The sequence below is a fragment of the Enterococcus sp. DIV1368b genome (genome assembly GCF_050529595.1).
Classification (GTDB): Bacteria; Bacillota; Bacilli; order Lactobacillales; family Enterococcaceae; genus Enterococcus_B; species Enterococcus_B mundtii.
In genome coordinates, this window is sequence record NZ_CP172883.1 from 230,687 (window position 1) to 288,357 (window position 57,671).

The 57,671-nt window shown below is 39.2% G+C and carries 55 protein-coding genes and 1 other annotated feature (2 of these 56 running past the window's edge); of the genes, 37 read left to right on the forward strand and 18 right to left on the reverse strand.

Translation table 11 applies throughout. From position 1 onward, the window contains the following. From IGJ19_RS01115 to IGJ19_RS01125, 3 genes are all read left to right on the forward strand, one after another. Nucleotides 1-789, forward strand: partial view of an APC family permease gene (locus IGJ19_RS01115; RefSeq protein WP_010736602.1) — the 3' end only. Its footprint begins 1,035 nt before the window's first position; the window shows 789 of its 1,824 coding nt (coding positions 1,036-1,824); the start codon falls outside the window, past its left edge; its stop codon occupies nt 787-789. Nucleotides 790-1,081: 292 nt separating this feature from the next. Then, complete coding sequence (gene mazE, locus IGJ19_RS01120; RefSeq protein WP_065096903.1) at nt 1,082-1,303, forward strand: type II toxin-antitoxin system PemI/MazE family antitoxin; 222 nt, start codon at nt 1,082-1,084, stop codon at nt 1,301-1,303. A 15-nt stretch (nt 1,304-1,318) separates the two neighbouring features. Further along, complete coding sequence (locus IGJ19_RS01125; RefSeq protein ID WP_071866125.1) at nt 1,319-1,672, forward strand: type II toxin-antitoxin system PemK/MazF family toxin; 354 nt, start codon at nt 1,319-1,321, stop codon at nt 1,670-1,672. Between the two features lie 186 nt (nt 1,673-1,858). Here the strand turns inward: IGJ19_RS01125 and IGJ19_RS01130 are convergent, their stop codons facing one another. From IGJ19_RS01130 to IGJ19_RS01145, 4 genes are read right to left on the reverse strand one after another with little or no spacing between them, the layout of a single operon-like run. Then, entirely contained in the window at nt 1,859-2,521 is a 663-nt protein-coding gene (locus IGJ19_RS01130; protein WP_019722425.1) for an ABC transporter permease, read from the reverse strand. Between the two features lie 5 nt (nt 2,522-2,526). Then, the gene (locus IGJ19_RS01135; protein WP_023518952.1) at nt 2,527-3,444 is read right to left on the reverse strand and encodes an osmoprotectant ABC transporter substrate-binding protein; all 918 of its coding nucleotides are present in this window, start codon (nt 3,442-3,444) and stop codon (nt 2,527-2,529) included. Next, nucleotides 3,441-4,082, reverse strand: a complete 642-nt coding sequence (locus IGJ19_RS01140; protein WP_010736596.1) for an ABC transporter permease — start codon at nt 4,080-4,082, stop codon at nt 3,441-3,443. Before IGJ19_RS01140 ends, IGJ19_RS01135 begins: the two co-directional genes overlap by 4 nt. 3 nt (nt 4,083-4,085) lie before the next feature. Then, the gene (locus IGJ19_RS01145; RefSeq protein WP_071866126.1) at nt 4,086-5,255 is read right to left on the reverse strand and encodes a betaine/proline/choline family ABC transporter ATP-binding protein; all 1,170 of its coding nucleotides are present in this window, start codon (nt 5,253-5,255) and stop codon (nt 4,086-4,088) included. A 261-nt stretch (nt 5,256-5,516) separates the two neighbouring features. On the opposite strand from IGJ19_RS01145, the gene queA reads away from it, so the two are divergent. Both queA and IGJ19_RS01155 read left to right on the forward strand, forming a co-directional pair. Beyond that, the gene (queA, locus tag IGJ19_RS01150; RefSeq protein WP_071866127.1) at nt 5,517-6,548 is read left to right on the forward strand and encodes a tRNA preQ1(34) S-adenosylmethionine ribosyltransferase-isomerase QueA; all 1,032 of its coding nucleotides are present in this window, start codon (nt 5,517-5,519) and stop codon (nt 6,546-6,548) included. A 569-nt stretch (nt 6,549-7,117) separates the two neighbouring features. Further along, nucleotides 7,118-9,778: a calcium-translocating P-type ATPase, PMCA-type gene (locus tag IGJ19_RS01155; RefSeq protein WP_071866128.1), complete on the forward strand. Its 2,661-nt coding sequence runs from the start codon at nt 7,118-7,120 to the stop codon at nt 9,776-9,778. 64 nt (nt 9,779-9,842) lie between these two features. Here the strand turns inward: IGJ19_RS01155 and IGJ19_RS01160 are convergent, their stop codons facing one another. Further along, nucleotides 9,843-10,535, reverse strand: coding sequence for a DUF975 family protein (locus IGJ19_RS01160; RefSeq protein WP_071866129.1), 693 nt, complete (start codon nt 10,533-10,535; stop codon nt 9,843-9,845). 207 nt (nt 10,536-10,742) lie between these two features. Between IGJ19_RS01160 and tgt the strand changes: the two genes are divergently transcribed. The 15 genes from tgt to IGJ19_RS01235 all read left to right on the forward strand — a co-directional run bounded on the left by tgt (nt 10,743) and on the right by IGJ19_RS01235 (nt 26,003). Beyond that, nucleotides 10,743-11,888, forward strand: coding sequence for a tRNA guanosine(34) transglycosylase Tgt (tgt, locus tag IGJ19_RS01165; RefSeq protein ID WP_010736591.1), 1,146 nt, complete (start codon nt 10,743-10,745; stop codon nt 11,886-11,888). 93 nt (nt 11,889-11,981) lie between these two features. Then, nucleotides 11,982-12,359, forward strand: a complete 378-nt coding sequence (yajC, locus tag IGJ19_RS01170) for a preprotein translocase subunit YajC (protein ID WP_010736590.1) — start codon at nt 11,982-11,984, stop codon at nt 12,357-12,359. 316 nt (nt 12,360-12,675) lie between these two features. Further along, nucleotides 12,676-15,273 (forward strand): bifunctional acetaldehyde-CoA/alcohol dehydrogenase, encoded by a 2,598-nt coding sequence (adhE, locus tag IGJ19_RS01175; protein ID WP_019722420.1) that lies wholly within the window; start codon nt 12,676-12,678, stop codon nt 15,271-15,273. 278 nt (nt 15,274-15,551) lie between these two features. Continuing rightward, the gene (locus IGJ19_RS01180) at nt 15,552-15,806 is read left to right on the forward strand and encodes a hypothetical protein (protein ID WP_071866131.1); all 255 of its coding nucleotides are present in this window, start codon (nt 15,552-15,554) and stop codon (nt 15,804-15,806) included. Between the two features lie 199 nt (nt 15,807-16,005). Continuing rightward, nucleotides 16,006-17,112: a glycoside hydrolase family 88/105 protein gene (locus IGJ19_RS01185; RefSeq protein ID WP_071866132.1), complete on the forward strand. Its 1,107-nt coding sequence runs from the start codon at nt 16,006-16,008 to the stop codon at nt 17,110-17,112. A gap of 16 nt (nt 17,113-17,128) precedes the next feature. Further along, entirely contained in the window at nt 17,129-18,148 is a 1,020-nt protein-coding gene (dctP, locus tag IGJ19_RS01190) for a TRAP transporter substrate-binding protein (protein WP_142433571.1), read from the forward strand. A 3-nt stretch (nt 18,149-18,151) separates the two neighbouring features. Then, nucleotides 18,152-18,631, forward strand: a complete 480-nt coding sequence (locus tag IGJ19_RS01195) for a TRAP transporter small permease (RefSeq protein WP_071866134.1) — start codon at nt 18,152-18,154, stop codon at nt 18,629-18,631. A 10-nt stretch (nt 18,632-18,641) separates the two neighbouring features. Continuing rightward, entirely contained in the window at nt 18,642-19,937 is a 1,296-nt protein-coding gene (locus IGJ19_RS01200; protein ID WP_071866135.1) for a TRAP transporter large permease, read from the forward strand. Nucleotides 19,938-19,950: 13 nt separating this feature from the next. Next, the gene (locus tag IGJ19_RS01205) at nt 19,951-20,790 is read left to right on the forward strand and encodes a sugar phosphate isomerase/epimerase family protein (protein ID WP_071866136.1); all 840 of its coding nucleotides are present in this window, start codon (nt 19,951-19,953) and stop codon (nt 20,788-20,790) included. A gap of 58 nt (nt 20,791-20,848) precedes the next feature. Next, complete coding sequence (locus IGJ19_RS01210) at nt 20,849-21,760, forward strand: AraC family transcriptional regulator (protein ID WP_071866137.1); 912 nt, start codon at nt 20,849-20,851, stop codon at nt 21,758-21,760. A gap of 51 nt (nt 21,761-21,811) precedes the next feature. After that, entirely contained in the window at nt 21,812-22,573 is a 762-nt protein-coding gene (locus tag IGJ19_RS01215) for an IclR family transcriptional regulator (RefSeq protein WP_071866138.1), read from the forward strand. 93 nt (nt 22,574-22,666) lie between these two features. Further along, nucleotides 22,667-23,311 carry a bifunctional 4-hydroxy-2-oxoglutarate aldolase/2-dehydro-3-deoxy-phosphogluconate aldolase gene (locus IGJ19_RS01220; RefSeq protein ID WP_041684164.1) on the forward strand — a complete coding sequence of 215 codons (645 nt, stop codon included), beginning with the start codon at nt 22,667-22,669 and terminating at the stop codon, nt 23,309-23,311. A gap of 6 nt (nt 23,312-23,317) precedes the next feature. After that, nucleotides 23,318-24,325: a PfkB family carbohydrate kinase gene (locus IGJ19_RS01225; RefSeq protein ID WP_430604304.1), complete on the forward strand. Its 1,008-nt coding sequence runs from the start codon at nt 23,318-23,320 to the stop codon at nt 24,323-24,325. 16 nt (nt 24,326-24,341) lie between these two features. Next, nucleotides 24,342-25,184: a 5-dehydro-4-deoxy-D-glucuronate isomerase gene (gene kduI / locus IGJ19_RS01230; protein WP_071866140.1), complete on the forward strand. Its 843-nt coding sequence runs from the start codon at nt 24,342-24,344 to the stop codon at nt 25,182-25,184. Between the two features lie 15 nt (nt 25,185-25,199). Continuing rightward, nucleotides 25,200-26,003, forward strand: a complete 804-nt coding sequence (locus IGJ19_RS01235) for a gluconate 5-dehydrogenase (protein ID WP_074799601.1) — start codon at nt 25,200-25,202, stop codon at nt 26,001-26,003. 41 nt (nt 26,004-26,044) lie between these two features. Here IGJ19_RS01235 and fni read toward each other — a convergent pair whose 3' ends face one another. Genes fni through mvk form a run of 4 tightly spaced genes read right to left on the reverse strand, consistent with a single transcriptional unit; the run spans nt 26,045 to nt 30,100 of the window. Further along, complete coding sequence (gene fni / locus IGJ19_RS01240) at nt 26,045-27,088, reverse strand: type 2 isopentenyl-diphosphate Delta-isomerase (protein ID WP_260697879.1); 1,044 nt, start codon at nt 27,086-27,088, stop codon at nt 26,045-26,047. After that, on the reverse strand, nt 27,085-28,170 hold the full coding sequence (locus IGJ19_RS01245) for a phosphomevalonate kinase (RefSeq protein ID WP_071866143.1): 1,086 nt from the start codon (nt 28,168-28,170) through the stop codon (nt 27,085-27,087). The genes fni and IGJ19_RS01245 overlap by 4 nt, the downstream gene beginning before the upstream one ends. 12 nt (nt 28,171-28,182) lie before the next feature. Continuing rightward, nucleotides 28,183-29,160, reverse strand: coding sequence for a diphosphomevalonate decarboxylase (gene mvaD, locus IGJ19_RS01250; protein ID WP_071866144.1), 978 nt, complete (start codon nt 29,158-29,160; stop codon nt 28,183-28,185). Continuing rightward, complete coding sequence (gene mvk, locus IGJ19_RS01255; protein ID WP_071866145.1) at nt 29,153-30,100, reverse strand: mevalonate kinase; 948 nt, start codon at nt 30,098-30,100, stop codon at nt 29,153-29,155. Before mvk ends, mvaD begins: the two co-directional genes overlap by 8 nt. Nucleotides 30,101-30,396: 296 nt before the next feature. On the opposite strand from mvk, the gene IGJ19_RS01260 reads away from it, so the two are divergent. Continuing rightward, nucleotides 30,397-31,053: a deoxynucleoside kinase gene (locus IGJ19_RS01260; RefSeq protein ID WP_074799604.1), complete on the forward strand. Its 657-nt coding sequence runs from the start codon at nt 30,397-30,399 to the stop codon at nt 31,051-31,053. 131 nt (nt 31,054-31,184) lie between these two features. Here IGJ19_RS01260 and IGJ19_RS01265 read toward each other — a convergent pair whose 3' ends face one another. Next, nucleotides 31,185-32,582: a lytic polysaccharide monooxygenase gene (locus tag IGJ19_RS01265; protein ID WP_260697880.1), complete on the reverse strand. Its 1,398-nt coding sequence runs from the start codon at nt 32,580-32,582 to the stop codon at nt 31,185-31,187. Between the two features lie 772 nt (nt 32,583-33,354). Next, nucleotides 33,355-34,725 (reverse strand): lytic polysaccharide monooxygenase, encoded by a 1,371-nt coding sequence (locus IGJ19_RS01270; protein WP_074799606.1) that lies wholly within the window; start codon nt 34,723-34,725, stop codon nt 33,355-33,357. 499 nt (nt 34,726-35,224) lie between these two features. Continuing rightward, nucleotides 35,225-35,354: a sequence feature (ribosomal protein L20 leader region), on the forward strand. A gap of 43 nt (nt 35,355-35,397) precedes the next feature. Here IGJ19_RS01270 and infC point away from each other — a divergent pair. From infC to IGJ19_RS01310, 8 genes are all read left to right on the forward strand, one after another. After that, nucleotides 35,398-35,922 carry a translation initiation factor IF-3 gene (infC, locus tag IGJ19_RS01275; RefSeq protein ID WP_010736567.1) on the forward strand — a complete coding sequence of 175 codons (525 nt, stop codon included), beginning with the start codon at nt 35,398-35,400 and terminating at the stop codon, nt 35,920-35,922. A 71-nt stretch (nt 35,923-35,993) separates the two neighbouring features. After that, the gene (gene rpmI / locus IGJ19_RS01280; RefSeq protein WP_010736566.1) at nt 35,994-36,194 is read left to right on the forward strand and encodes a 50S ribosomal protein L35; all 201 of its coding nucleotides are present in this window, start codon (nt 35,994-35,996) and stop codon (nt 36,192-36,194) included. A 53-nt stretch (nt 36,195-36,247) separates the two neighbouring features. Next, nucleotides 36,248-36,607, forward strand: coding sequence for a 50S ribosomal protein L20 (gene rplT, locus IGJ19_RS01285; protein WP_019723984.1), 360 nt, complete (start codon nt 36,248-36,250; stop codon nt 36,605-36,607). 497 nt (nt 36,608-37,104) lie between these two features. Continuing rightward, nucleotides 37,105-38,112 (forward strand): Abi family protein, encoded by a 1,008-nt coding sequence (locus tag IGJ19_RS01290; RefSeq protein ID WP_071866149.1) that lies wholly within the window; start codon nt 37,105-37,107, stop codon nt 38,110-38,112. A 537-nt stretch (nt 38,113-38,649) separates the two neighbouring features. Further along, nucleotides 38,650-40,470 (forward strand): DUF3329 domain-containing protein, encoded by a 1,821-nt coding sequence (locus IGJ19_RS01295; protein WP_430604305.1) that lies wholly within the window; start codon nt 38,650-38,652, stop codon nt 40,468-40,470. A 360-nt stretch (nt 40,471-40,830) separates the two neighbouring features. Continuing rightward, on the forward strand, nt 40,831-42,168 hold the full coding sequence (locus IGJ19_RS01300) for a citrate transporter (RefSeq protein WP_074799608.1): 1,338 nt from the start codon (nt 40,831-40,833) through the stop codon (nt 42,166-42,168). Nucleotides 42,169-42,203: 35 nt separating this feature from the next. Then, on the forward strand, nt 42,204-44,333 hold the full coding sequence (locus tag IGJ19_RS01305; protein ID WP_430604306.1) for a hydantoinase/oxoprolinase family protein: 2,130 nt from the start codon (nt 42,204-42,206) through the stop codon (nt 44,331-44,333). Beyond that, nucleotides 44,308-44,961: a hypothetical protein gene (locus tag IGJ19_RS01310; RefSeq protein WP_430604307.1), complete on the forward strand. Its 654-nt coding sequence runs from the start codon at nt 44,308-44,310 to the stop codon at nt 44,959-44,961. The genes IGJ19_RS01305 and IGJ19_RS01310 overlap by 26 nt, the downstream gene beginning before the upstream one ends. A 52-nt stretch (nt 44,962-45,013) precedes the next feature. On the opposite strand, the gene IGJ19_RS01315 is transcribed toward IGJ19_RS01310, so the two are convergent. From IGJ19_RS01315 to IGJ19_RS01330, 4 genes are all read right to left on the reverse strand, one after another. Further along, complete coding sequence (locus IGJ19_RS01315; RefSeq protein ID WP_272018240.1) at nt 45,014-45,691, reverse strand: GntR family transcriptional regulator; 678 nt, start codon at nt 45,689-45,691, stop codon at nt 45,014-45,016. A 182-nt stretch (nt 45,692-45,873) separates the two neighbouring features. Continuing rightward, the gene (locus tag IGJ19_RS01320; RefSeq protein WP_169823213.1) at nt 45,874-46,041 is read right to left on the reverse strand and encodes a hypothetical protein; all 168 of its coding nucleotides are present in this window, start codon (nt 46,039-46,041) and stop codon (nt 45,874-45,876) included. 76 nt (nt 46,042-46,117) lie between these two features. Continuing rightward, on the reverse strand, nt 46,118-46,576 hold the full coding sequence (locus tag IGJ19_RS01325; protein WP_071866155.1) for an acyl-CoA thioesterase: 459 nt from the start codon (nt 46,574-46,576) through the stop codon (nt 46,118-46,120). A gap of 14 nt (nt 46,577-46,590) precedes the next feature. Continuing rightward, on the reverse strand, nt 46,591-47,418 hold the full coding sequence (locus IGJ19_RS01330; protein ID WP_071866156.1) for an NAD(P)H-hydrate dehydratase: 828 nt from the start codon (nt 47,416-47,418) through the stop codon (nt 46,591-46,593). A gap of 142 nt (nt 47,419-47,560) precedes the next feature. Here IGJ19_RS01330 and pepV point away from each other — a divergent pair, with 142 nt between their 5' ends. From pepV to IGJ19_RS01360, 6 genes are all read left to right on the forward strand, one after another. Next, nucleotides 47,561-48,979: a dipeptidase PepV gene (gene pepV / locus IGJ19_RS01335; RefSeq protein WP_071866157.1), complete on the forward strand. Its 1,419-nt coding sequence runs from the start codon at nt 47,561-47,563 to the stop codon at nt 48,977-48,979. A 305-nt stretch (nt 48,980-49,284) separates the two neighbouring features. Continuing rightward, nucleotides 49,285-49,989 (forward strand): GntR family transcriptional regulator, encoded by a 705-nt coding sequence (locus tag IGJ19_RS01340; protein ID WP_071866158.1) that lies wholly within the window; start codon nt 49,285-49,287, stop codon nt 49,987-49,989. Nucleotides 49,990-50,159: 170 nt separating this feature from the next. Continuing rightward, nucleotides 50,160-51,491, forward strand: coding sequence for a PTS sugar transporter subunit IIC (locus tag IGJ19_RS01345; protein WP_430604308.1), 1,332 nt, complete (start codon nt 50,160-50,162; stop codon nt 51,489-51,491). Nucleotides 51,492-51,547: 56 nt separating this feature from the next. Then, entirely contained in the window at nt 51,548-52,903 is a 1,356-nt protein-coding gene (locus IGJ19_RS01350; RefSeq protein ID WP_074799611.1) for a glycoside hydrolase family 1 protein, read from the forward strand. Nucleotides 52,904-53,162: 259 nt separating this feature from the next. Continuing rightward, nucleotides 53,163-53,342 carry a hypothetical protein gene (locus IGJ19_RS01355; RefSeq protein ID WP_074799612.1) on the forward strand — a complete coding sequence of 60 codons (180 nt, stop codon included), beginning with the start codon at nt 53,163-53,165 and terminating at the stop codon, nt 53,340-53,342. Nucleotides 53,343-53,477: 135 nt separating this feature from the next. Next, the gene (locus tag IGJ19_RS01360) at nt 53,478-53,663 is read left to right on the forward strand and encodes a hypothetical protein (RefSeq protein WP_074799613.1); all 186 of its coding nucleotides are present in this window, start codon (nt 53,478-53,480) and stop codon (nt 53,661-53,663) included. A 110-nt stretch (nt 53,664-53,773) separates the two neighbouring features. Here the strand turns inward: IGJ19_RS01360 and IGJ19_RS01365 are convergent, their stop codons facing one another. Further along, nucleotides 53,774-54,154, reverse strand: coding sequence for a PH domain-containing protein (locus tag IGJ19_RS01365; RefSeq protein ID WP_074799614.1), 381 nt, complete (start codon nt 54,152-54,154; stop codon nt 53,774-53,776). Nucleotides 54,155-54,378: 224 nt separating this feature from the next. On the opposite strand from IGJ19_RS01365, the gene IGJ19_RS01370 reads away from it, so the two are divergent. Next, the gene (locus tag IGJ19_RS01370) at nt 54,379-55,836 is read left to right on the forward strand and encodes an NAD-dependent succinate-semialdehyde dehydrogenase (protein ID WP_071866163.1); all 1,458 of its coding nucleotides are present in this window, start codon (nt 54,379-54,381) and stop codon (nt 55,834-55,836) included. Nucleotides 55,837-55,872: 36 nt separating this feature from the next. Here IGJ19_RS01370 and IGJ19_RS01375 read toward each other — a convergent pair whose 3' ends face one another. Both IGJ19_RS01375 and IGJ19_RS01380 read right to left on the reverse strand, forming a co-directional pair. Beyond that, nucleotides 55,873-56,832 (reverse strand): glycosyltransferase family 2 protein, encoded by a 960-nt coding sequence (locus tag IGJ19_RS01375; protein WP_062805833.1) that lies wholly within the window; start codon nt 56,830-56,832, stop codon nt 55,873-55,875. Between the two features lie 138 nt (nt 56,833-56,970). Then, complete coding sequence (locus IGJ19_RS01380; protein WP_019724280.1) at nt 56,971-57,321, reverse strand: PepSY domain-containing protein; 351 nt, start codon at nt 57,319-57,321, stop codon at nt 56,971-56,973. Nucleotides 57,322-57,521: 200 nt separating this feature from the next. On the opposite strand from IGJ19_RS01380, the gene pepA reads away from it, so the two are divergent. Beyond that, nucleotides 57,522-57,671, forward strand: partial view of a glutamyl aminopeptidase gene (gene pepA / locus IGJ19_RS01385; protein WP_019724279.1) — the 5' end (the start) only. 930 nt of this gene lie beyond the right edge of the window; 150 of the gene's 1,080 nt are visible here — the first part of the coding sequence; its start codon is at nt 57,522-57,524; its stop codon lies beyond the right edge, outside the window.

Consider the following 57,671-nt stretch of genomic DNA (forward strand, 5'->3'; position numbering starts at 1 on the left):
TACTCAAATGGGATCATCACGCTTGCATTAGGGTCGATTGTGCTATTGTTTATTTTCAATGGCTCTACTGAACGATTGATTCCACTGTATTCCATTGGTGTATTTATCCCCTTTGCATTATCGCAAACAGGAATGGTCATCAAATGGAAAAAAGAAGGCAAAAAGTGGTGGACGAAATCAATTGCGAATATTACGGGTGCATTTATCTCTTATGCCATCATCGCAATTTTATTTGTTTACCGCTTAGGTGATATTTGGCCGTTCTTCATCATCATGCCAATCGTCATGTTCGTCTTCTATAAAATCCATGATCATTATAAAAAAGTAGCAGAACAACTTCGATTAGAAGACGAAGTAAACTTACACGAGTATGAAGGAAATACGGTTTTGGTACTTGTAGGGAACGTTACGCGGGTAAATACCGGAGCGTTGAATTATGCGCGTTCGATCGGTGATTATGTTGTTGCTATGCACGTTTCATTAGATGAGGATATCGAAAAGGAAAAAGAGATCCAAGCAGAATTTAAAAAGCATTTTCCAGATGTGCGTCTTTCAATCGTCCATTCTTCTTATCGGTCGATCCAAAATCCGATTTTGCGTTATGTGGATATAGTCAGCAAGAATGCTGCAAAACAAAATTATACGACGACCGTATTGATTCCACAGTTTGTACCAAATCGCAGATGGCAGAATATCTTGCATAATCAGACGAGTCTGAGATTGCGTTTACGTCTTTCTTGGCGTGAAAATATCGTCGTAAGTACGTATAGTTATCATTTGAAAAAATAATTACATGATAGTGAGTATCAATTTTAGAGGTCGGGACAGAAGTGTTCAGCCTCGAGAAATAAGGCGCCATCCACGAAAATTGTTCTTCAAATTTTTGTGGATGGCGCCTTATTTCCGAAGAGGTTACTTCTGTTCCCGCCGTTTATTCGATTTTAGGCGGGGGTAGAGAATTGATGTTCCACTCCCTTTTTTATAGTTATGTGAAATTGGGTTGGGTATTCAATTTTACGAAAAATGTATTCACGTTGTATTTATATTATGATGATAATAGATAGAATGGAGGGCGAAGATTATGAAGACTAGGAAACAAGGTAATGCGATTGTTTTAACTGTACCTACTAAATTTGGCATAGAAGAAAATGTTGAGTATATTGCTGTTAAGGGAGAAGACGATACAATCACGTTTATAAAAAAGAAAAAAAATATTTTTGATGAAGCATTTGAAAATGATGAAACAATTGATGCAAGTGCTGGTTTTCCTGAGGATTCACTGGTAGGAAAGGAAATTATTTAATGGCATATACTATTAATGGCTATACGGCCTAAACAAGGCGATTTTGTGATTATTAATTGCAATCCCAGTATAGGTAGAGAGATTAAAAAAAGAAGACCTGCAATTGTTGTCAGTGCGAACCATTATAATGCAGTAACAGGAATGTGTGCGGTTTGTCCAATTACTGATACGAAATATAAAAACCATATTGCATTAGATAAGAGGCATAAACTACAAGGATATATCAATCCTTTTCAAATCAAAACATTTGATTTTATGGAAAAGCAGAGAAATATACGCTTCGTAGAGAAAGCCACTCTGGCTGAATTAGGTGAAGTGGCGCAAATCATTGATATGGTGTTTGATTTTTCGTCATTATTGTCAGAGTAAGTAGCAACTCATTTATTTATAGTTTATGTAGAACTGTACATACCAGAAGATTCAGTCAATGACTATCTATCTGAATTTTAAATAAAAAAACACCACCAAATCAAGAATTTATTTCTTGAACTGGTGGTGTTTTCAACTATTTAAAAATAGAAATCCATTGGGTTCAATATGGATTCTCTATGTTCGTCATCTTGAATGCTTTGCCGCAGGGTCTAAACGGCGTTCGATGATCCCTAAGACCCAGTCGGTGATGATTGCCATGAAGGCTGTTGGCAAGGCTCCAGCTAAGATGATTGACGTACCATCTGTGGCATTGGTCCCACGAATGATGATGTCTCCTAATCCGCCAGCTCCGACGAAGGCACCGATGGCGGTGATCCCGATGGCAACGACCAAAGCATTTCTAATGCCTGCCATAATGACTGACACAGACAGCGGTAGTTCCACCATAAAGAGACGTTGGCTGGCTGTCATCCCCATCCCTTTACCGACATCAAGGATATTTTTGTCGACTTGGATCATCCCAGTGTACGTGTTCTTGATGATCGGCAATAGCGAATACAAGAACACCGTGACGATCACGACATTGACCCCTAAACCTAAACCAATCATCAAAATCGAAATCATTGCTAAAGAAGGAATCGTTTGGATGATATTTGCAAAACGGATCACCCAATTGGCTAACTTACGTTTTCGTGAAATAAGAATACCAACGGGGATACCGACGATTGCTGCAAAAAGTACACCATAGATCGAAATGAGAAAGTGACGTAGGAACTGTGAAAAGACATACGTACCATTCTCTTGAAAATAATAAATAAATTGTTCAAGCCAATTCATGTTTTCCATTATCGTCACTCCCCTCCAAAGTATTGGTTTTCTTTTAAAAAGCGCTCTGCGACGACAGAAGGCTCAACCAAATTATTGTCTGCTTCATAGTTCAATTGTTGCATTTTTTCAGTGCTGATCGTATTACTTAATTTTGTTAATGCTTCTGCTAAACCCGGCGTATCTTTTAATAGTTGATTATCTACAACCGGTGCAGCGTCATAAGGTGGGAAAAAACTCAAGTCATCTTCTAGCATAACTAGATCATAACTAGCAATACGTCCGTCTGTCGAATAACCTAAAACGATATCCATTCTCCCAGCTTCTACAGCGTCATAGACTAGACCGATCTGCATAGGCAAGATGGAATCAAATGAAAAGCCATATGTTTCTTTGAAGCCGTCATAGCCATCTCCTTTACGATTGATCCAGGAAGTATCCACTCCAGCGACAAGTTCATCGGCGACATTTTTCAAGTCACTGACTTTCTTTAAATTGTATTTTTCCGCAGTATCTTTGCGAACAAGAAAAACGTAGGTGTTCTCGAATCCATAAGAAGGAAACCAAGTTTGATCATACCTTTTTTCAAATTCACGTTTTACGATATCAAATGCTTTTTCAGGATCTTTCTCAGGCGGTAAATTAAGGGTAGTAGTCAAATCTGTCCCTGTATAGCGAGCGGCAGAAATAGACGCGTCGCCGTTCATCATCGCTTGATGATTGATCGTCGTCGTTGCTAAGTTATTGATGATCGTCGTATTTTTTTCCGTATAGTGTTCAACCATCCCAGCAACGATACTGGCAATGATCTGAGCTTCAGAAGTGATCCCACCAGTGATAGAAATCGTATCTTCATCCGTATTACTTGCCAATCCTGGGAAGGAGCAACTTGCAAGTAATAAGACGGTCAATACGAGAACGACACTATTTCTGATTCGTTTCATTCGTCATTCTCCTCCCTCAATGCGATCGGAGTTAACCGATTCTCCAATAGTCCTAATAAGAAATCTGCAAGCAATGCTAAGATCGTTACAGGGATCGTTCCAGCGAAAATCAAATCGGGCTGATAATTATTCAAACCGCTAAAGATCAAATCGCCTAGTCCGCCTGCGCCGATGTAAGAGGCAAGGGTTGCCCATGCAATCACATAGACTGCTGCTAACCGAATACCTGCCATGATCGTCGGCATAGCGATCGGCAATTCGACAGAAAAAATCGATTGGATATTTGTCATCCCCATGCCTTTTGCGACATCGCGGTAATTCCAATCCACATTTTTCATCCCAATATAGGTATTTCTTAAAATAGGTAAAAGGGAATAGATAAATAGGGCAATGATTGCAGGCAATTTACCGACACCGAATAAAGGAATCATAAGTGCTAATAGGGCAAGAGAAGGTACCGTTTGTAACGCACTGGTCAGACCAATAACAATCGTTGCGACTTTAGGAAAACGCGTCAAAAGAACACCTAAAGGAACAGCAACGGCAATCCCGATGACCAATGCAATTGCTGAAATATAGAGATGTTCGAGACTTTTTGAGAGGATCTCAGCGCCATGTTGTTGAAAAAATTCGGCCATTGGTTAAACCTCCTTTGTTTCAGATGGCGTACCAATTGCATCAGTAAGCGATGATTCTTCGCCCCAGATCACGTCATAGACGATGTCGACAAGAGATGCTCGAGTTAAAATACCAACGACTTTATTTTGTTCATCAACTACTGGCACATATTTTAAGCCACGTTTTAAGATTCGTTGTAGGGTATCACGTAAGTAAGCGGATTGTTTTACATAAAAAACATCCTTGTTCAAGATATCGCCAACACTTGAGACTTTGCCACGTTTTTTATCGATTGTTTCAACATCGATAAATCCTTTTAAGGTATTTGAATTATCAGTCACTAAAAGCGTATCGACACGTTTTTCACGCATCAATTTGATGGCTTCTTGCAATGATTTTTCTGGTGTGATCGTGATGGCTTGGTTCAGCATGACTTCGCCTACTTTTGTTGTATCTGGTTTGGCTTGAAGCAAGCGATCTTCACCGATCAATTCTTCGACAAATTCATTGGCAGGGTGGCGTAAAATGTTTTGTGGGGTATCAAATTGAATGACTCTGCCTTCGCTCATGATTGCGATGCGACTGGATAATTTGATTGCTTCATCCATATCATGTGTCACGAAGACAATCGTTTTTCCTAAACGTTCTTGCAGATCCTTGACTAAATCTTGTAAGGAATCTCTTGTGATAGGGTCTAGTGCACCAAAAGGTTCATCCATCAAAATGATGTCTTGGTTCGCCGCTAATGCACGAACGACACCGATACGTTGCTGTTGACCACCAGATAACTCATGTGGGTAACGATCAAGCATTTCACGAGGAAGCTCCACCAAGTCGATCATTTTCTCTGCTGTTTTGTTCCGTTCTTCTTGGCTGACCTTCAATAATTTTTGCACAAGAGTGATATTTTCTCGGATCGTCATGTGAGGCATCAAACCGATACTTTGGATCACATAGCCGATTTGTCGTCGGAGTTCAACGGGGTTGATTTCTTGGATCGACTTTCCATCAATCAAAATCTGACCTTCTGTCGGGTCCGTCATGCGGTTAAGCATCCGCATCGTAGTGGTTTTTCCGCTACCACTTGTACCGATAAAACAAATAAATTCGCCCTTTTCAAAAGAAATGTTGACGTTCTCGACCGCGACTTTTCCACCTTTATAAATTTTTGATACATTCTGAAATTCGATCATATTTGCACCTCTTCTTTTCTTTTCCATAAAGAATGTTCTTATAATAGTATGCCTAAAATAACTAAGGAATACAAATTTGATGATTTATTTACTATACAAATAACTAGACTAGTAGGCGTTTTTTGAATTTATAAATAAAATATAGCTGAAAAGATAACGTAACTAATCAAAAATGAATGGAATGATAAGATTTTTGCTTTTTGGCATTGTCGGCATAAAATGGTAAAATAAAAGGGCCAAACAGAGAAAGTGAGTGACGATATGTTAACAACAGAAGATTTCGATTTTGAGTTACCCGAAGAACTGATTGCCCAAACACCATTAAAAGACCGGGATCATTCCCGATTACTTGTGGTTGACCGCAAGACAGGTGAGATGATGGATAAACATTTTCATGAAATCATTGAGGAATTAAATCCTGGTGATGCGTTAGTGATGAATAATACACGCGTATTGCCTGCGCGCTTATACGGTGAAAAAGTAGAGACGGGTGCCCATTTAGAAGTATTGCTTTTGACCAATACGGAAGGTGACACGTGGGAAACACTGATCAAACCAGCCAAACGTGCCAAAGTAGGAACGGAGATCGTTTTTGGTGACGGCCGTCTAAAAGCAGTTGTGAAAGAAGAGCTAGATCATGGTGGACGAATCATTGAATTTGCCTATGAGGGGATTTTCTTAGAGAATCTAGAAGCACTTGGTGAAATGCCGTTGCCTCCTTATATCAAAGAACGGCTAGAAGATCCAGATCGCTATCAAACTGTCTATGCAGAAGAGAATGGCTCAGCAGCTGCGCCAACTGCTGGCTTGCATTTCACGACAGAATTATTAGATGAAATCAAAGCAAAAGGCGTAGAGCTTGTCTATTTGACACTTCATGTCGGTCTAGGCACCTTCCGTCCAGTGAGTGTCGATAAAATCGAAGAGCATGAAATGCACAGTGAATTTTATCGTTTGACCGAAGAAGCTGCTACTCGTTTGAATCAAGTTCGCCAAAATGGCGGGAAAATCGTGGCAGTAGGAACGACATCGATCCGCACATTAGAAACGATCGGTACGAAATTTGATGGTGAGATCAAAGCAGATAGTGGTTGGACCGATATCTTTATTACGCCAGGGTATGAGTTCAAAGTAGTTGAAGCTTTTTCTACGAATTTCCACTTGCCAAAATCCACTTTAGTGATGTTAGTCAGTGCGTTTGCTGGTAGAGAATTGACATTATCAGCTTATCAACATGCCATTGATGAACGTTACCGTTTCTTCAGTTTTGGCGATGCGATGTTTGTGAAGTAACTTTTTAAGATAAAAAAGACCCCGACTCTCGATTAGTCGGGGCTTTTGTGCTTCGGAAGGAAACAAATAAATAGAATTAGTGTAACTTTCCATAGAACATGCAAAGTACGGTGTTGAATTTCTTCTTGATAAACAAAAAATCTTGTTTTCTTTACATCTTCAACAGTTGAATCATCTCTTGTTCCTATTCAATTTTCAGATGTTCATGTTATTTAATTGTTACGTATCCCACTACTTCTTTTTTTGAACGATTTTCGTTTCAAACAGTCATACGCATTCACTATTTATAATGGTTACTTCACATGCTCGTTAAGGTGAAACTTGTACTTCTAACAACTTTGTTTGCTTATACTACTCTATCGAGAAATTCTTCTATCTATTTGTCTTTTCCTCCTTCCTTATGGTTAAATCATACCACGTTTTGGTAGCGTTTGCAATGAATATGTATCGATTATTTTAAAATATTTCTCTTCATATATATATGCGATATAGTTGAATTAATTAAAAAAAAGATGTTATACTAAAATAGTACGTTATACATAACGTATGATTTTTAAAGGAGGTATAGGATGGATAGTTACAAAAAAACAATAGAAGAAATAGCAGAAGAAACAAAAGTAGATATAGATCAAGGCTTGTCGATGACTGAAGCAAAAGAAAGAAGTCAAAAACAAGGCAAAAATCAATTCGAAGAAGCCCCCAAAGAATCACTCTTCAAAAAATTTATACGAAGTCTTTCAGATTTCACCACGATTGTTTTGTTAGTTGCCGCAGTCATTTCATTTTACACCGCATTTGCAACTGAACATGGAGACCTGTTCGAAGGACTCTTGATCATTGCGATTGTTATCATCAATTCAGTTCTAGCGATTGTTCAAGAAGGAAATGCAGAAAAAGCATTAGAATCCCTACAAGATATGAATAAACAAACCGCTACGGTCCTCAGAGATGGTAAAGTAGAAAAAGTAGATGCTGAGAATCTAGTTGTCGGGGATGTGCTGGTATTAGAAGCAGGATCAGCAATTGCTGCGGATGCTCGCTTAGTTGAAACATCACAATTACGTGTAGAAGAATCAGCTCTAACCGGTGAAAGTGAGGCTGTCGAAAAAGACGCAGGTTACATAAGTCAAGAAGATGACTCTCTCGGTGACCAATTGAACATGGTCTTTAAAGGTTGTACCGTTGCTGCTGGTCGTGGGAAAGCGATCGTCACAGCGATTGGTATGCAGACCGAAATGGGAAAAATCGCCGGATTATTAAATGACCATACAATGCAGAAAACACCACTACAAGTCCGTTTGAATCAATTAGGGAAGCGAATCAGTGTGATTGCATTAGCTGCTGCTGCCTTAGTCTTTTTGATTGGTGAACTTCAAGGTGAACCGTTACTTGAAATGTTCATGACTTCGATTTCCTTAGCTGTTGCCGCAGTACCAGAAACATTAACTGTTATCGTTACGTTGACACTTGCTTATGGTGTACAGAAAATGGCGAAAAAACATGCGATCATTCGTCAGCTGCCAGCTGTTGAAACGCTCGGTACTGCGAATGTCATCTGTTCGGATAAAACCGGTACACTGACACAAAACCGGATGCGGGTCCGTCGCGTGTGGAGTAAAGAAGATGAAGTGACAGACGTCGAAGATTCAATGACAAATAGCGCCATGGAAATCTTAAAAATGGCTGCATTATGTACCGATGTGACGGTTGAAAAAGAGGACGATGAATTGATCGTCAAAGGTAATCCAACGGAAGCAGCAATCGTACGTGCAGTTGAGGAAAACTATCATACAAAAGAAGAATTAGAAGAAAAATACCCAAGGGTTGACGAACTCCCATTCGACTCTGATCGAAAAATGATGACGACTGTCCATAAAATGGGTGATAAGTATATCTCTATCACAAAAGGCGCATTTGATGTCTTAGCACCAAAATTTACGTCTGGAGATGTTGAACAAGCAGAAGTGGTCAACGACCGTTTTGGGAAACGTGCCTTACGTGTAATTGCAGTAGGTTATCGAACGTATGACGAAAAACCACAAGAAATCACTTCAGAAGCTTTAGAAAAAGATCTACGTTTGATTGGCTTGATCGGTATGATCGATCCGCCACGTCCTGAAAGTAAAGGTGCTATCAAGCGTGCGAAAAAAGCTGGTATCAAAACAGTGATGATCACTGGGGACCATGTCGTCACTGCCAGTGCGATTGCCAAAGAATTGGGAATTTTGACCAATAGTAACGAAGCTCTTTCAGGTGCGGAACTCCGTGCGTTATCTGATGAAGAATTAGATGATCGAGTAAAAGATTTATCGGTTTATGCTCGCGTAACCCCAGAAGATAAAATCCGAATCGTCAAATCATGGCAACGAACAGGTGCCGTGGTCGCAATGACAGGTGATGGTGTGAACGATGCGCCAGCATTGAAAGCGAGTGACGTTGGATGTGCGATGGGGATCACCGGTACAGATGTAGCGCAAAGTGCCGCTGACATGATTTTGACCGATGACAACTTCGCTACGATCGTAGATGCCGTTAGCCAAGGACGTTCCGTTTATCAAAATATTCGAAAAGCGATCAATTTCTTATTAAGCTGTAATATCTCTGAGATTTTTATCGTATTGATTGCGATGTTAGTTGGTTGGGGGGCACCATTTACAGCCGTTCAACTATTGTTCGTAAACGTTGTCGCTGATGGACTGCCTGGTTTTGCTTTAGGAAGAGAACCAGCAGAGGAAGGGATCATGAATGAAGCGCCAATTCCTAAAAATGAAGGGATTTTCGCTCGTGGTTTAATGAAGAAAATTGCCATCAATGCAGGAATATTTACGGTAGTCACTTTATTTGGTTACTATTTAGGAAGCTTCGTTGATACGATCAGCCCTTGGGTCGATGCTAGTCAAGAAGTTGGCCAAACCGTCGCATTTCTAGTATTGGCTTACTCTTCGATCATCCATGTCTTTAATGTTCGTAGTAGTCAATCGATTTTCAAAGTGAACTTAGCAACGAATAAATCGTTAGTGGAAATGGCGATTCTTTCCCTTCTTATCACGTCAGCAGTCGCTTTATTACCATTCACGCAAGAATTATTTGGGTTAGTTCATATTAGTTTGAATCATTGGTTCTTAGTAGGAATCTTGTCGATTATACCGATTGGGGTCAATGAATTGATCAAGTTCCACCAATTGCCAGATGAGGAAGAGACAGTAGAAGCACCAGAATCTGAAATGTAAAAAAATAAACACCAAAAAAGGATTGGAGATTTTCCAATCCTTTTTATTATGGTGAAAAAGCTGATTAAACTTGTTTTGGTAATTGTTCGTAAAAAGCAGCTTTAGTTGCAGTGATGTATGGATTCAACCATAGATAACCGATACCGACTGTAGCAATTGCTAAGATGTGCCATCCGATAAACGATAAGTCTAACCAGAATAATTTTCCTTTGTAGCCATCCATCAATTTGCGGCTTGCAGTGATCGTATCAAGGATTTTTGGTTTTTCGCCTGTTTCTGTTACGACATCATAGTAAATGAAATAACTTTGAGAATAGGCATACCCTTTGATGATCCCAGGAATGACTAAAAGCAATGCCCATAACGTAGTGAAAATCGTTGTCACTAGTGCTAACAATAGAACGCCACCGAAGAATACGCCTGAAAAACCGCGGAAAGCATCTTTGAATGGTTCGATCGTTGTTCGTTTCCCACGGATAATGTCTAAATAGGTCCAAGAAATCCCACTCATGAACAATGCACTGATGATCGTAGAAACGATCCCTCCGCCTGAACTACTGCTACTTGAACCACTCACCATTTCTTGCATTGCGCTACTGTCTTGCATCGTTGCAATCAGTAAAGCAGTAGGTAAAGCTAAAATAAGAATAATAGCAATTGTGATCAATGTTGGAATCAGATTTAATAGAATTGCTTGCCCCCAACGTCCCTTTAAGCTGTCTTTTGCTTGTTGTTTTAATTCCCCAGAAGATACCATATTTTCCACTCCTTTTTTTTGATAGTCTTAGTATATCAAAGAAGGACTGATTTTGCTCTAGGAATCCTCTTTCGTTATTGAAAGGTGCACAAAAAAAGCAGGTTAAAAAAACCTATAAAAAAAGAGAAGCTCTTGCAAAAAGTAGTTGAAAAGATTATGATGGTGGGAGTTGCAAACGTGATTCTATAAAAGAAAGTAGGGAATTGAATGACAGAACCTGCCATTCGTTATCGTTTAATAAAAAAAGAAAAACATACAGGCGCCCGCCTTGGTGAATTGATTACTCCTCATGGAACATTTCCAACGCCGATGTTTATGCCTGTGGGGACATTAGCGACCGTTAAAACTATGTCGCCTGAAGAACTAAAAGAAATGGGTGCAGGCGTGATTTTGAGTAATACCTACCATTTATGGCTTCGTCCTGGAGAGGATTTGGTCGAAGAAGCAGGTGGCTTGCATAAATTCATGAATTGGGACCAGCCGATTTTAACAGATTCTGGTGGATTCCAAGTCTTCTCATTAAGCGATATGCGGAACATCGTTGAAGAAGGCGTGCATTTCAAAAACCACTTGAATGGTTCAAAAATGTTTTTGTCTCCTGAAAAAGCCATCAACATCCAAAATAAATTAGGTTCTGATATCATGATGAGCTTTGATGAATGTCCTCCATTTGATGAGAGCTATGATTATGTGAAAAAATCAGTCGAACGAACTTCTCGTTGGGCAGAACGTGGATTGAAAGCTCATGCGAATCCAGATCGTCAAGGATTATTTGGTATCATCCAAGGAGCTGGTTTTGAAGATTTACGTAAACAAAGTGCGAAAGACTTGATCAGTATGGATTTTCCTGGGTATTCCATTGGGGGCTTATCTGTCGGTGAACCAAAAGCTGAGATGAACCGTGTATTAGAATTTACGACACCGTTGATCCCAGATCATAAACCACGTTATTTGATGGGAGTAGGGGCTGCGGATTCATTGATCGATGGTGTGATTCGTGGAGTCGATATGTTCGACTGTGTTCTACCGACCAGAATCGCTCGTAACGGGACATGTATGACATCGCAAGGACGATTAGTCGTAAAAAATGCGCAATATGCCCGGGACTTCCGTCCAATCGATGAAAAATGTGATTGCTACACTTGTAAGAATTATACGAGAGCGTATATTCGTCACTTGATCAAATGTGATGAAACATTTGGGATCCGTTTAACGTCTTATCACAATTTATACTTCTTATTAAACTTGATGAAACAAGTTCGACAAGCGATTATGGATGATAACTTATTAGAGTTTCGTGCAGCCTTTTTCGAAGAGTATGGGTTCAATAAAGAAAACGCAAAAAGTTTCTAGCAGGATTTGTGAAATTTAGTTAAAAAACTAGTTTCTAGCCCCTTTTTCTGCTAAAGTGTTTAGTGTAGATATTTAGTTAGTGAGGTGAAAAAAATGGGTTCATTACCAATGTTAGTGATGTTCGTTGCCCTATTAGGGATGTGGTTCTTTATGTCACGTACACAAAAGAAACAACAACAAGAACGTCAAAATTTGCTTGATAGTATGAAAGCTGGCGATGAAGTAGTCACGATCGGTGGACTTCATGGCGTAGTCTCAGAAATCGACGAGACAAATCGTACAGTTGTTTTAGACTGCGAAGGGATCTTTTTAGAATACGATCGAGCAGCCATCAAAACGGTAAAACCAGGTACAGGCGCGATGACAAGCACACCAATCGCACCAGTAGAAGAACCGACAGAACCAGAAGTAATTGAAACTGTTGAAGTTCCAGAAACACCTGAAGAGAAAAAAGAAGAAAAAGAATTGTAGACATCGGTTGTTTGCCACGCGTTGGCTAAATGTACAGGAGTTAGAGCATTCTTTATCAAAAAGACTGATAGTCATTCCTATCTCATATGGAGATAAGATGGCGATCAGTCTTTTTTTTTGTAACTTTACTAAATAAATCACTTATTCCATTATTGAAGGGTTACTCGATGTTCAATCCTACTGAATGGACTATTTTCTAAAGAAAAACATAACTGTGAAAAAAATCACAAAAAAGTATTTACATCGAAAAAAAAGTGTTGTATGATGTGTATGTGAAATAATTAACAAATAACCATGACTCAGTAGGAGGAACATAATGGCTAAGATAATGGAAAAAGAAGAGACGAAAACTGTTGATGTACAAGCGATGATCGACGACTTGGCGACAAAAGCAAATGTCGCGTTGAAAGAAATGGAAAGTTTCGATCAAGAAAAAGTAGATCACATTGTGCATGAAATGGCAATGGCTGCATTAGATCAGCACATGCCTCTAGCAAAAATGGCTGTAGAAGAAACTGGCCGTGGAATCTATGAAGATAAAGCAATCAAAAATATGTATGCTTCAGAATATATTTGGAACAGTATCAAATATGACAAAACTGTCGGAGTAATTAATGAAGACACTCAAAAAGGATTGATTGAGATTGCTGAACCAGTCGGCGTCGTTTGTGGAGTAACACCAACAACGAACCCAACTTCAACAACGATCTTTAAATCAATGATCGCTTTGAAAACCAGAAACCCAATCGTTTTTGCTTTCCATCCAAGCGCTCAAAAATGTTCCGCTGAGGCAGCAAGAGTCGTTCGTGATGCAGCCATCGCAGCAGGTGCGCCAGAAAACTGTATCCAATGGATCGAGCATCCATCGATCGATGCGACTTCAATGTTGATGAACCATCCAGGAATTGCGATCGTATTAGCAACTGGTGGCGCAGGCATGGTAAAATCCGCTTATTCAACTGGTAAACCAGCTTTAGGTGTTGGACCGGGTAACGTTCCTGCATATATCGAAAAAACAGCAAAAGTAAAACGTGCAGTGAATGACTTGATCGTATCAAAAACATTCGATAACGGAATGATTTGTGCTTCTGAACAAGCAGTCATCGTAGATAAAGAAATCTATGCAGCCGTAAAAGCAGAATTCCAAGCACACCAAGTTTACTTCGTTAAACCAGCAGAGCTTTCAAAATTAGAAGATGCTGTCATGAATGAAGGTAAATACGCTGTAAATCCTGCAATCGTGGGTCATTCAGCAATGGATATCGCAAAATTAGCAGGAATCAATGTACCAGAAGGAACTAAATTATTAGTGGCAGAATTAGAAGGTGTAGGGCCTGATTATCCACTTTCACGTGAGAAACTTTCACCAGTTTTAGCAATGGTCAAATCAAATAGTACAGAACATGCTTTCGAATTATGTGAAGGAATGTTGAACCTTGGTGGATTAGGACATACAGCTGTCATCCATTCAGAAAACGAAGAGTTGCATGTCCAATTCGGACTACGCATGAAAGCCTGCCGTATCTTAGTCAACACACCATCAGCAGAAGGCGGAATCGGAAATATCTACAACGAAATGATTCCATCATTGACACTAGGTTGTGGTTCATACGGAAAGAATTCTGTTTCAAGAAACGTATCAGCAGTCAACTTAATCAACGTCAAAACTGTAGCGAAACGGAGAAATAACATGCAATGGTTCAAATTACCACCAAAAATCTTCTTTGAAAAGAACTCTTTGCTTTACTTGGAAAAAATGGAAAACGTCGAACGTGTCATGATCGTTTGTGACCCAGGTATGGTCCAATTCGGCTACTGTGACACTGTAAGAGAAGTATTAGCACGTCGTAAAAATGATGTGAAAATCGAGATCTTCTCAGATGTTGAACCAAACCCTTCAACAAACACAGTTTACGCTGGTACAAAAATGATGGCGGACTTCAAACCAGATACAGTGATCGCTCTTGGGGGCGGATCAGCAATGGATGCGGCAAAAGGCATGTGGATGTTCTATGAGCACCCAGATACTTCATTCTTTGGTGCCAAACAAAAATTCTTAGACATCCGTAAACGTACGTACAAGATCGACAAACCTGAAAAAACTCAGTTTGTATGTATTCCAACAACATCAGGAACTGGTTCAGAAGTGACACCATTTGCGGTAATCACAGATAGTGAAACACACGTGAAATATCCGTTAGCTGACTACGCATTAACACCAGACGTGGCGATCGTTGACCCACAATTTGTTATGTCAGTTCCCGCTTCAGTTACGGCTGATACAGGTATGGACGTCTTGACACATGCCATCGAATCTTATGTATCTGTGATGGCTTCTGATTACACTCGTGGATTAAGTTTACAAGCAATCAAATTAGTCTTTGACTACTTGGAAAAATCAGTGAAAACACCAGATATGGAATCACGCGAAAAAATGCATAATGCGTCAACAATGGCTGGTATGGCCTTTGCCAATGCTTTCTTAGGAATTTGTCACTCAGTTGCGCATAAAATCGGTGGAGAATACGGTATCCCTCATGGACGTACAAATGCGATCCTATTACCGCATATTATCCGCTACAATGCGAAAGATCCACAAAAACATGCGATGTTCCCTAAATATGACTACTTCCGTGCGGATACAGACTACGCGGATATCGCGAAGTTCTTAGGTTTGAAAGGGAAAACAACAGCAGAGCTTGTAGAAGCATTAGCAACAGCTGTTAGCGACTTAGGAAAATCTGTTGGTATCGACATGAGCTTGAGAGCGCAAGGCGTGACGCAAGAAACATTAGACACAACAGTTGATCGCATGGCTGAATTAGCGTATGAAGATCAATGTACAACAGCCAATCCAAAAGAACCATTGATCAGTGAATTGAAACAAATCATTATCGACGCATATAATGCGTAATTCATAACTAAAAGTTGTCCCAACAACGAATCAAGCATGAGAGAATCTTCTCACTTGGTTCGTTGTTTTTTCTTTTTAAGATAATGATTATCAAGCGATACATCAGAAGAATTTACGAAAAATAATTGTTGTAGAATCGCTCAATATGTTGTTAGAAGAGAAAAATGTCGTAGCTTTTTTTTCTGATTTCTAAAAAAAGAAGTATTAGATAACTCGAATAATAGGCATTTTGATGAATATGCTATGCTACTATTTTCTATAAAAAAGGAGATGAGATCTTGAAGAAATATATTGTTACTTTGTTGATTGCATGTGTCGTTTCTCTTGGACTATCCTTTCTTTTGGAACGAGAAATCTTACGTAACATTGGCATTGGCTTACTTTTGATCGGAATTGCACTTTCTGGCACAGCAGTTTCAGGGGATCGGATGCGAGCGAATCAGGAGAATAGCGAGTTGGGATTTCGTAAGAACTACTTTTGGTTTCCATTAATTGCTTGTTTGCCATTTTTTATGGTGTATACATTTTTATGAACTGTTGATTTTGAAACCATGACGAGCGATAAACGTCATGGTTTTTCTTTTGGTAGCACTCTTTTTCGCATGAAATCCATTAATAATCTTGTTATGTCAATTTTAGATAGTTTTTGTTCAAATGATGCTATTTATTGAGAAAGCGTTTACTGATATATTAACAGCATAGAATGAAAGCGTTTAAAAAGGAGAGGGAAAATTGATTATTAAAGAGGAACTATTTGTACAGAAAGAAGTTGTGGAAGAAACAATCGCTCGATTAGTGGAGAATTTGACGACGATCAACGATGATTCAGGTGAATTTTTATTGGATTTTGATGGGTTAAAGGTGGATGACAAAAGTTGGTCTGTTTGGAATTGGCCACAAGGTGTAGGGCTATACGGTATCTACAAAAATTATCAGTTGACTAAAAATCCTCGTGCGGCGGAAGTGGTGAAGGAATGGTTTGAAGCACGGATGCAAGAAGGCGCACCGCCAAAAAACGTCAACACGATGGCACCAATCCTCACGATGGCGTATTTATATGAGGAGACAGGTGATACACGCTACTTGCCTTACTTGCAACAATGGGCGGAATGGGTCATGAATGATATGCCTCGGACAGAGGAAGACGGATTACAGCACGCTACATATGGACCAGAAAATAAGAATCAATTGTGGGATGACACGTTGATGATGACGGTTTTGCCATTAGCCAAAATCGGTAAGCTCCTAGATCGTCCAGAATACCTAGAGGAAGCCAGATACCAATTTATGATCCACATCAAATATTTGATGGATAAACGTACAGGTCTTTGGTACCACGGGTGGACCTTTGAAGGTAATCATAATTATGCGGAAGCATTTTGGGGACGAGGAAATTGTTGGTTGACGATTGCGATTCCTGAGATCATCACGATTCTTGAACTGAAAGAAGGAGATGCTTTCCGTAAATTATTAATCGAAACGCTAGAAGCACAAGTGCAAACCTTAGCAAAATATCAATCAGAAAGTGGCTTATGGCATACCTTGATCGATGATCCAACCTCATACTTAGAATCATCTGCGACAGCAGGTTTTGCTTACGGTATTTTAAAAGCAGTGCATGAGCGCTATTTGCCTAAGAAATATTTAGAGATCGCCTATCGTGCCATTCAGGGATTGCTTGAGCAAGTAGATGAAACTGGCGAAGTCCAAAATGTTTCGGTAGGTACAGGGATGGGCGATGATCTAGAGTTTTACCGTACGATCGGCAAGACAGCGATGCCTTATGGCCAATCGTTACTTGTATTATGTCTGACAGAATTACTTGTGTCGTATTGTTGATAGAAAGGAGAAAAAAATGAAAAAAACACTTGCTTTTGCTTTTTGTTTACTGGGAATCCTCGGTTTGAGTGGTTGTGGTAGTCAGTCAAGTGTCGGTGTTGTCGCAAATGCAGAGGAAGAAGCAACGATTACTTTACGTTTTGCTTATGCCAGTAATAGTCAGCCGGTCATTGATGCAATGAATAAATTCGGAGAGTTAGTAGAAGAAAAAACAGCTGGCTCAGTCAAAGTAAAATATTTTCCTGATGGTCAATTGGGGGGAGAACGTGAATTGATCGAATTGACTCAATCAGGTGCGATTGATTTTACGAAAGTCAGTGCCTCTGCGTTAGAAAGTTTTTCTAAAGTCTATTCGATTTTTTCAGTTCCTTACTTGTTCAATGATGAGCAACATTTCTTCAATGTCATGGAGAACGAAGAAATCATGCAACCCATTTATCAATCAACGACAGATTTAGGTTTTTCTGGTCTCACCTATTATGATTCAGGGCAACGTAGTTTTTATATGGTCGATGGCCCGATCCACACACCGGATGATCTAAAAGGGAAAAAAATCCGCGTGATGCAAAGTGAAACGGCCATTAGAATGGTGGAACTACTAGGTGGATCACCTGTGCCGATGGGCAGTGACGAAGTATATACTTCGCTACAGTCAAACTTGATCAACGGATCAGAGAACAATGAATTTGTTTTGTATACAGCCGGGCATGGTGGTGTAGCCAAGTATTATTCCTATGATGAGCATACACGAGTACCGGATATCATCATCATGAACGATGCGATCAAAGAACGTTTGACTGCTGAGCAACAACAAGCAATTGAAGAAGCGGCGAAAGAATCAACGATTTTTGAAATCGAAGCATTCGCTCAAGCAATCGAAGAAGAAAAAAGAGTGGCAACGGAAGAATATGGCGTCCAGTTCAATGAAGTGGACAATACGCCATTTCGTGAAGCAGTCGCACCATTGCATGATGAATTCAAAAATCATCCAGATTTTCAAACGCTTTACCGAATGATCCAAGAAGAAGGGGTGTAATCGATGAAAAAAGGAATCAGTCGGCTGTTAGAATTTCTAGGAGCATGTCTGTTGATCGGTATGATCATCATTGTCTTGTGGCAAGTATTCTCGCGAACGATTTTGGGTAATCCAAATACTGTAACAGAAGAATTAGTGCGTTTTGGGTTAGTCTGGTTTGCGATGCTATCTTCCGCTTATGTAGTGGGTCAAAAAGGGCACTTAGCAGTTACGCTGTTAAGTGAGAAACTGACTGGCACAAAAGCGAATGTATTGGAAATCGTCGTTCAGTGTCTTTTTCTGGCTTTTGCAATCACGATCATGGTTTATGGTGGTTGGAATGCTGTGACATTGACGATGGGGCAAATTTCCCCTTCATTAGGGATTCCGATGGGCTATGTCTATTTATCGGTGCCGGTCTCAGGTGTTTTGATCATTATCTACAGTTTGATCAATTTGATTGAAGCAATGAATGGGAAGTCTGTCGTTCAGGAAAAGGGATAGGAGGAATTTGATGGCTTTAGAAGCAGGTGCAATTTTATTTTTTGTTTTTGTCTTTTTATTGATTGTTGGAATGCCCATTGCAATCAGTATCGCTTTTTCATCGATGCTCACGTTGTTATTAGTGATCCCCTTTGATGTCGCAGCGTTTAGTTCTGCGCAAAAAATGGTCGGGAGTATCAATAGTTTCTCATTGATTGCCATTCCATTTTTCGTTTTTTCAGGAATCATTATGAACCATGGTGGGATTGCCAAGAAATTAGTTGATTTTGCTATGTTGTTTGTTGGTCGGATACCTGGGTCCTTGGCCCATACGAATGTTTTAGGAAACGCATTGTTCGGCTCAATCTCCAGTTCGGCGATTGCTGCTTCGACAGCGATTGGTGGGGTGCTGATCCCGCAACAAGTAGAAGAAGGGTACGATCGTAAATTTGCGACAGCAGTCAATATTGCTTCGGCACCTACAGGGATGGTGATCCCACCAAGTACAGCCTTTATCATGTATTCTTTAGTTGCCGGAGGCGCTTCGATTTCAGCTCTATTTATGGGTGGCTATTTAGTGGGAGCTTTGTGGTCGTTAGGAATCATGCTCGTTGCATTTGTAGTGGCGAAGAAAAATAAATATCCGACAGTACCAAAAGGACAAGGAAAGCAAGTCGGAAAAGTGTTAAAAGAAGCAATCCCAAGTTTAGCTTTGATCGTTATCATCATTGGTGGTATTTTAACAGGGTTCTTCACAGCTATCGAAGCATCTGCGATTGCGGTATTGTATTCTTTATTGATCTCCATGTTCTTCTACAAGACAGTGAAACTACAAGATATACCAAAGATGTTGGTACAAGCCGTGGCGATGTCGGGAACGATCATGTTTTTATTAGCGACGTCTTCCATGATGTCATTTGCTATGGCATTTACTGGGATACCTCAAGCAATCAGCAGTCTGATCATTGGAGTTACTGATAATCGCTTCATTATTTTATTATTGATCAATATCATTTTGTTACTTGTTGGGATGTTTATGGATGTCGCGCCAGCGATTTTGATTTTTACTCCGATTTTCTTGCCTATCGCGACAAGTGTTGGTGTGGATCCAGTCCATTATGGCTTATTTTCGATCATGAATCTTTGTGTCGGTTCCATTACCCCGCCAGTAGGTACCGGACTATATGTAGGAGCGAGTGTTGGTGGAGTTAAAGCAGAAGCGATGTTAAAGCCACTGTTACCATTTTACGGTGTCATATTAGCAGTTTTATTGTTGATTACGTATTTTCCACAAATCGTGATGTGGTTACCGGATCTATTAGGATAAAGGAGAAGCCATGATGAAATTAAACCTAGCCGCCAGAGGGCATGACTTGAGCCATGTACAAACCGTGGATGATTTAGCAAAAAAAGCGAGTCAACAAAACATTTCTACGCTACAATTGGCATTAAGTCGTTCATTTCCTACACTTTCAGCAGATGGACAAGCCATCAATGCTGGAATGGGGCAATATATGAAGAATATCCTCGCAAAAGAAGGCATAAGTGTCGGTATATTAAGCTGTTATATCAACATGATCCATCCTGATCTATCTGTTCGTGAAACGGTGCTTCATCAATTTGAACGATATCTCCAATATGCTGCAAGCTTCGGGGCGACGATGGTCGCAACCGAGACGGGGAGCGTGAGTGAAGCGGGTTATACAGAGGAGAACTTTTCAGATGAAGCCTTCTTACAGATCGTTGAAGCCATTCACCGATTAGTGCGAGCTGGAGAAAAACATCGTATGATGGTGGGCATCGAACCAGGCTTGAATCATCCGTTGTATTCATTGGATCGTGTGGCAGAGTTAGTTGCCATGATCGATTCGGACTATCTAGGGATCATTTTAGACCCAACCAATCTAATCAATGCAAAAAACTATCATCAACAAGTAAATTTAGTCGAAGAAGCCTTTGAACGGTTTGGAGAAAAAATTTGCGGATTGCATATGAAAGATTATATTGTTTCTAACGAAGAAGAAATCATCCCGGTAAATCTAGGGACAGGCATGATCGATTATGAAGCCATCGTAAACATCGCACAGAAACATCGTCCTTATCTTTATATCGTCTTAGAAGAAACAAAAGATGATGCACTAAAACAAGGTGTAATCATGTTGGAACAAGTCACCGAATAAGAAAATAATAGAATGTATCATTGTTCAATAGTGAGCAATAAGGGAAAGGGGGATAGAGATGGAAAAGAAACCGATCAATGGAAAACAAGTGAATACGATGATTTCGGATCAGTATGAGATTTATCATGTAAAAGATATCGTTAGCCAAAACAAAACGGTTTATCATCATCATGATTTCTATGAGATCCATGCTACTTTAGAAGGAGAAGCCATTTTTTATTTAGATGGTCGTCAGTTTACGATACAACCAGGAAATGTTTTGTTGATCCATTCAAGAGATCTGCATCGGATCGTTCGTCAATCAACTGACGTATTCGAGCGTGTCTACATGTTTATCACCCCTGCATTCTTAGAGAGTCGTTCCACCAAGTGGTCCAATCTATCCGCCTGTTTTTGGCCGATCGGTGAACGCCGAAGCCGGATATTACATATTGAACCACAAGTACTAAAAGAAAAACTTTCTTTTATCGACCAAACGTTGGATCGAAAAGATTATGGTGCAGATATTCGTTATGAACAAGCGCTAGTCGAATATTTGATTTTTCTCAACCGTATGGTACAGATCGAAGAACATATTTCGGAAGAAAATTTCACTGTACCGAATGAACGGTTAGAAAAAATGATTCAATTTGTCGCAAAGAATTTGAGTGAACCGCTCTCCCTCAAACAAATGGAAAAAGAATTTTTCATCAGTAAATATCACGTGACTCGCGAATTCAAAAAACATACTGGTTTTACCTTTCATCAATACGTGATGAAGAAAAAACTACTTTATTCAAAACAACTATTAAGAGAGTACGGCAGCTCAAGTTCCGTGTATAGTAAATGTGGTTTCGCCTCCTATCCTCATTATTTACGCGCATTCAAAACCGAATTTGGCGTAACTCCCAAAGAATTTTTGAAAAAAGATCTGGCAGGAGAGTTTGTTCATTATACGCATTATGAAGAAGAAAACAAAGATCCCTTTTAAATTGACGTTCTTTCCGATATAATTTCCTATATAGAAATAGGAGAGTGGAATATGGAAAACAAAAAACCTTATGGAACCGTTCTAATCAAAGCTTCACATATTTTAGATTATTTAGCAGAGCATCCAGATGCTTCATTACAAGAAATTGCGAAAGGTATCGACATGACGTCGTCTACTACATTAAAAATTTTAGATACGTTATCCTTGATTGGTTATGTAAATAAAAATCAAGAAAAAAATTATCGTTTAGGCGGAAAACTGGTCCGATATGCAAACAAAAATATCGATCAAATCGATCTAGTTGAACGCACTTTGCCATTTTTGGAAAAACTACAACAAACAATTGACGAAACTATTCATCTAGGTATTTTAGACAACAACGAGATTCTCTATGTCAATAAGTTGGACCCTAAAAATCAAACGATCCGTATGTCTTCAAAAATCGGTATCACGAGACCTTTATATAGTTCAGCAATGGGGAAAGCCGTCTTGGCGCATTTTACGGAAGAGCAATATCAACAGTATATTGAAAAATGTCCTCTGATCCCATTCACTGAATATACGATTACCAATCCGTTAAAACTAAAAAAAGAGATCCAGCAAGTCAAACAAACAAAAATCGCCTTCGATGATGAAGAAGTCGAAAAAGATATTTTTTGCATCGGTACCTCTTTAATTCATGAGAACCAAGTGGTTGGAGCGTTTAGTGTCAGTATGCCGAAATACCGATTAAGTGAAGAAAGCAAAGCTCAAATCATTCAAACGATCCTGCAAACGAAAGAAGAAATCGAAAAAACTTTTGAAAAAAACTAAAAAGCGTTTGCATTTTTTTATTCCTGCCGTATAATGAAGATGTAAATTTCTTTATTGTAAACTATAATTTCCAAATAAGAAATGGGTGGGAAAATGAAAAAAATGGATATCTTATCTCGTTTGAAACAAGCGGGAGTTATTGCAGTCGTACGAGGAGCAACAAATGAAGAAGCGCTGAATGCTTGTCACGCGATTATCAAAGGCGGACTAACTGGCATTGAGTTGACCTTCACCGTGCCACAAGCAGATCGGGTAATTAAAGAACTAGTAGAAACATACAAAGACCAACAGGATGTGGTGATCGGTGCAGGGACAGTGTTGGATGCTATTACTGCGCGTTTAGCGATTTTAGCAGGTGCTGAGTATATCGTCAGCCCCTGTTTTGATCAGGAAACCGCAGAACTATGCAATTTATACCAAATCCCTTATTTACCAGGATGTATGACGATCGATGAAATCAAAACAGCGCTAAAAAGTGGCGTAGACATCGTCAAACTATTTCCTGGAAGTGCTTTCGGTCCAAGTATCATCTCTGCATTCAAAGCGCCGATGCCCCATGTCAATATCATGCCTACTGGTGGGGTCAGTTTAGAAAACATGCAAGAATGGTTTGAGGCAGGCGTGATCACTGTTGGTGTTGGTGGGAACTTGTTGGCTCCAGCAGCTCATGGAGATTTTGAGGAAGTGACAAAAGTCGCACAACAATATGCGGCAAAAATGAAAGAAATTACGAGGTAATCGCTCATGGGAAGAGTCGTGACACTCGGAGAGATCATGCTACGCTTGTCGACAGAACAGGGACAACGGTTACAAGACAGTGATCATTTTTGCGCGCATTATGGCGGTGGGGAAGCGAATGTCGCGATCTCATTAGCAAATTATGGACATACGGTTTCGTTCATGTCAAAAGTCCCAGAACATTCCCTGGGTCTGGCAGTCGAAAAACACTTACGAAGCTATGGGGTAGATACTAGCCTACTGCTGAAAGGCGGCCCTCGGCTCGGCACATATTATATGGAAACAGGGATCGGTGAACGTGCGGCTTCAGTCATTTATGATCGTGCCGGTTCCAGTTTCGCGGTGATGGATTGCTTGGAATGGTCATTGGAGGACTGTTTCAAGGGAGTTGATCTATTCCATGTTTCAGGAATCACACCGGCATTATCAGAAAAGTGGCGAGGGTTGACAAAAGAACTCATGGAAGCGGCCAAACAAGCAGGCTGTCAAATCAGTTTTGATATCAATTATCGAGGCAAGCTGTGGACACAACAAGAAGCGGGTGAAGTGTTAGAACAATTATTACCGCTCGTGGATATTTGTTCAGCGGGTGAGATGGATGCGCTTTATTTGTTAGGGATAGCAAAAGCACCTGAAACGACAGTAAACCCACTTATTTATTATTACGAAAAAATGCAAGAAAGATTTCCCAACATCCAAACGTTTTACTCAACCAAACGTACGGTGCATTCAGCGAGTGAAAATGATCTACAAGGTACCTTGTGGATGAAGGATAGCTATTTCGAATCGCCGCTTCATCAAGTCACTTCGATCGTTGATCGTGTGGGTGGAGGAGATGCGTTTGCTGGGGGATTGCTTCATGGAATTTTAGAAGAGATGCAACCACAAGCAATTATTGATTTTGCGACAGCAGCCTCTGCGTTGAAACACACGATTCATGGAGATTGCAACCAATTCAATCAAGCAGAAGTTGCTAGTTTTATCGCTAGCGGTTCTGGAAAAATCATTCGATAAAGGAGAGTCTATCAACATGCAAGAAATGGAAACACGTTATACACATAGCCCAGAGGATATCCGTCATTATTCAACAGAACAATTGAGAAATGAATTTTTGGTAGAGAAAGTATTTGTTCCAGGGAAAATCAGTCTTACTTATACGCACAATGATCGTATGATCTTCGGCGGTGTAACACCAACAACTAGTCCATTAGAAATCAAACTAGATAAAGAACTAGGTGTTACTTATTTCTTAGAACGTCGCGAGCTTGGTGTGATCAACATCGGCGGACCTGGATTCATTGAAATCGACGGTGAAAAAGAAGAAATGAAGAAACAAGATGGGTATTACATCGGTAAAGAAACGGAGCATGTAGTCTTCTCCTCTGTAGATCCAGAGAATCCTGCAAAATTTTACATCAGTTCTGTGCCAGCACATCACAAATATCCAAATGTAAAAATCAGCATCGATCAAGTGAAACCCATGGAAACAGGCGAAGGCGTCACATTGAATGAGCGTAAAATCTACCAATATATCCATCCAAACGTCTGTGAAAGCTGTCAATTACAGATGGGTTATACCATTTTAGAACCGGGTAGTTCATGGAACACGATGCCTTGCCATACGCATGAACGTCGCATGGAAGCGTATGTTTACTTTGATTATGCAAATGAAGATACACGTGTGTTCCATATGATGGGTAAACCAGATGAAACCAAACATTTAGTCGTAGATAATGAACAAGCCGTGATTTCACCAAGCTGGTCGATCCACTCAGGTGTTGGCACAAGCAATTATTCGTTTATCTGGGCAATGTGTGGGGAAAATATCACCTATACAGATATGGATATGGTATCAATGGATCAATTGAAATAGGAAAGGAAGATAAAAATGTCATTCAATATGGATATGTTTCGTTTAGACAATAAAGTCGCTTTAATCACCGGTGCGGTATACGGAATCGGTTTTGAGATCGCTCGCTCATTAGCAGAAGCTGGAGCGACGATCGTCTTCAATAATTTAACTCAGGAATCAGTAGATGAAGGGATTGCCAACTACAAAGAAATTGGCATCGAAGCAAAAGGCTATGTTTGTGATGTGACGGATGAGTCAGCAGTACAAGCAATGGTCAAACAAATCAAATCAGAAGTTGGTCCAATCGATATCTTGGTCAACAATGCAGGCATCATCAAACGTACACCAATGATCGAAATGGATGCGGCGGATTTCCGTCAAGTCATCGACGTAGACTTGAACGCACCATTTATCATGTCGAAAGCAGTCATCCCAGATATGATTGAAAAAGGTGGCGGGAAAATCATCAATATTTGTTCAATGATGAGTGAACTTGGCCGTGAGACAGTAAGTGCTTATGCTGCTGCTAAAGGCGGATTAAAAATGTTGACGAAAAACATTGCTTCAGAATATGGTCAGTACAACATTCAATGTAATGGGATCGGACCTGGCTATATTGCGACGCCGCAAACAGCGCCATTAAGAGAAACACAAGAAAACGGGGAGCGTCATCCATTTGACCAATTTATCGTTGGGCGTACACCAGCTGCTCGTTGGGGCGACCCAATCGACTTAGCTGGCCCATCTGTCTTCCTAGCATCACGTGCCTCTGATTTTGTTAACGGACATATCTTGTATGTAGATGGCGGTATCTTAGCTTATATCGGAAAACAACCATAACAAACAAAGAATGACGAGTGCATCGTATGCACTCGTCATTTTTATTTGCGTCTACCATATGTTGATAATGGGATGTCTCTGGCTTCACACCATTCTTTGACCGGGCCAGAAAAAATCAAGGACTGTTTGGTTAAATCACTTGTTTTTGTTGCACCGACCATAGCATAGAGCATTCGTAGTTCTTCTTGCCACTGTGCCATAAGAGCAATCGTCTCCTCGATCCCGTGTGTCATGTAGTGCGTCAAGATCGTTCCGGAAATCCCTACAGCGTTCGCACCAAGACACAATGCTTTAAAGATATCATAAGCATTTCGTATGCCACCCGAAGCGATGATTTCGGCATGTGTATTCGCTTCGTTTGCTTCAAGTAAGGAGGACACAGTAGACTGTCCCCAATCCGTCAAATAAGCCAATTCACGCTTTTTACGTCGAGCATTTTCGATTTGTGTGAAGCTTGTTCCGCTACGTCCACTGACATCAATCGTCTTGATACCTAGTTCAGACAATTCAATGATGGTTTCCCTCGTCATCCCAAAGCCCACTTCTTTTACGATCACTGGCACATCAAGGGTTTGTTGGATTTCTGCAATCAGTTCTTTCCATTGCGAAAAATCGCGATCCCCTTCAGGCATGACTAATTCTTGTGGTGCATTTAAATGGATCTGTAACGCATCCGCTTGGAAAAGCTGTACGGCTTCTTGGGCACGTAAGACCGAGGTGCCAGCACCAACATTCGCTAAAATCTTCCCTTCAGGATAGACATCTCGCATCACCGTATAAGAATCTGCCAAGGAAGGATTTTTCAAGGCGGCGCTGACAGAACCGGTAGCAATCATCAACCCAGCACTTTTAGCAATCTGTGCAAGGTCATGATTGATCTTTTTTGTTTTTTCGCTACCGCCAGTCATGGCATTGATATAGAAAGGACTAGAAAGAGTAAAACCTGCAACTTCTGTTTTCAAAGACACGTCATCAACCTTGCTTTGTGGAAGTGGACGATGAACAAGTCGAACGAAGTCAAATTCATTTATCTGTTTGTTGTGAAATGCTTTAGCTAATGATACATGTTCATCTTTTCGATTCATAACTTGTCCTCTTTCTGTTGATGGTAGACATGTAATGGAAGCGGGGTGATCTCAGCTTCTTCCCAAGCACTCATCAATGGAAGGATACCTGATTTTTGGTCCACGATCACGATGCCACAATCCCCACCGCCAGCGCCAGAAGATTTCGCCGCACCTTCAAATTGTTCAGCTAAACAACACAGTTTATTTAATGCTGGTGTTTCGATCAACACACCAGTGATGGCAGACAGATCACGCAATAATTCACGATTTTTACGAATCATTTCTTGGATCAAAGCAACATCGTTTTCTTTAAAACCTTGGATCATCGTGTTGACGCAAAGCGTACTATCTTCAAGGAATTGTTGATACGCCGCCATTTTATCTTCACGAGAGCGATGTACTTGGTCCACTAAGTCGGAAGTAGAGGCAGGACTACCGGTCCAACCAATCAATAAACGGAGATCTTCCGGAGTGTGTAAGGATTCAATAGATAAACCAGGCCAATCAAGCGCTAATAATTCACTGATCGTTTTACTTGATTCTTGTTCTTTGAGCCATTGGTGGTCAAAAGTGGAGAAGGCGATCCAACCACCATAACAGCTAGCCGCAATATCGCCACAAGAACCATTGTCTTGGACAGCTAGATTAGCTAAGGCTGCAATTTTAAAAATCTCAAACTGAGATAAATTCAGTGCGTAAAATTGGTTCAATGCTCGAACCGTCGCTACCGCTACTGCGCCACTAGAACCTAGTCCATACTTTCTGCCGTTTGAGCTATCTAATTCACTGGTTACCTTCAAATCATAAAATGAAAGAAGAATGTTTTTTTCCTGTGCATATTTCTCAGTTAAACGTATAGCAGCAAGGATATAATGGAACGGGTTTTCACGGATATCTAGAACAAGTTCGCCTTTTCGTCTTGTCCAACGCACAGGCATCTCGCTATATTGTGCAGATTGGATACTTCCTACTTTCCGAGCAGCTTCCACTGTTACTGTGACGAATTGATCGACTGCCACGATGATTGCAGGATGCCCCGTTTCGACAACTGCGTATTCTCCAGCGATATAAAGTTTTCCAGGTGCAGATACTTCAACCATAACAATCTCCCTTTATTCAATAATCGTGATTCCTTGCCCAGCATGAGCAAGAATCACTTGTTGACGGCTAAATAATTCAATGAATTTTGCTTGAACAGCCGTTTGATTTTTCTTTTCAACTAATACTTTGACGTTTGGACCTGCATCCATCGTGAAATAGCAAGGAATGCCTGAAGCACGTAGTTCACGAACTGCTTGCATCGCCTTCAGACTATCTGGAGACCAGTAGGTGAAGGGTGGATTAGCCGCTAACGTGGTGCCGTGCATTTTTAACCCGTTTCGCTCCATGACTTCGCCCACTGTTTGGAACGACTTTTCAGCGATTGCTTGTTTCAGCTCCATTAGATCTGTTTCGACTGAATCAAGCCACCCTTGATAAAAATGCGAAGTTTCCACTGTTCGACGCATCCCATCACGACTAGATACATCTTTTTGTTGATCATTGATCAATACAAATACCATGGCGAGTTCGTCTTCAAATCCATTAGAAGGGATTTGTTGCGCATATGAAGTTTGGTCATCATGCCCTTTTTCCCATTCCACGAAGCCACCAAAAATACTACGACAAGCCGAACCAGAACCCCGACGAGCGAGTCTGGACAGGGCTTGTTTATCCAATTCTAGTCCTAGGGCTTCATTACAGGCGCCAGCTAACGCAGCTAGACCGCTTGCAGAAGAAGCTAAACCTGCGGCTGTTGGAACAAAGTTATGGCTGATCACTTTTGCGCGTTTGTTTGTATTCGCTTGTATGCGTACAAGATCAAGGAAGCGACTGATTTTTTTTGTTGCTGCTTCTGTTTGTAATTCATGATCTAAATAGAACAGATCGTCTGTGAACGAATCTGAAAAAATCACTTCGGTTTCTGTATAAAAGGCATCGAGAGTGAGAGATAAACTGTTGTTCATCGGAAGAATCAATTCTTCGTTTTCCTTGCCCCAATATTTGATCAAGGCGATATTTGTATAAGCACGGGCTTTACCACTAAGCATAGGTATGTACTCCTAATCCTTGAATCCAAGTTTCAGCTGCGCCTGCTTGTATTAGTGCGTGGCTGATTTCTTGAGCTTCTGTTTTTGTTTGTGCTAAAGCAATCATACATCCACCACGTCCGCCACCGGTCAATTTTGCACCTAAAGCGCCAGCAGTACGTGCGGTAGCGATCAGAGTGTCTAAAAAGTCATTACTGATCGTCAAACTTTTTAGAATGCGCTGGGCATCATTCATTGCTTCAGCTAGCTTTTCTGGTGAGTTGTCGATAATTGCTTTTTTAGCTTGTTTCGTCAAGTATCCTAGTTGTTGGATTTTTTGTCCAGTTTTCTGCGCATCTTTTTCAAAAAGGTGAGCCACATCTTTCACCGCTGCACGTGTTTGACCTTTGATTCCCGTATCAGCAACGATCAAAAAAGCATCGATATTCAACGCAAAATAATCAAAAGGATGGCCTTTTGTAAAATAAATCGGTTCGTATCCACTTGTTGCGGCAGCATCGATTCCACTGGGGTTTCCATGTGCGATTTTTTCAGAAACTTGCACATGTGCCAATAATTGTTCTCGTGATAACGGCAACTCATAGGCGGAATAAAAAGCTCGTGTGATCGCAGTGGCTACAGCTGCACTGGAACCCATCCCACGTTCTGCAGGGATGGTGCTTTCAATCGTTAAACGCAATGTGTCTTGCACATGGTAGTGAGTTTTCAGTCCAGCAATCAGCTGTTTGATATTGTTCAACGCATGTGGTGCGTCATTTAAATTTCCTATATAGTAGGAAGAAATAAGTTGATCTTTATTGAATGATGGGAGTGCTTCAAGTGTAGCCGTTACTTTTGTTGCATAAAACGGAAAGGCAATGGCAGGCTCGCCGTAAACGACAGCATGCTCACCCATTAAAATCAGTTTTCCACTCGATTCCCCTTGGCCATGAATTGCCATAGTACAACTCCTTCTTTTCCTCTGAGAGTAGCTTTTAAACAAAAAATAAAGCGCCTATTACTACGTGCGCGATGTTTGTCCAAAAAAACAGTCCTTCTTTATTTTACTAAAACCAGTCAAGAAGTAAAATAAAGAATACGATTTCTCGACAAAAAACGTGATTTTCTTAATAAAATTTTGGTTTTTCATAGGAAAGAAACTTGTCGATTTCGTTTGACACCACAAGATATTGGGGTTATATTTAGAAACATGAGAAAAAAACACTGTATTTAGTGGGAGAAGTGAGTTGGAGGGAAATGAGTGTGATTGTTTTAGCAGGAACGATAGGGGCAGGGAAATCAAGCTTAACAAAAATGATTGCTGACCATTTTAAGAGTCAGGCCTTTTATGAATCAATCGATGACAACGAAGTATTGCCTTTGTTTTATGCAAACCCTGAACAATATGCGTTTTTATTGCAAATTTATTTTTTGAATAAGCGATTTGCAAGTATCAAGCAAGCGATGCAAGAGGATAACAATGTATTAGATCGTTCGATCTATGAGGATTCATTATTATTTCATTTAAATGCAGATCTTGGTCGAGCGACAGCAACAGAAGTCCAAGTCTACGATGAATTATTGGCGAACATGATGGAAGAATTGCCCTATGCGGCATCGAAAAAACATCCCGATCTATTGGTTCATATTCGCGTATCTTTTTCAACCATGTTAGAACGGATCGAAAAAAGAGGGCGGGCATATGAGCAACTTTCTTTTGATCCTAGTCTTTATGAGTACTATCAAGAATTGAATCGCCGTTATGATGAATGGTATGAAGCTTATGATGAAAGTCCTAAGATTCAAATCGACGGTGACTGCTTGAACTTTGTGGAAGATGAAGCAGCGAGAGTGCAAGTGTTACAAATGATCGAAGAAAAACTAACGGAGATCCGTGAAGAAATCAGCGTATAAAAATGTTCTGACTGAAGTGGAACTTTGAATGGTCCAAATAAAAAATCACAAAAAAGAGGCAACCACAAATGAGTGGTTGCCTCTTGCTTATTTCAATCGTTGTTTAGTCGAACAAAGGGTAGTGAGTTGATTTATTTAGGGTAGAATAATGAGTGAGCAATTCCTGGTGCCCAGTTTGTATCACCGTAGTTCAAGTGAGACTGCCAAGTAATGTAAGTCACACCGTTGTGGACAACTTCTTCACCGGCTGTATAAGAAACAGGTGAGAAGAAGCTTCCTACTGTCCATTGACGTCCAGTAACGACTTCACCGCCGCCGTTTCCGCCATCGCCACCGTTTTCGTCACCGCCGCCATTTTCATCGCGGTCAGTTGTGATTGTTAATGTGTTACTTGCATCTGAAACATCGCCTTCATTGCTGATTGCGCGTACTACAAATGAGTATTGTGTTTCAGCTTTTAAGCCTTCTACTTCAAAAACAGTTTCAGTTGTTGAACCAATTACTTGGCCATCACGCAAGATTTCGTATTCTTTGATTCCTTTTGAGTGAGTAGAAGCTCCCCACATCAATGAAACGCTAGAACTTGTCTGACCCATTGAGTGTAAGTGGCTAGGTGCAGTTGGTTTTTCTTCTGTAGTTTCAGATAAAGTTGTAACAGATAAAGCTGTTCTTTCAGAAACTAGACCTGTTTGTCCAACTGCTTCGATTTCATATTTATATGTAGTTTCTGCAGTTAGGTTTTGATCACTGAAATCTGGTGAAGCTGTGTTTCCTAATAATTGACCATCACGGTAAACGTTGAATGATGAAGCATTTGCTTGTCCGTCCCAAGTCAATTGAGTTGTTGAAGAAGTTACGTTAGTAGTACGAACGTTACGTGGTGCTGTTGGTGCTACTGGAATTGCTGAATCACCTTTCAAGTTCACATCGATTACTTGATAGAATGCCATTCGTGTATCGTCGATATCCCAAACTGCTAGAACAACATGATAACCAAGACGGTCATTAGGGATGTTCACTGAGTGTGATGGATTTGTTGAAGCTTGAGCCCCACCATGGTTGATCGTTGTTAACAATTCAAAATCGCTACGATCTAACTGATCATTTGGATTCCAATCAGCTTTTGTGATGTAGTAATGCCATTTAGTGGTGCTGTGTGATTGTGTATAGCGCCAAGTGAATGTATTAGGACCTGTGTTCAAGTCTTGTTTTGTCCACATAGTCGAAGTTTGACGGTCTAAGTTGAAGTTGTTTCCAACTGCACCGCTTGCAGAAGCAATCTGTCCGTCAGCAGGACCAGCTGCTGGGTAGCCTTTCAATGCTTCTAATGATTGTGGTTCATAGATTACTGGACCGTATTTTGCTAATGCAGAATCGTGATTAATTAGACGGTCGCGGTGTCCTTGATAAGAACGACTGATCGGTGACTGCACATAACCGTGAGCTGAAGCGTCTTGTCCTCCGATAGATAAACCTACTCCTAATAAAACGCTAGAGCATAGAACTGTTGCTAAAATTTGCTTTTTCATGTTTCCCTCCATAGATAAAATGATATTTTTAGATAACTAATAAGGTCGATGAGTATGACTCGTTCGATGTGTCTCGTTGTTATCTGTATTTAATATTATCAGAGAATTGCACTATTGAATAATCTGTTTATACCGAACATTAGGTAAATTTGGGTCTTGACGTCAAATGAGGGTGTTTTTATCCAAAACATGAATAAATATTGATTTAAAGGCATTTTTATTGTCTTTTTTATTTCTTATTAGTTATTTATTTTGTATAATAAATAACAATAAAAAAATAAAAAGATAAAATTTTATTCTAATTGAGAAAGCTTGGAATGGCGCTTATAGTTATTTTTTGACGTTTGATTATTTTTAAAATATATCTTTTTATTGACTGTTTTAGTCCTTTTTTGTAGATTTGATCATCAATTTTTTGGTTTGAGATTGTGATAGGAGTGTTCGGTCTTATTATCGAAAAAAGTCAATTTAGAATATCGTTTATTTGGATTCAAGAGTTTCGAGATGACTAAATACTACATCTCAAGCAATTCTATATATTTTATCTATTTATAGAAGGAACTGGATACGAAGAGGGAGAGAATGTGTTTTACAATCTGTGATAATGGATGAGCACTTTGAAAAACTAGCACCTGTATAATTCGTCTCGAATGTTACAGGTGCTAGCTTATTTTTGAGGAAAAGAAAGTTGTTCTAGCCTCAGTTTTATAGGGTTTTGTTTACGTGGAATGTTTTCTATATTATCGTTTTAATTATGTTTATAAGGTTTATTTTATTTAGGATAGAATAAGGCATGAGCAATTCCGGGTGCCCAGTTTGTATCTCCGTAGTTCAAGTGAGATTGCCAAGTGATGTATGTTACACCGTTGTGAACAACTTCTTCGCCTGCTGTATAAGAAACCGGTGCGAATAAGCTTCCTACTGTCCATTGACGTCCTGGAGTGACTTCGCCACCACCGTCGCCGCCATTGTCATCGTGATCTGTCGTAATAGATAACGCATTGCTTGCATCAGATAGTTCATCCGTATTGCTGACTGCGCGAACCACGAATGAGTAGGCAGTGTTTGCAGCTAATCCAGACACTTCGTATGCTGTTTCTTTTGTTGAACCAATCAATTGATTGTTACGGTAGATGTTGTATTGTTTGATTCCTTTTGAATGAGTAGAAGCGCCCCACATCAATGAAACACTTGAACTTGTTTGACCCATTGAGTGTAAGTGAGTCGGTGTAGTTGGTTTTTCTTGTGCATTTTCTGTTGCAGTTTTTACTGTCAAAGCTGTCTTAGCAGAGACTAAGCCAGTTTGTCCAACTGCTTCGATTTCATAGTTATAAGAAGTATCCGCAGTTAAGTTTGTATCATTGAAATCTGGCGATGATGTATTTCCGATCAATGCGCCATCACGATAAACATTATAAGATGCAGTATTCGCTTGACTATTCCAAGCTAATTGGACAGTTGAAGAAGTTACATTCGTCGCACGCACGCTTTGTGGTGCTGTTGGTGCTACTGGAATCGCAGAATCACCTTTCAAGTTGACATCGACTACTTGATAGAAGGCACCGCCTGTATCATGAATGTCCCATACAGCTAAAACAACATGATAACCGATACGGTCGTTTGGAATGTTGACTGTGTGGTTACGATTATTTGCAGAAGCAGTTCCATCATGTTGGATTTCTGTAATCAATTCTAAATCGCTACGTTTCAGTGGTGCATTCGGGTTCCAACCTACTTTAGTAATATAATAATGCCATTTAGTTGTACGGTGAGATTGTGTATAGCGCCATCTGAATGTGTTCGCTCCTGTTTCTAAGTTTTGTCTTGTCCACATTGTTTCTGTTTGGTTGTCTAATACAAAGCTTCGTTGAACAGCTCCGTTGGCAGAAGCGATGCGACCGTCGATAGGACCTCTTTCCGGGAATCCTTTACCGGCTTCTAATGATTGCGGTTCGTAAACCACAGGACCATACTTAGCTATTGCAGCAGCTAAGTTGACGTTACGGTCTAAGTGCCCTTGATACGCGCGACTGATCGGTGATTCAACATAACCGTGAGCAGAAGCGTCTTGTTCCCCGATCGCTAAGCTTGCTCCAAATAAAATCCCCGAGCATAAAACGGTACCCAAAATTTGTTTTTTCATTTTTCCCTCCATATGTAAATAAGATTTAGATAACGCATAATAAAAGACGAGTTTCGTAATTATCTCTTTATCGTGTTATCTGGAATTAAGATTATCAAAAAAAACGAATAGTTACGAATCAGTTTATACCGATGTGTAGGTAAAAAAAATAATAGAAACATAAATAATATGATTTGTTATAATGTTGATTTTTTAGGGTTTTTGGTACCGTGTTTGGAAAATAAGAACATTTTTTTATAAAAAAATATTTCTTTGTATTAAGAATCAAATGATTTCCCCCAGATTATATTTTAGTTATCTTAAAATAAAAGAAGTGGAATTATATAAAACGTAAATGAGGTAGTAGCAGTAGGGGGACAGATTCGATTGGTGATAAGCGAAGCAACAAAAATGTCTAATTACTGAGCTGTATGTGAAGAAGAATTGCTACGATTAAATAGAAAAAAGTGAAGAAATGATTGACAAAAAGAAATAGATTTGGTATGATAATTAAGTTGAGAAATAAAAGCAGAAGCACCCGCTTCTCGCCTTAGTTGATACAGTCACTGGGCTAGATAGTTTTCATCTATATGTAGTATAGGTGGAGTACGTGCGGGTTCTATCAAAAGAACTCGTTTTTTTATTGCCGTTCATTCGGTAAGCTTTTCTTTCTCTCATAATATTTGGAGGTGAATGACCATAGCAAAGGATATGATGGTTAACGACGGCATTCGTGCACGTGAATTACGATTGATCGGTTCAGATGGTGAGCAATTAGGAGTTAAGTCAAAAGCAGAAGCATTGCAAATTGCAGAACAATCAAACTTGGATCTTGTGTTAGTTGCTCCAGGTGCGAAACCACCAGTAGCGCGAATCATGGACTACGGAAAATACCGTTTCGAGCAACAAAAGAAAGACCGCGAAGCGCGTAAAAAACAAAAAGTGATCAATGTAAAAGAAGTTCGTTTAAGTCCAACGATTGATTTGAATGACTTCAATACAAAACTTCGTAATGCACGTAAGTTCTTAGAGAAAGGCGATAAAGTGAAAGCTTCTATCCGTTTCAAAGGCCGTGCCATTACCCACAAAGAAATTGGTCAAAAAGTCTTGGATCGCTTAGCTGAAGAAACTGCTGATATTGCAACAGTGGAACAAAAAGCGAAAATGGACGGACGCAGCATGTTCTTGACGCTGGCACCGAAAAACGACAGTAAGTAATTTGAATGACTAACTGATTGTTGGACAGTCAATAGTCGGATAACGAAAGATTTTGAGGAGGAAATATAGTCATGCCAAAACAAAAAACACACCGCGGATCAGCAAAACGTTTCAAACGTACTGGTAAAGGCGGATTGAAACGCTTCCGTGCGTTTACAAGTCACCGTTTCCACGGTAAAACTAAAAAACAACGCCGTCAATTACGTAAAGCGCGCATGGTTTCTAGTGGCGATTTCAAACGTATTCGTCAACAACTAGCAAAAATGAAATAAGAACGTAAAATAACTGAAATTTAAAGATTTATTTTTATTAGGAGGAATTATACATGGCACGTGTAAAAGGTGGAACAGTAACTCGTAAACGTCGCAAAAAAATGCTGAAATTAGCAAAAGGTTACTACGGTTCAAAACACACTTTATTTAAAACAGCAAAAGAACAAGTAATGAATTCATACAACTACGCATATCGCGATCGTCGTCAAAAGAAACGCGACTTCCGTAAATTGTGGATCGCTCGTATCAACGCAGCGGCTCGTATGAATGGCTTAAGCTACTCAAAATTGATGCACGGTTTGAAATTAGCTGAAATCGACATCAACCGCAAAATGTTAGCTGACTTGGCTGTCCATGATGCAGCAGCATTTACTGCATTAGCTGACCAAGCAAAAGATGCTTTAGCTAAATAATTTAACAGCGTAAACCGACTTTCTATCAAATGAAGTTGGTAAATAGAAATGTTAGAATGTTTGGAATAGACAGAAGATGATTATTTTCTGTCTGTTCTTTTTTTATAGCGAAAAATATTTTTCCGTGTTGAACCATATAGGATAAAGCTTAGTAAGTTTGAATTGTAGAAATGAATGCGGTTTTATGATAAAATAGATAGGAACATTCGTTCTTTTTTTGGAGCTTTTGAAGTGGAATGGAATTATTAATTGATAAAAGTAAACATAATTTGCTGATATTTAATGATCTTATGAAGTTTACAGAATTAGCTTTATATAAATCTTTTAGGAAATAACAAAATTGACACATATAATGCTGGGAAATTAGTTAAAAAAGAAATAAAATCTTCTAGCATGATTAAACTTTTCCAGTGAAGACAGCATTTTCAATAAGATTAATCCTCTACTTACAACTGATGAGTCTGTTTTTAGATAATAATATTGAATGGGTGGGAATTATGAAACTAAATTTATCTGACCAACTCGCATATTTAACAAAGGATAAAAATATTAGCTGTGATATTTTAACAGTTACTGAAGCACAGAATATACTTGAAAACACCAATTTTTATTATAAAATTACTTGTTACAAGAGAAATTTTAGAAAAGATAGCAACAATAAATATATTGATTTAGACTTTTTTCATTTATATGATTTATCAATAATAGATATGAGAATGAGACATTTATTTAATAAATTATGTTTAGACATAGAACACAGTTTAAAAAAGAACTTAATTAAGGACATAACGAATAGTACTGAGGATGGGTATGCTATCGTCAATGAATTTGATTCCTTTGAGAGAGTAAAGTTTAATTTAAAACAACAAGTACTAAGACAACGTTATGGACAAAATTACATAAATGTTAATTATAAGCCGATTTTAAAAAGAACAATTTATAATGTATCTGACCCTAATGATTATGATTATCAAATATCACGGAAATATTTTAATAGCAAGATTGTTCCAGTTTGGGTACTAATAGAAAAATTGAATTTTGGGCAATTGATAGACTTTATAAAGTTTTATGTTGATAAACAGAAAAATAATTATGCGTATTATAAAACCGCTGAGGAATTACTGATAATGATCAAACGTATTCGAAATGCTTCTTCTCATAATCGTCCTATATTGATGAATATTGCAAATAAAAATCACTCAGGTAGTCTTGTTGTTTCTTCCAACGTAAAAAGTTTTCTTACAAAATATCAAATTAATAAGAATGTTAGTAGGAAAGAAATTTCACTATACAATAATTTACTTGAACATACAAAGATTCATGATATCTTTTGTCTGATGATTTTATATAAAGAATATATTGAAAGCGAAAAAATGATTTTTGCTAGAAGAAAAGAAATTAGAAGCTTTATTTATCGTGCAAAATTAAATAAAAAGCATTACTCAAAGCATAATAAAATGAAAAATATTTTTTTGTTTTTATCTAAATCATTAAATAGCATTTAAAATTCTTCCCAAAGTCATTTCATTATGCTATGATTAATACACAAAGGAAAGGTGTCGGTCATAGCCCATAGACACTGCGTACTAAGGAGCAAAAGAAATTTTGTGAATTAGGCGTTATGGCATTATCATAATATAAAAAAGCTTACTAGAAATTTGTTCCTGTTAATTCCTAGTAAGCTTTTTTGTTTTGCCTCAGATGATTTTTGCTAGTCAACTACTCAACTCATAAAATCTCCTAGAAATTTCTTCTTTTCTGTCTTTCGAGACTATATTCCCCACGAATGAATAACCGCTCAGGCTTTGTGGATTTGTTGAGATCTTGAATGAAAAGGCTTCGACAAACATTTATTCTTATTGTTTTCTATTAAGATCTTTTATGAAATGTTCATTTTGTAGTGAACCTATCTGAAGCCAAAGAAACTATGAGACAAAAAATGATAAAAAGCGTTGTTTCATTTAAGAGCACCCAATGATTTAAAATGTTATAATAATATTCATAAGTATTCACTTAAATAATTGTTGGAAGGGAAGAACAAAATGAATCGAATAATCGATAGTATCTGCAAGCATAAAAAGATGATTGTGATAGTTTCTGTTTACGTAGTCATGGTCATCTTGAATTTTTTAACGCCATTGATTGCAGATGATATTGAATACATGTACAAAACAACAAGTTTTTCAACTATTCTCCATGACGAATATATGCAATACATGAATTGGACAGGTCGGTCAGTGGTCCATATCATTGCGCGTTTATTTTTATTGATGCCAAAAATCGTATTCAATTTTATGAATCCATTGATTTATGTTTTACTAACCATTTTGATCTATAAAATATCAACTAAAGATAATAAGAATTTTTATGTGTTTAAATATTTAATGATCAATTTGTTGATTTGGTTATTTGTCCCAACTTTCGGACAAACGATCTTATGGGAGACTGGAGCGGCGAATTATCTATGGGGTGGCATCCTCATTATTAGTTTCCTTTCTATGTATCACCGCTATTATACAAAAGGTCGAGAACTACCATTCAGTCAACCATTGCAGATTATTATTATGACAGTTTTAGGGATACTTGCCGGATGGTGTAATGAAAATACATCTGGTGGAGCGATTCTTGTTGTTTTAGGGTATATCTATTTTATCTATCAAGAGAAAAGACCGATTAAGGTATGGTTGTTTTCAGGTTTAGGTGGAGCAATCTTTGGATTATTGATGATGGTTGCGGCTCCTGGGAATGCGATACGAGCAACGTACTTCGACCGTAGTACATGGTCATTTGCTCGTAAGTTATATACTGGTGTTTTTGGGATTACACGAACTCTTTACGAAAACAGTTTGCAATTATTTGTTTTAGCGGCTATTTTAATTGCATTAGGTATTATTTTTAACCAGCATAAAAACTGGTTCCGACTTTCATATGTATATATTCTTGCCGGACTAGCAACTATCTATGTGTTATCTCTTTCGCCAACTGGACTTAACTGGGGGCGGTCATTCTTTGGTGGCGCATTGTATATTATTATTGCGATGTTAATCGAATGGCCAGATAAATTAACAAAGACAACAGCTGGAAGTTTTTATAGTGTGATCAGCTCAATTCTCATTGTTCAATTTTTATTTTCCTTTGTCTTAGGTGTGCAAGGTATCGTTCAGTCTTATCGTGATATCAACGAACAATATAGGTATGTAGAGAACCAGAAAAAGCAAGGTAATCTAAATCCTTTGATCGCTGATTTCAATGCAAATGAAGGGATGCCCTATCCAGCATATTCTAGCGCACTGTCACACGTTGGAGCGAACATAGACTCTCAGATCAACCGTTCAAATGCTAAATATTTTGGCTTGGAGACGATTCGATCGGTTTCTAAAAATGCTTGGAATACGATTTATAAAAATGGAGACCCAACGTTGATGAATATTTGGGATTATCAGGAATATCTAAAAGAATTAGAAGACTCAGATTATACAGTTCTGATTGCTGGTGCAGGCAAGTCCCAACAAATGAGTGAAGCTTTAGCAGTAGAAATAGCAAAACTTTTACCGGATCTTGATTTACAGAAGTTTACTCATGATTGGAATTTTACTGGTATTCGTCAAGAGAATCAGACTCCTATTCTTTCGCAAAATGAAAATTATAATGAAGTTAACCAAAAACTCACTGATAAGAACATCTCCATGGTTTCTAGTTTTACGTCTTATGAGGAGCAACAATTTTCTAGAATTAAAATTGACGGCGTCGATGTATCAAGAAATAAAACAGGCGTCAATATTATTGTGCTATCCAAAGACGGTCAGATCATGGATGCGGTAAACATCGCTTCAAATGAACAGGGAGTGACCGTTTCAAGATAAATATAGGATTTAAAGTAAAACACGTCTAAGCTTGCTTAGGTGTGTTTTTTTATAGCTATCATTCTTCAATAAAATTTCTGTTATCTACAAATAGATTGAAATAACCCAATAAATAAAGTACATGATATTTTTTTGAAAAGAAAGGTGATCATTGCTTATTTTTTTATCTTAGATAGTAAATCTATTTATACAGTTAGCTAAATGAAATGTTTTTTCAAAAAACATTTCAGTAGCTCGTAATGAATCTTTTTTAATCATATGTACTTATTCTGTCGTTAATATTTAATGAAAGCGATTTCTCTGTAGGGTAGAATAAGTCAACTGATATATCAGTGAGATGAAATAGAATGGAGTGAGTCTATGAGCGAAATGATTATTGGCATGTTGTTGATTTTGTCGTTCTTTTTTATGGTTTGGTATTGTGTCAAAGGACTTAATTTGATGGTCGGTTTAGCGATCATGGCGACGATTTGGATGGGATTGGCGCTGATTGGTAATTTTTTCTCACCGAATGCTGCAATGGAAGGACAGTCAGTCATTGATGTGTTGACCCATGTATATGCTACTGGTCCAGCGGAATATGCGAAATCGATTTTAGTGAATGTATTCTTTGGTGCGTTTTTTGGTCGAGTGTTGGTAGATAGTGGGATAGCGGCTACATTGATTCGAAAAGTCGTAGAGCTTGGCGGTGATAAACCGCGGATCACGATGAGCCTTTTGTGTCTTGTAACGTCAATTATTTTTATGTCGATGACCGGGATTGGTCCAGTGATTTCAATTGCCGTGATCGTTTTACCGATTTTGATGTCGTTAGGAATTACTGCACCTGTTGCTCTATTTGCATTCATGGGTTCGATCATGGCAGGGATCTTTGCAAATATTGTCAATTTCAAGCAATATCAAACAATCTATGCAGGTTTTAATTCTGCGGCTGAAAATTATACATACAATGATTACTTTCAAATCGGAATGATTGGCATGATCGTAAGTTTAGTAATCGTTCTACTTGTAGCTAATATATCAATGAACCCGAAGAAACGCTATGCAATGGCAGCTGAACTTCCACGAGAAGGTGGGGAAGCGCCAATGATTTCTTGGTTGGCAGTCGTTATACCTGTATTAGGAGTAGTGGTGTTAGAAATCCCGATCATTCTTGGTTTTATGTTGGCAGGAATCTGGGCGTTGCTATTTACAGGGAAATTACGTGGGGGATACAAGGAGATTTGTCGGCAATTCGCTAAATTATTTACAGATGGAGCAACAGATGTAGCACCGATGGTTGGCTTTTTGATGACTTTAGCGATGTTCAATAATTCGGCGGTATATGCTTCTTCTTATTTCTCTGCAATTTTGGGAGACTTTATTCCTCAGACACCTTTTGTGTTAGCACTTGCCTTTGCATTGTTGACGCCTCTGGGTTTTTTCCGTGGTCCGTTGAGTCTAGTCGGTTCGGGATCAGCAATTTTAGCAGTAGTTTTAGCCGTCAATCCGACGATGCCCGTGGCCTTCTTATTTCCACTATTTGCGACGACGACCATTGCGCCACAGCATTTAGATATCACTCAATCCTGGATCGCATGGGGATTAGGGTATACAAAAGTTTCCTCTCGTGAATTCATGAAAAAATCGATTCCGACAGGGTGGGCGATCGGTGTGATCGTCTGTATCTTGACGTTGATCCTTTATGGTAATTTTTGATAGGTATAGAAAGTAAAAAATTTGGAGGATGCAAAATGAAGCGTGCAGTAAGAATGGGCATCGATGTAGGCGGTACCCATACAAAAGCAGTCGCAATCGACAATGCGACACATGAAATCATCGGTAAATCATCTGTTAAAACAACGCATCACCATCCAGAGGGTGTAGCTGCCGGGGTCGTACAATCGTTCCAAAATTGTTTGCAAGAAAATCAAATCAGCCCCGAGGATGTTGTTTTTGTCGCTCATTCCACAACTCAAGCAACGAATGCCTTGATTGAAGGAGATGTGGCAAAAGTAGGAGTGATCGGAATGGCAAAGGGCGGTTTCGAAGGGTTTCTGGCGAAAAGACAAACTCGGTTAGCCCCAATCGATTTAGGGAATAATCGAAAAATAGACATTGCAAATGTGTTCTTGCCAATCAAACAATTGACAAATGAACGAGTGTTAGAGACGATTGCTACACTGAAAAAAGAACAGGCGGAAGTTTTAGTTTCTTCCATGGCTTTTGGCGTAGATAATAGTGAACCAGAACAAGTCATCTATTCACTTGCTTCGGAACAAGGGATACCAACAACGATGGCTTCTGAAATCACAAAGCTTTATGGTTTGACGAGACGCACACGAACGGCAGCGATCAATGCCTCGATTTTGCCTAAAATGTTAGAAACAGCGACATCAACTGAACGTTCCGTTCGAACTGCCGGTGTCAATGTTTCTTTGATGATCATGCGTGGTGATGGTGGGGTAATGGAAATCGCTGAAATGAAGAAGCGACCAGTATTAACGATGCTTTCAGGTCCAGCTGCCTCTGTCATGGGTTCTTTGATGTATTTACGTGCCTCGAATGGTGTGTATTTTGAAGTCGGAGGGACAACGACCAATATTGGTGTTATCAGGAATGGGCGTCCAGCCATCGATTACTCAGTGGTCGGCGGTCATGCGACCTATATTTCATCGTTAGATGTTCGTGTCTTAGGTGTGGCCGGTGGTTCAATGGTTCGGGCAGATCGCACAGGGATCCTTGACGTGGGACCACGTTCTGCCCATATCGCTGGATTGGATTATGCTGTATTCACACCGATTGAAAAAATCGATCAACCGAAAATCGTTTTTTTCTCACCCATTGAGGGAGATCCGGCTGATTATGTCAAAGTGATTTTGGCAGACGGAAAAGAGGTCACTATTACCAACACATGTGCAGCGAATGTTCTTGGGCTTGTCCAAGAAGAACACTTTTCCTATGGTGATCCACAAGCCGCAAGAAAAGCCATGGAAGCTTTAGCAGCTTATTGTCAGACTTCTGTGGAAGATATCGCTGAGCAGATCATGGCAAAAGCTTATGCAAAAATCGAACCAGTGATTTTGGAACTGGCAGAAAAATATCAATTGGAAAAAGAGCAAATCTCCTTGGTTGGGGTAGGCGGTGGAGCAGCGTCCTTAATTACTTATTTTAGTCAGAAAATGGGTGTTAAGTATTCAATACCAGAAAATGCGGAAGTGATCTCATCTATCGGTGTGGCATTAGCGATGGTGAGAGATGTAGTGGAACGGATCATTCCTTCACCAAGCAAAGAAGATATTCGAGGATTGAAAAATGAAGCGATGAATAAAGCAATCGAATCTGGCGCTACACCAGAATCGATTGAAGTCCATGTTGAAATTGATCCTCAAACCTCAAAAATCACGGCAATTGCCACAGGTTCAACGGAAGTCAAAGCGACTGACTTAACAAAGCAGATCAGTGAAATAGAGGCGTTGACATTAGCTGCAGAAGATTTACAGATGTCCCTCAAAGATGTTCGTTTATTAGCGAATACTGACTACTTCTATGTGATTGGAGAAAATAACCCAGAGCATGTGATCGGTGCGTTACGGATCATCGATCAAAAAGGATTCATCAAAGTTCAAAGAGGGTATGCGAAATGTCTGAAAACCACAGCTGAACAGTATCTCGCCGCTGTCCAACAGTTATGGGAAGAACTTGCAGTCTATCAGACTGAACTGATTGCTCGACCGGAATTTTATCTATGTATCGGCGCGCGTGTCGCAGATTTTTCGGCGACAGAATTTGAACAACTACAACTCTTGATGGAGTTAGAAATCGCGATGTTGGATCCAGAGGAAGAAGTGATTGTGATTGCGGGGAATATCAAGCAAAAATAAACTAGATGAGTTGATTTTAAAATTGCTGACGATTTCTGATGAACAGTGGTGTGATTATCAATTTCAACGAGATCTTTTAGTAGGGAAATTCTCACTTTCTGAGCAACGAGCGTGGGGAGAACTGGCGAGACAATGTGGAGAAAGGTTAGCAGAAGTGATTTATCGAAAGTACCGTACAAGGAATATTCATGCGCTTTGTCGTACATTCGATGTCGCTATCTCCTATGGAGAAACAGCATGGCGGAATGATCGTTTGACACTCGCGACTTACGATGAAACAACGGGGATCTGTTTAATGACAGAACCAATTCAGAAATTTGAACAGGAAAAGATCACTGAGCTCCCACTGGAACAAGTTACTTCTTTGATTTTAGCGCATGAATTATATCATCATCTTGAAACACGTGATCCTACATTGTATACCCAACAGAAAACCCTAGAACTATGGCGATTTTTTGGGTATCGTCATCAGTCTAAGATCCGAGCATTGAGTGAGATTGCAGCGATGAGCTTTTCGAAGAAGTTGAATAACGTGGGCTTCTCACCATATGTGTTAGAAGTCGCTATGACTTGGCCATATGATCCGCAATTGTGTGAGCATCTCGTCCAGTCATTTCAGTCGTTTTGACTAAGAAAGGCATAGTCCTTCCTGAAAGTTCGGGAGGCTACGCCTTTTTTCATTATACTTCAGAAGAGATTATTTCAAAATAACTCGGATAATGAAGGATCACTTGTTCTTGTTCCTCAATGATCATATGGAGGTGGAGGTTACAAAGAAAGCCCACTTCATCAAGTGCGTGTTCTTTCATGGCTCTCAATAAGATTTGATGTTCATCTAATACACGGCCCCAATCTAATTCAGAAATCGTCAAACGCAACCAACGGAAACGATCTAAGTGAGTGCTATAGCTTTCAAGCCAAGTCCATATTTCTTCTTTCCCCGCGACTTTGTAACACATTTGGTGAAAGGCTTTATCCAAAAGAAAGAAGGTTTTTTTGTCTTGTGCCAAGATGGCTTGATCCGTCTGTTCTAAAATCATCTCCAAGCGTTGATGAGCGGTATCGTTCATTTTAGCACTGCACTCTTGTAAAATCGGTTGCTCTAATTTTTCTCGCATGTAACGTGCCAAGTCTGCGGAACGTATGTCGATTTTTGAGATATATGTACCGGATTGAGGAATTGTTTTGATCAATTCCTGATTTCTAAGTTGGATTAATGCTTCTCGAATCGGCGTGCGTCCAATCGTTAGTTGTTCTTCTAAGATTCTGTCGGAAATCTTACTCCCAGGAGCTAATTCAGAATAGATGATTTGTTGTCTGATGGCTTCGTATGCTTGTTGTTGCAAATTGTTCCCCATAGAACACCCCTTTCAAAAAGTTATATCCAGTATAGCATATCCTTTACTGAGAACAGAATAAGGGGGAGGTAAGCAGATCAGCGAACAGAAACACAAAAATAGAGCCGCAAACGATTGGTTTGTCGACTCTTTTCAATACATATCCATAGTGCGAACATCTCATCCTTTCACGAAAGCAACAGTCAATCTGGGCGAACTTCCTGCAGTTGTTTGACACGACCACCGATTTGATTGGCAAAGGTTTCTGATTCTTTTTTGTCTTTGAAGACAAGCAAGGTTTCCGGGTTTTTTTCACGTGTGCGACAGCCAGTTTTATCAATATAACCGTGTAAGACTTTCACGACATACATTATAATCACCTGCTTTTTTTCTTTCCATTATACAAATCAGGGGTTAAAAGGCAAGAATAAACACTTATTTTTTCTTTTATTTCATTTCTGTTGCAGAATCAGGGTCTGTGTCGATGTTTGCATAAGTTTTAAACAGACTATCCAAGCTAGGATTGACACGGCCTAGTTTGACTAAACGTTGATTTTCTGCAAGCAAGAAACAGTGTTGGCTTGTACCGGTCGTCCTTAAACGCTGATCTTCTGTGTCGTAGATCTCATAACGGAAATTCAAGCGTGTGCCTGTGTAGCTTTCGATAATCGGTTGGATCAAGATTTTGTCCCCATAACGGATCATCTCTTTGTATTCGCAACTTACGCCAAGTACAGGGATGATGATGCCTTGTTCCTCGATTTTCTTGTAACTAAAATCTAAATGTTCTAACAACGCAACACGTGCTTCTTCGAACCAGCGGATATAGTTGCTGTGGTGAATGATACCCATTTGATCGGTTTCGTAATAAAAAGGCTCTCTAAGGTAGCCGGTATATTTTTCCATTGTGACGCTCCTTCTTATCTTTGACTAAAATAATGCATCCATTTTGGGATGTACTGACTGATTTGAGTCGGTAAAACGACATACTGCTCTTTTGCTAATTGGTCGCCGATAATGCTATGCAAATAGACAGCGGCACTGATCGTTTGGTCATTTTTTGGAAACTGAGCTAAAAAACCAGCAATCATGCCAGCTAACGTATCCCCCATACCACCTGTTGCCATAGCTGGTGAACCTGCTGTATTGTAATAGATGCCATTTTGCCCATAGATCGTTGTTTGATGACTTTTTAAAACCAGGGATGCCCCTAATTCTTGTTGTTTCTGCTGATTGTTCTCTTCAGATTGCTCATCTAAACGCAATCCACTGACGCGTTGCCATTCCATTTGATGGGGTGTGAGAACGGTATGCTCTGGATAAGGAAGCTCCAGCGAATGCCTAGCCAACAATGTCAGGGCAGAACCATCAATGACTAACCATTGTTTTTCTGTTTGTTTTGTTAGGACAAATTGCAGAAGTTCAAGGCTTTGTTGGTCGGTTCCTAATCCCGGACCAATCAGTAAGACATCGGCATCTTCAAAAGCCGAATGCCATGTTTCTTTATTTGTCCAATCCCCTACCATTGCCTCTGGTAAATGACTATGGACGGCCACGTGATTATTAGGATCTGTTACAACAGTTGTCAAGCCAGCGCCACTATGGACAGCTGCTAAAGCGCTCATGATGATCGCACCACCGAATTGCTCGTTTCCGCCAATCAACAGGACTTTACCAAATGTACCTTTATGAGATTCGATGGGGCGAGGAGTAATCACTTGTTGGAGTAATCGTTCATTTAATTCCATGGGAAAGCCTCCTTTTTTTCATTATAGCTTATAATATTTATGGAAAAAACTGTTTCGTTTATCCGTTGTCTGATTTTTTAAACAATTTGTCTGATTTATGTTATGATGAACTCGTAGACTGAATGAGTGGAGGAGTAACTTTATGACAATCAATTGGCAAAAAGAAGTCGAAGCACGTAAAGAAGACTTGCTTGAAGACTTAAAAAATCTTTTACGCGTAAGCAGTGAACGTGATGATTCAAAAGCAACTGCAGATGCACCATTTGGACCTGGGCCTCGTGACGCATTGAAACACATGCTTGCTTATGGTGAACGTGATGGCTTCGTTGTAAAAAACGTGGACAATTACGCAGGACACATCGATTTAGGTGAAGGAGACGAAACCTTAGGGATTTTTGGGCATATGGATGTTGTGCCTGCTGGCGATGGTTGGGATACTGATCCTTACGAACCAGTGATCAAAGACGGAAAAATCTTTGCTCGTGGGTCAAGTGATGACAAAGGTCCAAGTATGGCTGCCTATTATGCGATGAAAATCATCAAAGACCTAGATTTAGAATTATCGAAAAAAGTTCGCTTTGTCGTAGGTAGTGATGAAGAAAGTGGTTGGGCAGATATGGCTTACTACTTTGAACATGAAGAAGAACCTGATTTCGGTTTCTCACCAGATGCGGAATTCCCGATCATCAACGGAGAAAAAGGCAATGTTTCTTTCGCATTCCGTTTTAAAGGCGATAATGCCGGCGACTATGTATTGAAATCATTTACGTCAGGTTTACGTGAAAACATGGTGCCAGGAACAGCGACTGCAAAAATTGAAGTACCAAGCGCAGATGCAGCAGTTGCATTAGAAAAGGCATTTTATGAATTTATTGAAGCAAACCCAATCAATGGTTCGATTGAAGCAGAACATACATTTGTTACGATCAACGTAGTCGGAAAAGGGGCACATGGCGCAAGCCCACAATCTGGGATCAATGCCGGCTCTTTCTTAGCGAGCTTCCTTGATAATTATGAATTTATTGGTGCAGCTAAACAATTCATCCATGTGGCAGCTACTTACGTCCATGAAGACTTTTATGGTGAGAAATTAGGCGTTGCCCACGAAGACGAAAAAATGGGTAAACTAACAATGAACGCTGGGTTGTTTGCGTTTAAAGAAAATGGTTCAGAAGACGATAACTATATCAACATGAACTTCCGTTTTCCTAAAGGCACAACCACAGATGAATTAGAAAGCAAACTGAACAAAACAGTAGCAGACGAAGGTGCCTCAGTTACTCGTGGTGCCCGTGTAATGGAACCACATTATGTACCAATGGATGATCCGTTGGTTGAAACATTATTACAAGTCTACGAAGATCATACCGGCGAAAAAGGCTATGAGCAAATCATCGGTGGTGGCACATATGGACGCTTATTAAAACGCGGTGTGGCGTATGGCGCAATGTTCCCAGGCTACACAGATACGATGCACCAAGCAAATGAATTTATGAGTCTAGATGACTTGTTCCGTGCGACAGCGATTTATGCGGATGCTATCTATCGTTTGGCGAAGTAAATCATCTTTATTCGTACTTCAACATTCATTGCAAAAGTCAGAAATAGTTGTATGCCTAGCTTAGATATAACATGATAAAATCAATAGGTAACAAATGACAAAGACTTGAGTGACACCTGGCCTTCAGAGAATTGGGCTTCTCTGAAGGCTTTTTTTGGATTCCGAAAAGCGGATATGTTAGTAAATGAATAAACATCTGACTGACTAGTCATTTATTTATTAGTTATAGTTGTAAAGGTTGTTTACATTTGCTTGTTAATCTAATATTATAATAAGTGTATACAAATTTTGGAGGTGAAATGAATATGCCTAAATACATCGAAATCGCTCGTTCTTTGAAAAATAAGATTATCGAGGGTGAATTTAAAGAAGGCGAGCTATTACCAAACCAAGAAGCATTGGCAAAAACCTATCATACGAGTCGAGTAACTGTCAGAAAAGCGATACAGTTATTGATTGATGAATCTTTACTTTACACGAGACGGGGATCAGGGACATATGTTAGGAGCAATATAAAAAAGGACAATGAGAGTGTGACCCAGATCAATAGCGTATTTGGGACTTCTGCTCAAGAAGGGACGGCGGTGACCAGTAAAATCATCCGCTTTGATGTGCGTTTTCCCACTTCTTATGAGTCTGAAGAATTGAAAATAAAGGCGACTGATCCGGTCTATGATATTAAACGAGTGAGATATGTCGATGAAGAGGCGAGAAGTATAGAGACATCTATCATGCCTCTTAAGTACATCAAAGATTTGGATGAAGAGATTTTAAAGGGGTCTATCTATAACTATATCAGAGAAGAGTTAGGTTATGTGGTCAGTGCGGCCCGTCGAGTGATCATTGCTTCAAAAGCAAATCATTTAGACAGTGAAGAGTTTGAGATCGAGGTAGGCGACCCGATTTTGGAAACCAATCAGATCGTCTTTTTTGATGATGGTACGCCGTTTGATCTATCTAAGACAAGATATCCCTATACGTCAGGGAAAATAGTAGCAGATATCAATTAGATAATAATACTTAAAAGACTGTGCTTGTCACGATCAAGTGTGGTCTTTTTTCTTTCTTTTGAAAATAAGTATACACTAATTTTAATTTTGTGTTTACAAAAACGCTTACAGGTGATATTCTGTATTAGAAATTGATATACAACTATAGACAATTCAGGAGGCATAAATAAATGGATGAGAAAAAAAGGGAAGCTTTGATGGGGAAATTTGTTTTAACAGCTCAAAAAATCGGCAATCAAGTTTATTTAAGAACACTACGTGATTCATTTGCTACTATCATGCCTTTATTCATTTTAGCAGGTATTGCTATTTTAATTAATTCGGTAGTGTTAGATCCGTCAGGTTGGTTCCAAAATATGATCAGCGCGGACACAATGGCATCTTGGCAAAACTGGGGATCGATCATTACGAACTCGACCCTTAATATCACTGGGATTATTCTTGTGATCACCATTGGCTATTTCTTGTCAAAAAATAGAGAGTATGATAATCCAATTGGCGTCGTGATCGCTGTTGTTCCAGCATTTTTGACGTTGCTTCCAACAATGATCGAGACAACGCCGATCAATGGGGAAACGGCTGTGGAAATCAGTGGGGTCATCAGTTACGGGAATATTGGTTCAAAAGGAGTCTTTGCTGCCATCATTACTGGATTATTGGCAACAGAGCTATACATTCGTCTGACACGTTCTAAAAAATTGCAAGTCAACTTAGGAGATAGTGTTCCGCCAGCGGTAGGAAAATCTTTTAACACGATGTTTCCATTGATCATTGTCGTTTCATTGTTTGCCTTTGCTTCATTTTTGATCCAACTAACAGGAAATGATTTTATGAGAATCATCGAGCAATTCATCCAAGAACCGTTACGTGGTGTAGGTACGTCATTTATTGGTTACTTATTTTTAGTTTGCTTTGGCAACTTACTATTTTCTTTCGGTATTCACCAATCTGTCATCACAGGTCCGATCTTAGATCCATTGTTGATGGTAAATATGAATGAGAATATGGCAGCTACTGCGAATGGTGAAGCTGCTCCTCACATCATTAACTCAGCGTTTCACCAAGTATATGGCGCTTTGATGGGTGGAACGGGTTCGACGATTGCTTTAGTGATAGCAATATTGATTTTTAGTCGCTATCAAGCATATAAAGATTTATCTAAGTTGGCGTTAGGCCCTAATATTTTCAACATCAATGAACCTGTGATTTTTGGATTACCGATCGTCTTCAACTTACCGATGATCATTCCTTTTGTATTGTCACCGATCATAGGTACGACCATTGGCTATTTAGCAACATCGATGCAGCTAGTCAATCGCTGTGTGGTGCCAATTCCTTGGACGACACCACCGTTTTTAAGTGGCTTTTTAGCAACAGCAGGTGATTGGCGAGCAATTGTTGTTCAAGCAGTCATTATCGTCGCGTTAGTCTTCTTCTATCTGCCATTCTTAAAAATCAGTGAACGGGTTGCTCGTACAAATGCTGAGACGAGTCTTTCTTAAACGATTGCTAAAGGAAATTGACAAATTATAAATAGAACGATGATTGGAATGATAAGATGGTAAAGGAAAAATTTTTCTGGGGAGATTCCTCCTCAAGTATGCAAACTGAAGGTGCTTGGAACGAAGGTGGAAAAGGGTTGTCTGTTTATGACGTTCGTGAAGCCACTGAAACTACCTCAGATTGGAAACATGGGATTGATCGCTATCATAGATATGAAGAAGATCTTGATTTGATGCAAGAAATGGGCATGAACTTTTATCGTTTCCAAACTTCTTGGTCGCGTGTCAATCCAACAGGTGATGGGGCATTCAATGAAGAAGGACTCTTATTTTATGATCGTTATATCGATGCGATGTTAGAACGGAATATTGAACCGATGCTATGTCTCTATCATTTTGATATGCCGCTTCATCTTGCGCAGAATTACGATGGATTTATGAGTAAACATGTCGTAGATGCTTTTGTGGAATACGGAAAAAAAATGGTAGATCGCTACAAGAACAAAGTCAAATATTGGGTAACTTTCAATGAACAAAATTTGTATTCAACACCGTTGGCACTATTATATGGAGGAACATTGAATACGGAAGATACAGCGGATAATATTCATCAAATTGCGCATAATATCATGGTCGCACATGCCAAAATCGCCAACTACATCCATGAAACGACAGATGGGCAAATTGGTGGGATGTTAGCCTATTCTAATATGTACCCTGCGACTAATCATCCCAAAGATATATTGGTTGCGAGAGAATGGGATGAATTTATCAACCAGAATCTTTTGGATGCCTTTTGTGGACGTGGTTATTCGAAGCAAGTTTTGGCGTTTGAAAAACAGCATTTGAACGTAGATATGACAGAGGAAGAACTTGCTGAGATTGGAAAAGTAACAAGCGATTATTTAGCCTTCAGTTACTATTGTACCGGAAGTATCAGCCATAAAAACATTCCAGTAGATATTGCGCCAAATTATTATTTGACTTATGGTGAAGTGGAAAATCCATTTGTTTCAATGAATGAGTGGAATCTAGGAATTGATCCTCTTGGCTTTAGAGATATCATCAACAAGATGTATCAAAAATACAATCTACCGATTTTCCCTGTTGAAAATGGGATAGGCACGCAAGAAACATGGGATGGCAATACACCTATTCAAGACGACTACCGCATTTATTACCATGAACAACATATTAAAGCAATGCAAGATGCAATGAGCATTGACGGCTGTGAAGTACTAGGTTATCTTGGCTGGGGATTAATTGATCTACCTAGCTCAAAAGGTGATATGGAAAAAAGATACGGGATGGTTTACGTTAATAGAGGAAATCATGATCTGCGTGATATGAAACGCGTACCTAAAAAAAGCTTCTATTGGTTCAAAGATTTTCTTGAAAAAGAGCAAGGCTGATAGAATGAGTAATTAATAGCAAAAAAGCTGCATGTATTCGCTGGATCAAGTGAATGTATGTCGCTTTTTGTACGTTCTTATTCGTTTTGGGTTAAGTGATAAATCAACCATACAGTTGGTTGACTGAATGTTTATAAGCGACTACCAACAGTAATGTTTCTCTTTATCGTTTGGAGGAAATACTTTTTTTATTTTCAAAAAAATTCGTTCATTCTGTCGACATTTATTCAGTAAAATAATTACTAAAGGGGGAATTACGATGGAACACGAAACACTAGAAAGTCTTAAAGAAAGAAAAGCGCGAATTTTAGCAACAGTCAAAGAGCAAGCATTAAATGAAGTCGACAGAAATAAAGAAGTAACGAAAGATAGTAAAGAAGTATTACACAGAGATGATTCTCAGGCTGTGGGGCAAAGCGAAAAAAATAAAGAGAGATAAATTTTCAAAAATCCAGAATATGAATAGAAGATACTTGAACGTCTCACCATCCTGTTCGATTGATGCGACTTTCTAGATTTTCATGGTTACAGTGAATCTTAAAAACCAAGCTTTTTCAAAAGAAAGGAGAGCATGATGAAAGAAAAAGATCTAGATAAGTTAAAAGAGAAAAGAAGACAAGAAATCGAAGGTATCAAACAGCGCTCTTTTGCAGAAATCAGTAAAATCAAAGTGAATAATATGAAAAAACTAAAAGTAGACAAAATGGACTTTAAAGAAAAAAGAGCGAATCATCAAAAAAATGAAGGACGTGTACTATAAAATTTTTATTTTATTAGGAAGAGTTTTACAGAAGACGTCAACACAAAGAGCTTACACACCCAAAATTTGAAGTATTTTGGGTGTGTAAGCTCTTTGTGTTGATCGTAAGTTTAAGATAAGACAGCTGTTGCTAGCGCTTGTTGTACAGCGATGATATTCTTATCTTTTCTAAATTGTAAAGACTCTGCGGGTAGTTCTGCGCTAGAGATCCAAATTTTCAATTCGGCATCTAAATCAAAATGCCCACTTGTTTCAATCGAAAAACGTGAAATCGAGCGGTAAGGGATCGATTTATATTCGCTTTTTTTACCGGTCATTCCTTGTTTATCGACGATAATCATCCGACGGTCGGTGAAAATGATCAAATCACGCACTAATTTGAACGCTAACTCTACCTGTTCCATTGGAATCAGGATTTCTTGAACCTCTCTTGTGATATTGGTTGTATCTTTTTGGATAGCATTTCCCATCAAGCCATCAAATAGCCCCATAAAAACACTCCTTTAGTCGTAGGATAAAATCATTGTAGTACTCTATCTCATTTCTATCTCATTGTAACAAAGCTTTTGAATGAACGAGCAATTTATTCTTCAAAAGAATAAAAAAATTGAATTTGTAAGGCTGAGTCGGACAAATTCATCTTAAACAGATGGTTTGAGCTTTGACTTTATTAATGTTACGGTTGTTATGTAATTAAGAATAGAGGAGGCAAACTATGGGGAAATATGATTTACCGCAAGTAGAAACTCATCTTTATATTAATGGCAAATGGCTTGAAGGCTCTGAAGGAACAGTTGATGTCGTCAATCCAGCTACTGGTGAAACGTTAGCAAGCGTTCAACAAGGTGGCGAAAAAGAGACAAAAGAAGCCATTGAAGCTGCCAACAAGGCATTCGAAGGTTGGTCAAGAACGGCACCAAGCGAACGAGCAAAATTAATGAATAAAATGGCTGATCTAGTAGAAGAAGACAGCGAACGTTTAGCAAAAATCATGACGATGGAGCAAGGGAAACCGCTTGCTCAAGCGACGGCAGAAATCCAAACAAATGTCGAAAACCTTCGCTGGAATGCAGCGCAAGGCCAACGAATCATGGGAGAAATCATTCCTTCACCTGAAGGGAAACAATGGCAAGCACGTAAACAACCAGTAGGTGTCGTCGGCGCCATCACACCATGGAACTTTCCATCCAACATGATCATTCGTAAAATCTCGCCGGCAATCGCCGCAGGCTGTACGGTTATCTTAAAACCAGCAAAATCAACACCTCTATCAGCACTTGCGCTGATGGAACTATTCCACAAAGCTGGCTTTCCAGATGGCGTCGTAAATATCGTCATGGGGGACTCCTCAACTATTGGAAAGATTTTGTCTGAATCGGATGATATCCAAAAAATCACATTTACAGGTTCAACAGAAGTTGGACAAATTCTAAATGAACAAGCAGCACCTACCTTGAAAAAAGTTTCTATGGAGCTAGGTGGACATGCGCCATTTATTATTTTTCCAGATGCCGATGTAGAATTAGCAGTCGATACATTGATCAAAACGAAATTTATCAACAATGGACAAGTATGTACGTCACCAAATCGAATTTTTATCCATAAAGAAATCAAAGAACAAGCAACAAAATTGATTGTGGAAAAAATCAGAGAAGTGACTGTTGGAAATGGCTTAGACGATCCAACTACGGGGCCATTGATCAATGAAGAAGGCGTAAAAAAAGTTGAAGAACAACTAGAAGATGCAGTAGCTAAAGGAGCAGAAATCTTGGCTGGTGGTCATCGTCTAACGGACGGAGAATATGCAAATGGCTTTTTCTTTGAACCGACAGTATTAGATGGCGTGAAAAAGGAAATGGATATTTTCTACAATGAAACATTTGGACCAGTGATCCCAATCATTACATTTGAAGACGAAGAACAAGTAATCAAAGATGCCAATGATACGATTTTTGGTTTAGCATCATATTTCTTTGCGACGAATATCCATACGATCAACAATGTAAGCAATAAATTGCAATATGGCATGGTCGGTGTCAATGATACGACGATCTCAAATTCTGCGACACCATTTGGGGGAGTCAAACATTCAGGGTTTGGCCGTGAGAACGGAACTTTTGGGGTAGAGGAATATGTCGAAGTGAAGTTTGTGACGATTGCATCAGAGAAATAAATGATAAGATAAAAAGAAGAGGATGATTGCATAAAATCATCTCTCTTCTTTTTTATTTTGGTGATACTCATGATAAACATGATAGAGGTTCAGTTCGTACTCTTTCTTTGCATTTGTAACGACCGTATCTAAAATCATACCAGTAACTAGTGAAAGTAAAGCTAGGATCATCAATCCTGTACTTAATATGGCTGAAGGGACTTTAGTAATAAAGCTCGTCAACATAAACTCCCGAATGACAGGAATCCCAGTGAACAGACCAGCTAAAAAGAAAATGACTGTCCAGATATTGAAAAATAGGATAGGTTTATAATCTTTACACATTTTAATGATCATCATAATGACTTTGAAGCCATCAGAAAAGGTATTCAATTTTGATTCGCTACCTTCTGGGCGATCACGGTAATCAATAGGGAGCTCAACTAATTTGAATTTTTTATCTAAGGCATGAATGGTCAATTCCGTTTCGATTTGGAATCCCGCACTCATGATCGGAAAACTTTTGACAAAAATACGATTAAATCCTCGATAGCCAGTCATCACGTCTCTTATTTTTGTTTTATATAAACGAGTGATCGTATTTTTAACTAAATTATTGCCAAAATCATGGAAGGCGCGTTTATTTTCTTCAAAGTAAGTACCATTAGAAAGACGGTCGCCAATGACCATATCCGCTTCGCCAGAACGTAATTTTTCTAAAAGTCCATGTACGGCTTCGGCTGGATAAGTATCATCTCCGTCTACCATCAAGTAGTAGTCCGCATCAATATCAAAAAACATTTGACGAATGACATTTCCTTTACCTTGACGAGGTTCTTTTTTTACAATAGCACCCGCTGCAACTGCTAAGTCGTAGGTGTTGTCCGTTGAGTTATTGTCGTATACATAAATATCTGCTTCTGGTAATTCTCGTTTAAAGTCGGCAATGACTGTAGGAATCGTTGCTTCTTCATTATAACAAGGAATCAGGACAGCAATTTTTTCTGTGTGATTCATTTTTCACTCTCCTAAATAAATTGAAAAAGTTTAAACTAAGCATAACCTATCATGTACGTTTATACCAGTTTTTATGCAAAAAAAGAAGCTCTTATCCATAGGAAAGCCTATTTCTAAGAGAATCTTTTAAAAATGAAATCAAGCATCTGTTCCTTTTTTTCTAGAAATATCTAAAACAGTACCAGTATAGGCATCTGCTAAAAATTCATAATAGACGACTTCACCATCTTCTATGCGAGAAATCCCACCACGATAAGCTTTTGAATGAATTGCAAATTTACGTGTCGGTTCTTTCTCAAAAGAGATCCAGGAGCCTTCAATCGAGCCTTCATCTAAAAACGCTTCTTTGATGGTAGCTAAGACTTCATCAGCGGACATCGTTTTGTTGCGATTGTACCATAGTGCAGTTGCCACGCCACTTAATAATCCTAAACCAAGTCCGACAGCTAAACCACCTTTGAAATAGGCCTGTTCACTTTCTTCATACATGCTGCTTGCCCTCCTTTACACTTTCACAAGTTTCTTTGGCTTTATTTTACCACACTATCTGATTTTCTTTGAAATAAATAACCGTTTTGAAATAAAATACGGTATAATAATCACGATAGATTTGTCCAGATACTATTTTTTAAGACAAATCAAAGCTGAGATTGAAAGGAGACAAGTCTGAATTATAGACGATCATTATTATGGATGAAAAAACATTTCAACGTATTAAAGAATTAACAGAATTACAAGGAACAAGCGGTTTTGAACAAGACATCCGCGCGTACATGGAACAACACATGGAGCCACTAGTTGATGAATTACAATTAGATGGATTAGGTGGGATCTTTGGA

Coding starts and splice junctions, on each gene's coding strand:
- mazE (WP_065096903.1), top strand. CDS start 1,082: ATGAAGACTAGGAAACAAGGTAATGCGATTGTTTTAACTGTACCTACT.
- IGJ19_RS01125 (WP_071866125.1), top strand. CDS start 1,319: ATGGCTATACGGCCTAAACAAGGCGATTTTGTGATTATTAATTGCAAT.
- IGJ19_RS01130 (WP_019722425.1), bottom strand. CDS start 2,521: ATGGAAAACATGAATTGGCTTGAACAATTTATTTATTATTTTCAAGAG.
- IGJ19_RS01135 (WP_023518952.1), bottom strand. CDS start 3,444: ATGAAACGAATCAGAAATAGTGTCGTTCTCGTATTGACCGTCTTATTA.
- IGJ19_RS01140 (WP_010736596.1), bottom strand. CDS start 4,082: ATGGCCGAATTTTTTCAACAACATGGCGCTGAGATCCTCTCAAAAAGT.
- IGJ19_RS01145 (WP_071866126.1), bottom strand. CDS start 5,255: ATGATCGAATTTCAGAATGTATCAAAAATTTATAAAGGTGGAAAAGTC.
- queA (WP_071866127.1), top strand. CDS start 5,517: ATGTTAACAACAGAAGATTTCGATTTTGAGTTACCCGAAGAACTGATT.
- IGJ19_RS01155 (WP_071866128.1), top strand. CDS start 7,118: ATGGATAGTTACAAAAAAACAATAGAAGAAATAGCAGAAGAAACAAAA.
- IGJ19_RS01160 (WP_071866129.1), bottom strand. CDS start 10,535: ATGGTATCTTCTGGGGAATTAAAACAACAAGCAAAAGACAGCTTAAAG.
- tgt (WP_010736591.1), top strand. CDS start 10,743: ATGACAGAACCTGCCATTCGTTATCGTTTAATAAAAAAAGAAAAACAT.
- yajC (WP_010736590.1), top strand. CDS start 11,982: ATGGGTTCATTACCAATGTTAGTGATGTTCGTTGCCCTATTAGGGATG.
- adhE (WP_019722420.1), top strand. CDS start 12,676: ATGGCTAAGATAATGGAAAAAGAAGAGACGAAAACTGTTGATGTACAA.
- dctP (WP_142433571.1), top strand. CDS start 17,129: ATGAAAAAAACACTTGCTTTTGCTTTTTGTTTACTGGGAATCCTCGGT.
- IGJ19_RS01195 (WP_071866134.1), top strand. CDS start 18,152: ATGAAAAAAGGAATCAGTCGGCTGTTAGAATTTCTAGGAGCATGTCTG.
- IGJ19_RS01200 (WP_071866135.1), top strand. CDS start 18,642: ATGGCTTTAGAAGCAGGTGCAATTTTATTTTTTGTTTTTGTCTTTTTA.
- IGJ19_RS01205 (WP_071866136.1), top strand. CDS start 19,951: ATGAAATTAAACCTAGCCGCCAGAGGGCATGACTTGAGCCATGTACAA.
- IGJ19_RS01210 (WP_071866137.1), top strand. CDS start 20,849: ATGGAAAAGAAACCGATCAATGGAAAACAAGTGAATACGATGATTTCG.
- IGJ19_RS01215 (WP_071866138.1), top strand. CDS start 21,812: ATGGAAAACAAAAAACCTTATGGAACCGTTCTAATCAAAGCTTCACAT.
- IGJ19_RS01220 (WP_041684164.1), top strand. CDS start 22,667: ATGAAAAAAATGGATATCTTATCTCGTTTGAAACAAGCGGGAGTTATT.
- IGJ19_RS01225 (WP_430604304.1), top strand. CDS start 23,318: ATGGGAAGAGTCGTGACACTCGGAGAGATCATGCTACGCTTGTCGACA.
- kduI (WP_071866140.1), top strand. CDS start 24,342: ATGCAAGAAATGGAAACACGTTATACACATAGCCCAGAGGATATCCGT.
- IGJ19_RS01235 (WP_074799601.1), top strand. CDS start 25,200: ATGTCATTCAATATGGATATGTTTCGTTTAGACAATAAAGTCGCTTTA.
- fni (WP_260697879.1), bottom strand. CDS start 27,088: ATGAATCGAAAAGATGAACATGTATCATTAGCTAAAGCATTTCACAAC.
- IGJ19_RS01245 (WP_071866143.1), bottom strand. CDS start 28,170: ATGGTTGAAGTATCTGCACCTGGAAAACTTTATATCGCTGGAGAATAC.
- mvaD (WP_071866144.1), bottom strand. CDS start 29,160: ATGCTTAGTGGTAAAGCCCGTGCTTATACAAATATCGCCTTGATCAAA.
- mvk (WP_071866145.1), bottom strand. CDS start 30,100: ATGGCAATTCATGGCCAAGGGGAATCGAGTGGAAAACTGATTTTAATG.
- IGJ19_RS01260 (WP_074799604.1), top strand. CDS start 30,397: ATGAGTGTGATTGTTTTAGCAGGAACGATAGGGGCAGGGAAATCAAGC.
- IGJ19_RS01265 (WP_260697880.1), bottom strand. CDS start 32,582: ATGAAAAAGCAAATTTTAGCAACAGTTCTATGCTCTAGCGTTTTATTA.
- IGJ19_RS01270 (WP_074799606.1), bottom strand. CDS start 34,725: ATGAAAAAACAAATTTTGGGTACCGTTTTATGCTCGGGGATTTTATTT.
- infC (WP_010736567.1), top strand. CDS start 35,398: ATGACCATAGCAAAGGATATGATGGTTAACGACGGCATTCGTGCACGT.
- rpmI (WP_010736566.1), top strand. CDS start 35,994: ATGCCAAAACAAAAAACACACCGCGGATCAGCAAAACGTTTCAAACGT.
- rplT (WP_019723984.1), top strand. CDS start 36,248: ATGGCACGTGTAAAAGGTGGAACAGTAACTCGTAAACGTCGCAAAAAA.
- IGJ19_RS01290 (WP_071866149.1), top strand. CDS start 37,105: ATGAAACTAAATTTATCTGACCAACTCGCATATTTAACAAAGGATAAA.
- IGJ19_RS01295 (WP_430604305.1), top strand. CDS start 38,650: ATGAATCGAATAATCGATAGTATCTGCAAGCATAAAAAGATGATTGTG.
- IGJ19_RS01300 (WP_074799608.1), top strand. CDS start 40,831: ATGAGCGAAATGATTATTGGCATGTTGTTGATTTTGTCGTTCTTTTTT.
- IGJ19_RS01305 (WP_430604306.1), top strand. CDS start 42,204: ATGAAGCGTGCAGTAAGAATGGGCATCGATGTAGGCGGTACCCATACA.
- IGJ19_RS01315 (WP_272018240.1), bottom strand. CDS start 45,691: ATGGGGAACAATTTGCAACAACAAGCATACGAAGCCATCAGACAACAA.
- IGJ19_RS01320 (WP_169823213.1), bottom strand. CDS start 46,041: ATGTATGTCGTGAAAGTCTTACACGGTTATATTGATAAAACTGGCTGT.
- IGJ19_RS01325 (WP_071866155.1), bottom strand. CDS start 46,576: ATGGAAAAATATACCGGCTACCTTAGAGAGCCTTTTTATTACGAAACC.
- IGJ19_RS01330 (WP_071866156.1), bottom strand. CDS start 47,418: ATGGAATTAAATGAACGATTACTCCAACAAGTGATTACTCCTCGCCCC.
- pepV (WP_071866157.1), top strand. CDS start 47,561: ATGACAATCAATTGGCAAAAAGAAGTCGAAGCACGTAAAGAAGACTTG.
- IGJ19_RS01340 (WP_071866158.1), top strand. CDS start 49,285: ATGCCTAAATACATCGAAATCGCTCGTTCTTTGAAAAATAAGATTATC.
- IGJ19_RS01345 (WP_430604308.1), top strand. CDS start 50,160: ATGGATGAGAAAAAAAGGGAAGCTTTGATGGGGAAATTTGTTTTAACA.
- IGJ19_RS01350 (WP_074799611.1), top strand. CDS start 51,548: ATGGTAAAGGAAAAATTTTTCTGGGGAGATTCCTCCTCAAGTATGCAA.
- IGJ19_RS01355 (WP_074799612.1), top strand. CDS start 53,163: ATGGAACACGAAACACTAGAAAGTCTTAAAGAAAGAAAAGCGCGAATT.
- IGJ19_RS01360 (WP_074799613.1), top strand. CDS start 53,478: ATGAAAGAAAAAGATCTAGATAAGTTAAAAGAGAAAAGAAGACAAGAA.
- IGJ19_RS01365 (WP_074799614.1), bottom strand. CDS start 54,154: ATGGGGCTATTTGATGGCTTGATGGGAAATGCTATCCAAAAAGATACA.
- IGJ19_RS01370 (WP_071866163.1), top strand. CDS start 54,379: ATGGGGAAATATGATTTACCGCAAGTAGAAACTCATCTTTATATTAAT.
- IGJ19_RS01375 (WP_062805833.1), bottom strand. CDS start 56,832: ATGAATCACACAGAAAAAATTGCTGTCCTGATTCCTTGTTATAATGAA.
- IGJ19_RS01380 (WP_019724280.1), bottom strand. CDS start 57,321: ATGTATGAAGAAAGTGAACAGGCCTATTTCAAAGGTGGTTTAGCTGTC.